This is a genomic window from Amorphus orientalis, from assembly GCF_030814015.1.
In the GTDB taxonomy this organism is placed as follows: domain Bacteria; phylum Pseudomonadota; class Alphaproteobacteria; order Rhizobiales; family Amorphaceae; genus Amorphus; species Amorphus orientalis.
In genome coordinates, this window is the sequence record NZ_JAUSUL010000005.1 from 227,356 (window position 1) to 285,026 (window position 57,671).

The 57,671-nt window shown below is 67.3% G+C and carries 47 protein-coding genes (1 of these 47 running past the window's edge); 15 read left to right on the top strand and 32 right to left on the bottom strand.

The annotated features are described in order from the left end of the window. Positions 1-312 precede the first annotated feature (312 nt). From J2S73_RS19820 to J2S73_RS19845, 6 genes are all read right to left on the bottom strand, one after another. On the bottom strand, positions 313-1,590 hold the full coding sequence (locus J2S73_RS19820) for a CmpA/NrtA family ABC transporter substrate-binding protein (RefSeq protein ID WP_306887418.1): 1,278 nt from the start codon (positions 1,588-1,590) through the stop codon (positions 313-315). A gap of 5 nt (positions 1,591-1,595) precedes the next feature. Next, positions 1,596-2,183, bottom strand: coding sequence for an ANTAR domain-containing response regulator (locus J2S73_RS19825; protein ID WP_306887420.1), 588 nt, complete (start codon positions 2,181-2,183; stop codon positions 1,596-1,598). Between the two features lie 69 nt (positions 2,184-2,252). Next, entirely contained in the window at positions 2,253-2,435 is a 183-nt protein-coding gene (locus J2S73_RS19830; protein ID WP_306887421.1) for a hypothetical protein, read from the bottom strand. A gap of 3 nt (positions 2,436-2,438) precedes the next feature. After that, positions 2,439-3,719, bottom strand: coding sequence for an MFS transporter (locus tag J2S73_RS19835; protein WP_306887422.1), 1,281 nt, complete (start codon positions 3,717-3,719; stop codon positions 2,439-2,441). After that, complete coding sequence (locus J2S73_RS19840; RefSeq protein ID WP_306887423.1) at positions 3,720-5,897, bottom strand: TonB-dependent receptor; 2,178 nt, start codon at positions 5,895-5,897, stop codon at positions 3,720-3,722. A gap of 173 nt (positions 5,898-6,070) precedes the next feature. After that, positions 6,071-7,135, bottom strand: a complete 1,065-nt coding sequence (locus tag J2S73_RS19845) for a siderophore-interacting protein (protein WP_306887424.1) — start codon at positions 7,133-7,135, stop codon at positions 6,071-6,073. A 167-nt stretch (positions 7,136-7,302) separates the two neighbouring features. On the opposite strand from J2S73_RS19845, the gene J2S73_RS19850 reads away from it, so the two are divergent. Beyond that, positions 7,303-8,001 (top strand): TetR/AcrR family transcriptional regulator, encoded by a 699-nt coding sequence (locus tag J2S73_RS19850; protein WP_306887426.1) that lies wholly within the window; start codon positions 7,303-7,305, stop codon positions 7,999-8,001. A 135-nt stretch (positions 8,002-8,136) separates the two neighbouring features. On the opposite strand, the gene J2S73_RS19855 is transcribed toward J2S73_RS19850, so the two are convergent. From J2S73_RS19855 to J2S73_RS19890, 8 genes are all read right to left on the bottom strand, one after another. After that, positions 8,137-9,837, bottom strand: coding sequence for a TRAP transporter permease (locus tag J2S73_RS19855; protein WP_306887427.1), 1,701 nt, complete (start codon positions 9,835-9,837; stop codon positions 8,137-8,139). Beyond that, a complete protein-coding gene (locus tag J2S73_RS19860) occupies positions 9,834-10,067 on the bottom strand; it encodes a hypothetical protein (protein WP_306887428.1) in 234 nt (77 codons plus the stop codon). Before J2S73_RS19860 ends, J2S73_RS19855 begins: the two co-directional genes overlap by 4 nt. A gap of 254 nt (positions 10,068-10,321) precedes the next feature. Next, the gene (locus J2S73_RS19865) at positions 10,322-11,287 is read right to left on the bottom strand and encodes a TAXI family TRAP transporter solute-binding subunit (RefSeq protein ID WP_306887429.1); all 966 of its coding nucleotides are present in this window, start codon (positions 11,285-11,287) and stop codon (positions 10,322-10,324) included. Positions 11,288-11,383: 96 nt separating this feature from the next. Then, the gene (locus tag J2S73_RS19870) at positions 11,384-12,151 is read right to left on the bottom strand and encodes an SDR family NAD(P)-dependent oxidoreductase (RefSeq protein WP_306887488.1); all 768 of its coding nucleotides are present in this window, start codon (positions 12,149-12,151) and stop codon (positions 11,384-11,386) included. Then, positions 12,151-13,458, bottom strand: a complete 1,308-nt coding sequence (gene hisD / locus J2S73_RS19875; protein ID WP_306887431.1) for a histidinol dehydrogenase — start codon at positions 13,456-13,458, stop codon at positions 12,151-12,153. Before hisD ends, J2S73_RS19870 begins: the two co-directional genes overlap by 1 nt. A 107-nt stretch (positions 13,459-13,565) precedes the next feature. Continuing rightward, positions 13,566-14,324 carry an HpcH/HpaI aldolase family protein gene (locus tag J2S73_RS19880; protein ID WP_306887432.1) on the bottom strand — a complete coding sequence of 253 codons (759 nt, stop codon included), beginning with the start codon at positions 14,322-14,324 and terminating at the stop codon, positions 13,566-13,568. A 254-nt stretch (positions 14,325-14,578) separates the two neighbouring features. Beyond that, positions 14,579-15,631: a LacI family DNA-binding transcriptional regulator gene (locus J2S73_RS19885; protein WP_306887433.1), complete on the bottom strand. Its 1,053-nt coding sequence runs from the start codon at positions 15,629-15,631 to the stop codon at positions 14,579-14,581. Positions 15,632-16,080: 449 nt separating this feature from the next. Continuing rightward, entirely contained in the window at positions 16,081-22,470 is a 6,390-nt protein-coding gene (locus J2S73_RS19890) for an autotransporter-associated beta strand repeat-containing protein (RefSeq protein WP_306887434.1), read from the bottom strand. A gap of 1,477 nt (positions 22,471-23,947) precedes the next feature. Here J2S73_RS19890 and J2S73_RS19895 point away from each other — a divergent pair. Both J2S73_RS19895 and thiD read left to right on the top strand, forming a co-directional pair. Continuing rightward, positions 23,948-24,700, top strand: coding sequence for a hydroxyethylthiazole kinase (locus J2S73_RS19895; protein ID WP_306887435.1), 753 nt, complete (start codon positions 23,948-23,950; stop codon positions 24,698-24,700). A 36-nt stretch (positions 24,701-24,736) separates the two neighbouring features. Continuing rightward, positions 24,737-25,558 carry a bifunctional hydroxymethylpyrimidine kinase/phosphomethylpyrimidine kinase gene (gene thiD / locus J2S73_RS19900; RefSeq protein WP_306887436.1) on the top strand — a complete coding sequence of 274 codons (822 nt, stop codon included), beginning with the start codon at positions 24,737-24,739 and terminating at the stop codon, positions 25,556-25,558. Positions 25,559-25,561: 3 nt separating this feature from the next. Here thiD and J2S73_RS19905 read toward each other — a convergent pair whose 3' ends face one another. The 3 genes from J2S73_RS19905 to recA all read right to left on the bottom strand — a co-directional run bounded on the left by J2S73_RS19905 (position 25,562) and on the right by recA (position 31,815). Beyond that, the gene (locus J2S73_RS19905) at positions 25,562-26,827 is read right to left on the bottom strand and encodes a cyclic nucleotide-gated ion channel (RefSeq protein WP_306887437.1); all 1,266 of its coding nucleotides are present in this window, start codon (positions 26,825-26,827) and stop codon (positions 25,562-25,564) included. A 102-nt stretch (positions 26,828-26,929) separates the two neighbouring features. Next, a complete protein-coding gene (alaS, locus tag J2S73_RS19910; RefSeq protein WP_306887438.1) occupies positions 26,930-29,770 on the bottom strand; it encodes an alanine--tRNA ligase in 2,841 nt (946 codons plus the stop codon). Between the two features lie 953 nt (positions 29,771-30,723). Further along, on the bottom strand, positions 30,724-31,815 hold the full coding sequence (gene recA / locus J2S73_RS19915) for a recombinase RecA (protein ID WP_306887439.1): 1,092 nt from the start codon (positions 31,813-31,815) through the stop codon (positions 30,724-30,726). 290 nt (positions 31,816-32,105) lie between these two features. Between recA and J2S73_RS19920 the strand changes: the two genes are divergently transcribed. Further along, on the top strand, positions 32,106-33,362 hold the full coding sequence (locus J2S73_RS19920; protein ID WP_306887440.1) for a DUF2254 domain-containing protein: 1,257 nt from the start codon (positions 32,106-32,108) through the stop codon (positions 33,360-33,362). Between the two features lie 13 nt (positions 33,363-33,375). On the opposite strand, the gene J2S73_RS19925 is transcribed toward J2S73_RS19920, so the two are convergent. Further along, complete coding sequence (locus J2S73_RS19925; RefSeq protein ID WP_306887441.1) at positions 33,376-35,616, bottom strand: ATP-binding protein; 2,241 nt, start codon at positions 35,614-35,616, stop codon at positions 33,376-33,378. Positions 35,617-35,937: 321 nt separating this feature from the next. Here J2S73_RS19925 and J2S73_RS19930 point away from each other — a divergent pair, with 321 nt between their 5' ends. Beyond that, on the top strand, positions 35,938-37,137 hold the full coding sequence (locus J2S73_RS19930; RefSeq protein ID WP_306887442.1) for a flagellar biosynthetic protein FliO: 1,200 nt from the start codon (positions 35,938-35,940) through the stop codon (positions 37,135-37,137). 203 nt (positions 37,138-37,340) lie between these two features. On the opposite strand, the gene dksA is transcribed toward J2S73_RS19930, so the two are convergent. After that, positions 37,341-37,757, bottom strand: a complete 417-nt coding sequence (dksA, locus tag J2S73_RS19935; protein WP_306887443.1) for an RNA polymerase-binding protein DksA — start codon at positions 37,755-37,757, stop codon at positions 37,341-37,343. Between the two features lie 229 nt (positions 37,758-37,986). Between dksA and J2S73_RS19940 the strand changes: the two genes are divergently transcribed. Together J2S73_RS19940 and J2S73_RS19945 are read left to right on the top strand one after the other, a co-directional pair. Further along, the gene (locus J2S73_RS19940; protein WP_306887444.1) at positions 37,987-38,832 is read left to right on the top strand and encodes an AAA family ATPase; all 846 of its coding nucleotides are present in this window, start codon (positions 37,987-37,989) and stop codon (positions 38,830-38,832) included. Positions 38,833-38,836: 4 nt separating this feature from the next. After that, the gene (locus J2S73_RS19945) at positions 38,837-39,352 is read left to right on the top strand and encodes a SixA phosphatase family protein (RefSeq protein ID WP_306887445.1); all 516 of its coding nucleotides are present in this window, start codon (positions 38,837-38,839) and stop codon (positions 39,350-39,352) included. 29 nt (positions 39,353-39,381) lie between these two features. Here J2S73_RS19945 and J2S73_RS19950 read toward each other — a convergent pair whose 3' ends face one another. Both J2S73_RS19950 and J2S73_RS19955 read right to left on the bottom strand, forming a co-directional pair. Beyond that, the gene (locus J2S73_RS19950; protein WP_306887446.1) at positions 39,382-39,993 is read right to left on the bottom strand and encodes a LysE family translocator; all 612 of its coding nucleotides are present in this window, start codon (positions 39,991-39,993) and stop codon (positions 39,382-39,384) included. Positions 39,994-40,034: 41 nt separating this feature from the next. Next, positions 40,035-41,126: a histidine kinase dimerization/phosphoacceptor domain -containing protein gene (locus tag J2S73_RS19955; protein ID WP_306887447.1), complete on the bottom strand. Its 1,092-nt coding sequence runs from the start codon at positions 41,124-41,126 to the stop codon at positions 40,035-40,037. A gap of 297 nt (positions 41,127-41,423) precedes the next feature. Here J2S73_RS19955 and J2S73_RS19960 point away from each other — a divergent pair, with 297 nt between their 5' ends. From J2S73_RS19960 to J2S73_RS19975, 4 genes are all read left to right on the top strand, one after another. Then, on the top strand, positions 41,424-42,875 hold the full coding sequence (locus J2S73_RS19960; protein WP_306887448.1) for a YcjX family GTP-binding protein: 1,452 nt from the start codon (positions 41,424-41,426) through the stop codon (positions 42,873-42,875). Further along, positions 42,872-43,897 carry a YcjF family protein gene (locus J2S73_RS19965; protein ID WP_306887449.1) on the top strand — a complete coding sequence of 342 codons (1,026 nt, stop codon included), beginning with the start codon at positions 42,872-42,874 and terminating at the stop codon, positions 43,895-43,897. The genes J2S73_RS19960 and J2S73_RS19965 overlap by 4 nt, the downstream gene beginning before the upstream one ends. A 253-nt stretch (positions 43,898-44,150) precedes the next feature. Then, complete coding sequence (locus J2S73_RS19970) at positions 44,151-44,615, top strand: GNAT family N-acetyltransferase (protein ID WP_306887450.1); 465 nt, start codon at positions 44,151-44,153, stop codon at positions 44,613-44,615. 64 nt (positions 44,616-44,679) lie between these two features. Beyond that, positions 44,680-45,855, top strand: a complete 1,176-nt coding sequence (locus J2S73_RS19975) for a vWA domain-containing protein (RefSeq protein ID WP_306887451.1) — start codon at positions 44,680-44,682, stop codon at positions 45,853-45,855. A gap of 12 nt (positions 45,856-45,867) precedes the next feature. Here J2S73_RS19975 and J2S73_RS19980 read toward each other — a convergent pair whose 3' ends face one another. The 7 genes from J2S73_RS19980 to J2S73_RS20010 form a co-directional block, all read right to left on the bottom strand. After that, a complete protein-coding gene (locus tag J2S73_RS19980; protein WP_306887452.1) occupies positions 45,868-46,164 on the bottom strand; it encodes a HigA family addiction module antitoxin in 297 nt (98 codons plus the stop codon). Positions 46,165-46,177: 13 nt separating this feature from the next. Next, on the bottom strand, positions 46,178-46,459 hold the full coding sequence (locus J2S73_RS19985) for a type II toxin-antitoxin system RelE/ParE family toxin (protein WP_306887453.1): 282 nt from the start codon (positions 46,457-46,459) through the stop codon (positions 46,178-46,180). A 363-nt stretch (positions 46,460-46,822) separates the two neighbouring features. After that, positions 46,823-47,056 carry a hypothetical protein gene (locus J2S73_RS19990; protein WP_306887454.1) on the bottom strand — a complete coding sequence of 78 codons (234 nt, stop codon included), beginning with the start codon at positions 47,054-47,056 and terminating at the stop codon, positions 46,823-46,825. Positions 47,057-47,258: 202 nt separating this feature from the next. Continuing rightward, complete coding sequence (locus J2S73_RS19995; protein WP_306887455.1) at positions 47,259-47,486, bottom strand: hypothetical protein; 228 nt, start codon at positions 47,484-47,486, stop codon at positions 47,259-47,261. A gap of 62 nt (positions 47,487-47,548) precedes the next feature. Beyond that, a complete protein-coding gene (locus J2S73_RS20000; protein WP_306887456.1) occupies positions 47,549-47,758 on the bottom strand; it encodes a cold-shock protein in 210 nt (69 codons plus the stop codon). A 261-nt stretch (positions 47,759-48,019) separates the two neighbouring features. Further along, positions 48,020-48,892 (bottom strand): COG3904 family protein, encoded by an 873-nt coding sequence (locus J2S73_RS20005; RefSeq protein ID WP_306887457.1) that lies wholly within the window; start codon positions 48,890-48,892, stop codon positions 48,020-48,022. Between the two features lie 9 nt (positions 48,893-48,901). Further along, complete coding sequence (locus tag J2S73_RS20010; protein WP_306887458.1) at positions 48,902-50,206, bottom strand: hypothetical protein; 1,305 nt, start codon at positions 50,204-50,206, stop codon at positions 48,902-48,904. Positions 50,207-50,378: 172 nt separating this feature from the next. Between J2S73_RS20010 and J2S73_RS20015 the strand changes: the two genes are divergently transcribed. Together J2S73_RS20015 and J2S73_RS20020 are read left to right on the top strand one after the other, a co-directional pair. Further along, positions 50,379-50,867 (top strand): ATP-binding protein, encoded by a 489-nt coding sequence (locus tag J2S73_RS20015; protein WP_306887459.1) that lies wholly within the window; start codon positions 50,379-50,381, stop codon positions 50,865-50,867. Further along, entirely contained in the window at positions 50,864-51,211 is a 348-nt protein-coding gene (locus J2S73_RS20020) for an STAS domain-containing protein (protein ID WP_306887460.1), read from the top strand. The genes J2S73_RS20015 and J2S73_RS20020 overlap by 4 nt, the downstream gene beginning before the upstream one ends. An 18-nt stretch (positions 51,212-51,229) precedes the next feature. Here the strand turns inward: J2S73_RS20020 and J2S73_RS20025 are convergent, their stop codons facing one another. Genes J2S73_RS20025 through J2S73_RS20040 form a run of 4 tightly spaced genes read right to left on the bottom strand, consistent with a single transcriptional unit; the run spans position 51,230 to position 55,686 of the window. Then, the gene (locus J2S73_RS20025) at positions 51,230-51,910 is read right to left on the bottom strand and encodes a GNAT family N-acetyltransferase (RefSeq protein WP_306887461.1); all 681 of its coding nucleotides are present in this window, start codon (positions 51,908-51,910) and stop codon (positions 51,230-51,232) included. Position 51,911: 1 nt separating this feature from the next. Continuing rightward, positions 51,912-52,949, bottom strand: coding sequence for an ABC transporter substrate-binding protein (locus J2S73_RS20030; RefSeq protein WP_306887462.1), 1,038 nt, complete (start codon positions 52,947-52,949; stop codon positions 51,912-51,914). 22 nt (positions 52,950-52,971) lie between these two features. Further along, a complete protein-coding gene (locus tag J2S73_RS20035) occupies positions 52,972-54,987 on the bottom strand; it encodes an MFS transporter (RefSeq protein ID WP_306887463.1) in 2,016 nt (671 codons plus the stop codon). A gap of 3 nt (positions 54,988-54,990) precedes the next feature. Next, entirely contained in the window at positions 54,991-55,686 is a 696-nt protein-coding gene (locus J2S73_RS20040) for a hypothetical protein (RefSeq protein ID WP_306887464.1), read from the bottom strand. A gap of 259 nt (positions 55,687-55,945) precedes the next feature. On the opposite strand from J2S73_RS20040, the gene J2S73_RS20045 reads away from it, so the two are divergent. Together J2S73_RS20045 and J2S73_RS20050 are read left to right on the top strand one after the other, a co-directional pair. Further along, positions 55,946-56,701: a hypothetical protein gene (locus tag J2S73_RS20045; protein ID WP_306887465.1), complete on the top strand. Its 756-nt coding sequence runs from the start codon at positions 55,946-55,948 to the stop codon at positions 56,699-56,701. A gap of 5 nt (positions 56,702-56,706) precedes the next feature. After that, on the top strand, positions 56,707-57,671 hold the 5' portion of the coding sequence (locus tag J2S73_RS20050; RefSeq protein WP_306887466.1) for an MFS transporter. Its footprint extends 895 nt past the window's final position; only the first 965 of its 1,860 coding nucleotides appear in the window; the start codon lies at positions 56,707-56,709; the stop codon falls past the right edge of the window.

Genomic DNA, 57,671 nt, shown 5'->3' on the forward strand with positions numbered 1-57,671 from the left:
CCTGGCGGCAGAAGCCGCGCAAACGAAAAAAGCCGTCGGATCAGCGCGTCCTCCTCCTGCGAGGAGACGATGATCGACGGCGTTGCCTGGGCGCCCCGACGGTGGGTGCGCCGATATGGTTGGAAACTGTCAGCCGGTCCGACGGGCCGCCATTGGCCAATGGTCGTATCCGGATCGAACATCTCACGCGTCCGTCAGGCTGCTGCGCCCAAAGACCGATGTTCGACTAATTCAAGGGTATGAGCGCTGGGTCGATCTCCGCAAGCACAACTGTTGTGCACATGCGATGAGACTTGCGGCACTGCAACCGGGCTAGACCTCGACCCCGATGGACCGCAGGTAGCCTTCCACGTCGTCCGGATCGAACAGACGGCCGTCAAAGAAGCCGTCGGGACCGAGCACCATCCGACCGCTCCTGGAAGCGACAGGCGTGGGTGTTTTCAGGGCGCCCTCCACCTTCGCGCTGGCATTCGGCAGATCGGCGTCCGTGGATTTCAGCGCCGCTCGGTAGATATCCGGGCGGTAGACCTGTCGCACGCGCGCGAGATCCTCGGACCGATAGGGAACCTGCCCCCATCGGACCATCTGCGAGTAGAACCAGAGGGCATGGCTCTGCCAGGGAAAATTCGCCGCGTGCGCGTGGAAAACCAGAAAGTCGGGTATTTCCCCGGACGCAACCCCCTTGCGCCGGGTGATCCGTCCGCTCAGCGCAGCCTGCATGACGGCGGGACTGCCGCCGACATAGGCGGGACGGCTGAGCAAGCCGGCCAGCTCGTCGAGATGACCGGGATCGGAGGCCCAGCGCGCTGCCCGATACAGCGCCCTGATCAGCGCTTCGAGGCGTTCGGGATGTTCCTCCGCGAACCGTCTGCGCAGGCCGAGCACCTTGTCGGGACCCTGGCGCCACAGCGCGGACTTGGTCGCCGCAATGACGCCGACGCCTTTCTCGACCGCAAGGGAGTTCCAGGGTTCGCCGACGCAGAATCCATCCACCTGCCCCTCGGCCAGCGCATCGACCATGAACGGCGGAGGAAGAACGACGAGACGCACATCCCGGTCGGGATCGATACCGCCGGAGGCCAGCCAGTAGCGAAGCTCGTAGTTGTGCCCCGAGAACGGATAGACTGTCGCCAGCGTGAGAGGGTCTCTGCCCTCCGCCTTGCGACGGGCGACATGGCGGGCGAGATGGCCCACTGTCTTTTCGGGACCGTCGCTCAGTTCCGCTCCATCGGCTTCAAGCGCCGACCACAGCTGCTCCGACAGCGTGATCGCGTTGCCGCCCAGCCCCAGGGAGAACGGCGCCACCATGGGCACCTGGAGATGGCCGCCCGCACCCAGTGTCGATGCGATGGGCAGCGGCGCCAGCATCTGTGCGGCGTCGAAATGGCCGAGCATCGCCCGATCCCGGATGTTGGCCCACGAGGTTTCGCGGACGAGCGCCAGTTGCAGCCCCTCCGCTTCGGCAAAGCCCTTCTCGGCGGCGGCCACCAGGATCGCGCAGTCGACCAAAGGGATGAATCCGATCGTCAGCGTTGCCGTCTCGTCGGACTGGGCGCTGGTCTCTGCGGCAGTCGGGCGAGAGAGCGTCATCGTCGTCATCCGAGCAGCTTCGAGGCGGTCACCAGACCTTGCGCGATATCTGCGACCCGTCGGCTTTCGTTCATTGCCGTCTTGCGCAGCAGTGCATAGGCCTCCTCCTCCCCGATGCCGCGTGTCTTCATCAGGATCCCCTTTGCCTTGTCGATGACCTTGCGGTCTTCGAGCGCCTGCTTGGCATGCTCAAGCTCGTCGCGAAGCCGGTTGAATGCGTTGAAGCGGCTGATCGCCATGTCGAGAATGGGCTTGACCCGCTCCTTGCGGAGCCCGTCGACCACATAGGCCGAAACGCCGGCGTCGATCGCCGCCTCGATAGACGCGGCGTCAGAGCGATCCACGAACATCGCGACCGGCCGGCGCACCGTTCGCGAGACCTGGAACATCTGTTCCAGAACGTCTCGGTTCGGGTTTTCCAGATCAATGAAGACGACGTCCGGATCCGCTTCGACGATCTGGCGCAGAAGACCGCGCATCTCGATGATCACGGTGACATCCGAAAGGCCAGCCTCGCGCAGGCCGTCCTCGATGATCGAAGCGCGGACGGCATTGTCGTCGATCACGAGGATGCGCAAGGAAGCGTCGGACATGCGCCAATCTTGCTGATCCGTGCCTTGAGTGCAATGCAGCATGAAGCTGCGGCCTGTTTTGCCGCGAGCTCACTGCTTCTGCTTGGCCGCGCGCTTTGGGTGTCCAATTGCGGTGTCGGAGATTTCCGCATGAATGTCGGTGATTGGCGCAAAGCCGATCGGGCAAAGCTGGACGGAAGCGGACGGGCAGCTTCGGAAGGCATCTGGCAAAAAGCCGCCGTCCGTCTGCTCACGGCCCACCGTCAGCGTCATAGGTCACCTTCGGCGGCTCAGGTCTGCTCTCTCCAGGCGGTGGAGGTGGAAGGCGGTGGCCACACCGGCCGTGGAGATCACGGCGCCGGCGCAGAACATCGGGCCGGGGCCGATCCAGTCGTAGAACTGGGATGCGAGCGTCACGAAGAGGAGCAGCGCGACGCTCTCCACGCCGCCGAACGACGCGAGGTCCGCGGCGCGGCGCTCGGGAAGGCATCGGACCATGACGAGCGGGCGCGTCGCGCTGATCATGGTGTAACCGGTCGCGGTCCCGAAAATGGCGACCGGTACGGCGGTCCAGAGCGTGATTGCGCCGCCAGTGATGAGAACCAGGCCGCAAATCGACATGACGGCGATCGCGGCGACCGTCAGCCCCAGAAGAACGAGGGCGCATCCGTACCGCTCCATCAGCGGACGGACGGCGAGCGTCAACGCGAAGACGGCGACATTGGCGAAGACCAGGCCGACAAGGCTCGCGTTGGAGACCGAGAGCCCGGCATCGATCAGGAGGACCGACTTCAGGGCGATGCCGGGAACGGCGACCGCGCTGGAGGCGGTCGTGGCCAGGAGGATAAGGCGCACGCGCCGATCGCGGAAGATCGAGAACTGACTGAGAAGCGAGGGGCGACGGTGGCCAGTGGGGTAGGCCGGGGACCGTCGCAGCGCAAACGGCGACGCCAGGAGACAGACCAGCGTCAGACACAAAAGCGCCGACACCACCGCGGTCCACCCGAGTTCGCCGAGAAGATAGAGGACGCCGGCGCCGAGCGCGACGGCCCCGACCGCGGCTGCCGCGCCCTGGACGACGGCCCCCCTGGGATAGGTGCCGCGCTCGAGTGCCGCGATCATGAAAGCGCCGGTCGCCACCAGCTGCGCTGCGACGGCAACCAAGAGCACCGGCACCGTGGCGACGACGAGGGCGGGCGTCTCCGCTGGGTCGAGCAGCAGCCACACGGCAAGCACGATCGCCGCAAGCACCTGTCCCAGGATCACCCAGCGGCCGTACTGACCGATACGTGAAGCGCGGCCATCGGCGCCGAGCCGGTAGCGGTCGAGGACCGGCGCCCACAGGAAGCGAAGCACGAACGGGATCCCGCCGAGGAAGACCAGACCGATCAATGATGCGCTCGCGCCACCGTCGCGCAGGAACAGGGTCACTCCTTGGGTGCCGAATTGCCCCAGCAGCGACTGGAGGAACGAGAGGCCGGCGACGGTCGACAGAACTGTCAGGACACCGCCGGACCCCGGCGCTGCAATGGCGGCCGATGGCTCTCCCGGCCGCATCTAGAACCGCGCCGTGAGCGATACGCCGAAGGTCCGCGGATCGATGACGCTGACGTAGCCGCCGCCGACCCGGCTGGTCACGCCCTGGGTGTTGGTCACGTTGTTGACGTAGGCCCGTGCGGAGAGGTTTTTCCAGTCCGCCGTCGCTCCGACGTCGATGGTCGCATAGTCGCCGACCTCATCGAGCGCGATGTTGTTGAAGTCGTTTTCCACCGGGCCGACATAGCGGACGCGTCCGTCGACGCTGACGCCCGGCGCCACCTCGGCGATGGCCTGCAGGCTTGCGGTGATGATCGGGTCCTGTCCGAAGCGATTCCCGTCGAGGTCCTGCCGGGTCCCGACCGAATCCAGGATCTCGTTCTGAAGCAGTCCGAGCGAGCCGCCCAGGGTCAGCCACTCCCGCGCGCGCCAGTCGGTTTCCAGCTCCAGTCCGTAGGATTGCGCATCCGGCACGTTGATGACCTGCAGCGTGAAGCGGTTGCCCGGGATCGTTTCGCCATAGAGCTGCAGATCCTGGAAGCGGTTGTAGAAGGCGCTGACGTTGATGCCGAGACGGTCCTCCATGAAGCGGCCGCGATAGACCGCCTCGGTGGTCCACACCGTTTCGCTGTCATAGAAGAACGGCTCGCCGGTGAAGAAGTTGACCGACGCTCCGCCGGGATTGTAGCCGCGGCGCAGGGTGAGGCCGACGGTCTGCCGCGGGTCGATATCGTAGGCGACGCCGACGCTCGGGAGCAGGACCGTTTCGGTGTCGTCGAGTGTGCTCTCGCCGACGACCGGCGGTGCACCCGGAATGGGAAGCAGCACCCGGCTAGTCTGTGAGCGGTCGTCTTGGAACACGTTGACACGCAGCCCGGCGAGCAGATTGAGCCGATCCGTCAGCCCGTACCGCATGTCGGCGAACGTGGCGGCCTGCTGACTGGTGACGTCGAGCTTGCCGGTGATGGCGCCGTCGAAGTCTGTCACCGAATGCCGGTATTCGTAGGACAGGCCGACGAGACCCCCGAACTCGCCGGCGATGAGATCTCCGGCGGGGCCGAACGTGTAGATGAGGTCGTTGGAGAACGTGCCTTCTTCGAAATCGAACCGCGTCGGCTCGATCTGTCTCGGCACGCTCTCGAAGCCGGTAAACGTCCCGCTCGTAAACGTCTCGAACGTGCCGATATCCGTCAGCGTGCTGGTCTGCAGCGAAATGACGGCGCCATCGTTGTCGAAGGCGCGGGTGCGCGTCGCGTCGACAAGCCGGTCCCTCAGCGGACCGCCGGTCTGTCCGGTTGCCGGATTGGTGTAGCTCAAGTCGTTGATCTGGCTGCGGGCCTGCGGCGCCGTGCCGTGCTCGTATTCGCCCAGCACCAGCACGTCGGTGACGCCGAGACCGTGCTCGACCCTGCCACCGAGCTTTGCGCGCAGCCGGATCTGATCGTAGTCGTTGATGAAGCCGTTGGCGGGATCGAGCGTCTCGCGCGGATCTTCCCCATCGGTGATCTCGAACGTCCCGCGCACGGCCCAGTCCTGGCTGAGCGGCGCGTTCAGCATGCCGTTCAGCGTGAACGCAGGGTTGTTGAAAGCGTCGAATTCGAGACCGCCCTGCAGCGCCATTCCGAAGTCGGGCTGCGGGTCGTAGGTGTCCACGATGATGGCACCCGCGAGGCCGAGCCGGCCGCGCAGGAGGTTCTGGGGGCCGCGCAGCACCTCGATCTGCTCGACATCCCAAAGCGACATTCCGAGGGTGTTGGTGAGGGTCGGCGTGCGGGCCACGCCGTCAACGATGATCGGGAGCCGCGGCAACGCACCGACGGCGAAGGACGAGACGAGGCCGCCGGCGCCACCGCCCTGGATGCCGCGCACGTTCGGCGGCTCGGTGCGGGACGTGTTGTAGACGTTGGGCGCGATGGTGGCGACGTCGTTGATGTCGGAGGTGGGGGTCTGAACCATCGGATTGTCGGCGGGAATGACGGTGACGGGCGTCACCGTATCGGCCAGCGCCCTGTCGACCCGCTCGCCCGTCACGATGATCTCGCCGAGGGCGATGACGCCGTCGTCCGGGACGATAGCGGCATCAGCCGGCGGTTCGGCGGACTGGGCATGCGCCGCATTGATCCCATGGGCGGCGCCGAGCGCCAGCGCGAACAAAGCGCCGGCTTCCCTCAGATGACGGTTGCGGATTTTTGGACGCATCTCTGGCTGCTCCCCTGTCGGCCGGCCCGCTACACGAACGGACCCCGTAAATGTTGACCGCAGGAGTACGCTTTAAATTCGGGAGCGCAAAGCGCGGACCGGCAGATAGGAACGCGAAAATGCGTATAGCGTAAGCAGTGTGGTGTTTGAGTGACAGTGGCTGTGGACAGCTTCTAGTCTTCGAACCCCTCGACGCCGCGGCGCCAGTAGGCGGTGCTGATCTGGGAGTGCTTGTCGAGACAGAGCTCCTTCTTGAAGAACCGGCGCAAATCCTGCGCATTCTGGAACTCGCCTGCGAAGAACGCGTACTGCGGCCGCAATGCGCTGGTGAGCTTCCGCGCCACCTCCTGGATCTCGCTCTCAAAGCGCGACGGATGGATCGCGTGGAGGCGCAGGCCCGTTTCGGGCAGATAGCGCTCCGCGTCATCGTCCTGCGGGACCGCCACGACCGCATCGCCGGCGATGCCGGCCCGCAATTGCTCGATCAACCGAGCAAGGGCCGCGATCCCGGTGCCGTCGGCGGCGAGGAACACGCGGTCAGCCGGTGGCGGGAGGGTCTGGCCGGCCGGTCCCATGATGCCGACAGTGCTTCCCGCTCCGGCGTGGCAGGCCCAGTCCGAAATAAGGCCACCATCGTGGCGAACGAGATCGATGTCGACTTCGCCGGCCCCGACGCGCACGTGGCGAAGAGTGACGAGGCGGGCATGCAGCTTATCCTCGCCCTCCGGCCAGCGGGGCGTTCCGTTGGCGGACATCCGCGGCCAGATGGGCGGTCGCTCCGTGGTCCGCGGCAGCATCAGCTTCACGTGAACGCCCCCGACGGCGAGGTCGCTCACGTCGTGGTGCGCCAGCGTCACCCTCTGGAGTCCCGCGAAGACCTCGCGGCTCCGCACCACCTGCAAGACCTTGAAGTTGAGCGGGAACTCACCCTCGGTCGCCGTCTCACCGCGCCATCGGATGTTGGCGGCGGCGGCCGGGTCCATCTCCGCGACATGCTTGGCAAGCCCTTCCTTCATGAAGATGAGGCCGCCCTCTGTCGGGGCCCCGATGCGCACGAGAAGCCCGCGCCGCTCCGGCTGCAGCTCCAACTGCATGCCGTCTCTTTCGAATCGAAAAGCGCCGTCGGTCCGCCGTTCGAACACGATCCCGTGCTCCGCCTCGAGGTGATCGACGAAGTGCGCCATCGCCGATCTGCCGTCTGAAACGGGGATAATGGTCTCCGAGGTCGCGACTGACATTTGGAATTCTCCTAGGGTCCCCGGCGCCGTGATATCTCTGTCCGGGGGCCGGCGACGGGAGCCATTGCCATCGATTGGGACGAACGCCACTTTGCTTACGCCATAAGCGCGGCTGACGCACGCCGCTCTTTGCCGCAGCCTCAGAGGTCGGAGGAGACCCCGCCATCGTGACGCGTACCCGAGCCAAACGAGCCGACGGCGAAAGCGCCAATGCTGCGCAGGCGCGCCCCCGTCATGCGGAAAAGCTCTCCCGCGAGCGGATCATCACGGCCGCCGTCGCGCTTGCCGAGCGTGAGGGAGGCGATGCGCTCTCGATGCACGCAGTCGCACGCGAACTCGGGACCGCCGCGATGTCCCTCTATCGCCACGTGCGCAATCGGGAAGACCTGCTGGAGGGGATGCTCGACCGGGTCGCGCTCTCCATCATTCATCCCGATCCGAAGGCCGATCCGTCCGAGGAGGTGGTTTCGATCTTCGTCGCGATCCACGAGGCGATGGCAAGGGCTCCCTGGACCATCCCGATCCTGATGCGAAACGATGGGACGAGCCGGCACATGATGCCGCTCATCGAACGCATTCTGCTCGCCCTCACGCGGCTCGGCCTCGACACCCGGAGTGCGCGCGAGACCTACATCATGCTGCTGTTCTATGCCTATGGCGACGCATTGGCCCGCGCAGGTCGCATCAAGTCCGCCGAAGATGCCGAACGACCGGACATCTACGCCGGATTTCCGGCCATTCAGCGGACGTTCGCGGGATGGGACGCCTATGCCGAGACTTACGAGGCGAACCTGAGACGACATCTTCGCCTGCTCGCCGATCGCGCCGCCGAGCAAGATGCAGATGCAAGCGACACGTTCAACTGAGCGCCTCAGCCCAGGTGACCCAGTCGTTCTGCGCCGTTTCAAGAAGGCGCGAACGGCAAGTCATTGAGACCTGGGTCTTCCGGTTGCCAAACTGCGGTCGGCGTTTTCAAGCTATGGGTCTCGTATCGCCGATCCTCAGGCTCTGACGGGAGGGCTGGGTAGATCCCGGCCCGCTCGGCGGGCGATGAGTTCGAGCCCCAGGAACAGCGCGACCCCGGTGGCGGTGGCGCCCCAATTGGGGAACAGCGCGCTGGCAGCCGGCAAGAGCCACAAGGCTGTCGAGGGAGCCAGGCCGCCGAACACCGGACGAAGCGCCAGGAAATTGGCGGCGGACAGGCAGAACACAATGCCAGTTGCCGCGGCCAGAGCGATAGCGCCGGCCCCGCCTTGCGCCAGCATCCCCGGATAGATCAGAAACAGCATGGGCAGCACGTAGACTGTTGCAGCAAGACGCAGAGACTGCCCTGCGACGTCGATCCAGCGGCTTCCCGCAATCGTCGCGGCGACGAACACGCCGACGCAGACGGGCGGCGTTATCACCGACAAGGTCGCATAATACAGCACGAAGAAGTGGACCGTCAGCGGGTCGAGCCCCTGCTGGATGAGGGCGGGCGCAAAAACCGCGGCCACGAGAACGTAAGCCGCCGATGTTGGCAGCCCCATTCCGGCGATGAGGCATACGATGGCCATGATCGCAGCGACGAGGAACGTCTCCTGCCCCGCCGACTGGAGAATGGCCGACGTCGCGGCCACGCCGAAACCGGTCAGGTTGAGAACGCCGACGAACACCTGGGCTGCCACGAGGAGCACGCCAACCGTCACCACGCCACGACCGCCGTCGATGAGCGCGCGCCAGACCATGGATCCGGCCGCCCGAAGACCATCGCCGGACAGGAGGACGACCGCGACCGCAGTGCCCATCATCCCGATCATTCCGTAGCATGCCGTCAGCGCAATGGAGCGCCCCTGAAGAATGCCGAGTCCGAGGCCGAGGACGGCGGCGACGATCGGGGCAAGCCGTCTCCAGTCGAGGGCCTGGCGCCAATCCGGCAGATCGGATGTGTCGACGCGGCCGAGATGCTTGCGTTTGGCGACGTGGTGCACGGTCGCAAACACGGCGAGATAGAACAGAAATGCCGGCAGGATCGCCGCAACCGCAATCTGCCAGTAGTTGATGTCGACGAGCTCGGCCATCACGAACGCGGCCGTGCCCATGATCGGTGGCGCGAGCTGACCGCCGGTGGAGGCGACAGCCTCGACACCTCCGGCGAAGCTGCGCGGATACCCGAGCCGCGCCATCAGAGGGATCGTGAAATTCCCCGTGGTCGCGACGTTGGCGACTGTCGATCCGTTGATGGACCCGAACAGACCCGAGGCAATGGTGGCAATCTTGGCCGCGCCGCCAGGCGAGTTGCCGCCGGCGCGCGCCGACAGATCGAAGAAGGTCTGCCCGGCACCCGTATGAAGCAGCATCGCCCCGAACAGCACGAACGCGGCCAGCGTTGTCGAGGCGACGCTGACGAGCAGGCCCCAAAGGCCTCGATCGGACAGGAATACAACCTCGGTGAGGTAGTATATATCGAACCCTCGATGCCCGAACTCGCCTGGGATGAGATTACCGAATAGGGCATACGCGATGGAAAGCATCACGATCGAAGGAAAGAAGATGCTACCGGTCGCTCTTCGGGCCAATTCCAGGACGGAGAGGACGGCGCCGGTCGCGAGAAGAACATCATACCACTTTGCCCATGGCAGCGTGGTCATGATCTTTTCGAAATTATAGATGACGTAGGCGGAAGCAGACACCAGAACGACACCGATGACGACGTCGATCACGAGTCCGATCGGCCGCCAGGACTTCCCCCGCCCAGCGGAAACATCGCCAGACCGAGCACGCCGATGACGGCAACGAATCCGGCCCGCTGGATCAGGCTCTCGAACGCGCCGAAGAACGCGCTGTAGAACACGTACGCGCCGAGAAGCGCCGACAGCGCAACGATGAATATTTCTCGCGCGCTGCGTGGTCCGGCCGCCTCGGCTTCCGACACGGTTGGCGCAGCGGGCATCGCTTTCTCGTTCATTGTTCCGCTCTCGGATCCGGAAGAAATGCAGGATGTCCGGTTCTGCTCCGGCAGCGGGTCGCCCGGGCGGCCCGCCGCCGACGCTGGAGGATGGTCCGTTCAGATCGCAGCCGCCGGAACGGGGCGAACCACCTCAAGCCTTTGGTGTGGAAGCCGTTTCCCGACGCTCAGATGTTTCAATCTGAGCGGGAAAGGCTCTGCCGCCGGCCGCAGTCGCTTCATGCGGAAGAAGGCCGCGATCAGCGCAGACGATCGGGAACCTCGTAGCCGGCTTCCTCGAAGTAGCGGACGGCCCCGGGGTGGGGCGTGGTGGTGGCGTACTTGAGCGTCAGTTCGGCAAGGTCCGTGTCGCCGACTGCGGGAAAGGCCGCCGCCTGTTCGTCGGTGTTCTCCATCACGGCCTTGACGATCTGGTAGGCGGTTTCCTCGTCCATGTCGGGACGGGCGGACAGCGCGATCATGAACCCCCATGTCTGGTAGGGGCCGGTGTGCTCCATATCGCCGCCCGGCATATCGACGAGCGACAGCTCCGGAAGGTTCTCTGCGATTGCCGCAGCCTGTTCGTCGGAGATACCGAGCACCTGCACCGGGGTGAAAGTCGCGATGTCGGTGGTGAGCGCATCGAATTTGGTCCCGACCGCGGATTTGATGAAGCCCACGGCGCGACCGTCCTTGATGGCGTCGGCGAGCTCTCCGTTCGTCCCGCGCACCCAGTCGGGCTGAATTCCCAGCAGGTCCATCACCTGCAGCGAGGTATCCTCGGTGGACGATCCACGCTGGCCGGGTCCGATGCGCTCACCCTGGAGATCCGCGAGTTCCTCGATACCGGCGTCGCGGCGGACGATCACGTTCTGCGGGGCCAGCGAATAGGCCCAGAGCAGCTTCGAATCGACCGGCTGACCGTCGAAGGACTTGATGCCCTTGTTGGCATGGTAGAGCGTCGAGGTGGTCACCAAGCCGATGTCGAGCTGACCGCGCTCCATTCGCTTGAGGTTGTCCACCGTCGCACCGGTTTCCACGACGGACGCCTGGAAATCCGGGTGAGCGGACAGGATGTTCGCGAGTGCCGCAAAGTAGGCGTAGTGGGCTGACTGGGCGTTCGTGGAGCCGAGTGCAAGTCGCGTTTCCGCCTGCGCGGCCTGGCTGCCGGCAGCGACGCCAGCGACGATGGCAACGGTGGTGAGAAGCCTTGAAAGCGTTTTCATCCTATTCCCTCTTCCTTTTTTATTCGCCCGCAGTGCGCGAACGCCTCGGGTCGTCTCCGCCGGGCTGGCCCGGCACCCGGCCGTCCGGCCGCGGCGTCATCCGGCAGTCCAGCCTCCGTCAACGAGAAGGCTGGTTCCGGTAACCAGTGCGGATGCGTCGGAGGCGAGGAACACCACTGCGCCCATCACATCCTCGACGGTGCCGATGCGGCCGAGCTTGATCTTCTGTTCGATCCACGCGACCCGCTCGGGATCTGCGAATGTCGAAGCGGTCAGCGGCGTGCGCACGAAGGTGGGGCCGATGGTGTTGACCCGGATCCCATGCGGGCCGAGCTCGATGGCCATCGACTTGGTGAACCCCTCAACGGCATGTTTCGTCGCGGCGTATACGGCCCGATCGAGGCCGCCCACGTGCCCCATCTGGGAAGAAATCGTCACGATCGATCCACGAATGCCGGCATCGACCATCCCGCGTGCCACCGCCTGCGCGAGGAAATAGGCACCGCGAAAGTTGATCGCGGCCACGGCATCGAAGTCCGCCTCTTCCGTTTCGAGAACCGGCGCATGACGCGCGAGACCGGCGCTGTTGACGAGCACGTCGAAAGGCCCGACCCGCCCGATCGCGTCCCTTGTCGAGCGAACGTCGGCAGCGTCCAGCACCAGCGTCTCGGCGGAGAGACCCCTGGCCGTGAGCGCCTCCATCAGGACAAGGAGTTCCTTCTCCCGCCGTCCGGCGCAGACGACTGACGCACCAGCTTCCGCCAGAGCGACGGCCGCCCCGAGCCCGATGCCGGAGGACGCGCCGACGACGAGTGCGCGCCGCCCGTCGAGGCGGAAAGACGGTGTGGTCGGCAGGGAATCGATCACTCTGCCGCCGCTCCGTAGGGAAGGTTGACCCCGCCATAGCGGCGCAAACGAAGGTTTGCCTGCTCCGCGTGACCGACGAACCCCTCCAACATGCACAGGCGCGAGCAATAGGCACCGATGACGGCCGCCGCCTCGTCTGTCACAACCTTCTGATAAGTATGCGTTTTCAGGAACTTCCCGACCCACAATCCGCCCGTGTAGCGACCGGCTTTCTGTGTCGGCAGAGTGTGGTTTGTACCGATGACCTTGTCGCCGTTCGCGACGTTGGTTCGCGGCCCCAGGAACAGCGCACCGTAGGACTGCATGTGTTCCAGGAACCAGTCGTCCCGATCCGTCATGATCTGCACGTGTTCGGAGGCGATTTCGTTCGCGACACTGAGCATTTCCTCGTACGTGTCGCAGACGATCACCTGGCCGTAGTCACGCCAAGAGGCTGCGGCCGTCTCGGCGGTCGGCAGAATTGCGAGTATTCTGTCTATATGGGCGAGCGTTTGTTCGGCGAGACGACGCGAATTGGTCACGAGCACGGCGGGTGAATTGTAGCCGTGCTCGGCCTGGCCAAGCAGATCGGTCGCGCACATCTCCGCGTCGACCGTTTCGTCGGCGACGACCATCGTTTCCGTGGGACCGGCGAACAGGTCGATGCCCACGCGGCCGAAAAGTTGCCGCTTCGCTTCCGCGACAAACGCGTTTCCGGGCCCGACGAGCATATCCACGGGAGCAATCGTTTCCGTCCCGAGCGCCAGCGCGCCGATGGCCTGAATGCCGCCAAGTACATAGATTTCGTGCGCGCCGCCGAGGTGCATTGCGGCAACGACCGCCGGATTGGGCTCGCCATGAAACGGAGGGGTTGCCGCCGCGATCCGCGGAACGCCGGCAACCGACGCGGTCAGCACCGACATATGTGCCGAAGCGACCATCGGAAATTTCCCGCCCGGCACGTAACATCCGACCGAAGCGACAGGGATGTGCTTGTGCCCCAGGATCACGCCGGGAAGGGTTTCCACCTCAACGTCGGTCATCGAAGCGCGCTGCACCTCGGCGAACCGCCGTATCTGGTCCTGAGCGAAGCGGATGTCGTCCAGATCGCGGGGAGCCACCTTGGCCACCAACGCCTCGATGTCTGCCTCCGACAGGCGGAAAGCCTCCGGCGCGTAGTTGTCAAAGCGCTCGGAGAGTTCGCGGACGACCGCGTCGCCCCGCGCCTCGATGTCGGCAAGCGTCGCCTCGACGACATCGCGAACCTTGCGGTCGTCGTCCTTCCGTTCGTGTTCAGTGCGCCCTCTTTTGAGGTATTCGATCACAACGATATCTCCGGAACTTATGAGTCTTCAGCACCTGACGGCGCGTGCCGACCGGCCTGACCAGCCTGACGGGATGAGCAGGCCCGACCGCGGGCCTCGAAGCAGGGTCATGGGCGGTCTTTCACCGCCGCAGTGATTTCGGGACTGAAAAAATCCTGCAGGGCCTTCTGGTCACTTGCGACCGCGACCGCGTTGATTCCGCGTTCGAAAAGGCCCGCGGCGGCACTCATCGTGGGAGCGAACGAGGCCGCTGACAGTCCAGCGGCGGCGCAGGCGGCAACCACCTTGTCGACCGACGCTCGAACCGCGGGCGCATCCAGTGACGTCTCGCCCAGAGCGACGGCGAGATCGGCGGGACCAACGAAGCACGCGCCGAGCCCTTCGGTGGCTGCAATCGCCTCGGCGGCCTCGACCGCGTCCGGATCCTCGATCTGAGGCACCACGACGACGTCACGAGACCGTTCCAGGTGCTCAGCCATCGTGCGCGCGCCATAGTCGCCCGCCCGTGTGGTCGCACTGTAGCCGCGTCCGCCCGCACCGTAGTTCGCCGCCTTTACCAGAGCAGCCGCTCCGGCAGCATCCATCACGTGCGGAACCAGAACCCCGTCCGCTCCCTGGTCGAGGACGCGCAGGATTTCGGAAGGACGGGCGTCGGGAACACGGACAAGAATGGGCAGTCTCGCCGCGCGGGCAGCAAGAAGCGATAGATCGATTTCGGTGGGGCCGAACGGCGCATGCTCCGCATCGAGGATCGCGAAATCGAGACCGGTTCCGGCGAGGACCTCGATCACCATCGGGTGGGGCGTCTTCACGAACGTGCCGATGAGCCGTTCCCTGGCCGTGAAGCGCGCTTTCAGCGACGTCACCGGAGCGCTCCGGCAGCGCACGCGGTGATCATCGCGCACACCGCATTGGAAATGCGACCATCCCCTCCCCGGACACGCAACGACCGGCTCAAACCGCAATGAACGGCGCTGGAGTGCATTGGCGGATCCTCGACTCATTGTTGCGACCGCGCCCTCGATCCGGGCGCTTGCGCATTCTTATGAGTCAGAGGTTAGCGGCCATTCGCAAATTGTGCAATAGCGTGCAAAATTTATTCAAAACTTCTCAAACATGCTCACGACGGCTGGTCGGGCTCGCTTCTCGCCAGCCTCGCCGAACCCCGAAGGATGAGGCGCGAATCCACAATAACCGTCCGTTTCTCAGCTTCCTTGGCCGCCATGATATCGTCGATCATGGCCATGGCGGCTGCAATCATCTTGTTGCGCCGTTGACGCACAGTGGTCAGATTGAAAGAGGGCCAGCTTGCCATCGGGATGTCATCGAAGCCGACGACGCTGACCTCTTCGGGGACGGATATGGACAGGTCCCGGCGCAGGCCTTCGAGCGCGCCAAGGGCGCTGATGTCGTTTGCGGCGAATATCGCATCGGGCGGCTCGGTCTGCATCATCAGCCGCTTCGCTGCTTCCCGCCCGCCTTCGAAGGTGTATTCGCCCCACTCCTGAATGGGCCGCTCAAGTCCCAGTTCTTCGAGCCGCTGGGTGAGACCCGCGAGCCGATCCCGGTTGGTGGATGCCCCTTCGAGGCCATTGATGAACGCAATCCGCTTGTGCCCCCCAAGCACCAGAAGTTCAGCGATTGCGCGGGCACCCGCCACATTGTCCGTCTGAACGGAAAAGGCATCTACGCCTTCGACCGCCCGATTGAACAAGACGACCGGCACGCCCGCCGCAGCGCACGCCTCGATCGCACCCGATCGGAGACCGGAGGCGGCGACAATCATCGCGTCGACCCCCTGTTCCAGCATCGAACTGATCTCGATCTCGGTGCCATCAAGGGCCGCCGCCGCCCGGCACATCACCCGGAGACCGCGTTGATGCAATTCCCCGAGGAAGCCGGCCAGAACGGCCTGGTAAAACGGGTTGTCGAGATTGGCCATGACCAGCCCGACCGTGCGGCCGACAACCGGCTCCTCAACCATGCTCGCCGCCGCCGATCTCGGGCGATAGCCGAGGCTGCGCGCCGCTTCCAGGACGAGCGAGCGCGTGGCAGGATCGATGGAGGCACCTTCCGTAAACGTACGGCTCACGGTGGAACGTGACACATTCGCGATCCGCGCCACATCGAGTGCAGATGGGGCGGTTCTTTTCCGCCTGGTCTTTCCGTTCACGGTGAGCTCCTGTTTGACGAAACAGATGCACCGATTGCACGAACCGTGCAATACGTCGCCTTCTGATCCGCGGCTTGCTTCATCCGGCCCTTGCACCGAATGAAATCGGCATGACCCGTCCGGACGCCCACAAGATCACGTCCTTGCCGATCCCGAAAGGAATGGCCGCGTTCGCTTCCAGCGATCAAGGCGGCGGTCGACGGAATTGCCCTTGGATCAATCAGACGGACGGCAGGTGCCCCGAGAGCTTGAACCTCCTCCATTTTTCAGGAGCGGCCGTCGCGATCAATGAGACGGCCGCATGAGAATGGGTTCGACGGCTGATCCGGCGCAAGAGCCGGCTGCCGGAAGCGACCGGATTTGTCCGGAAGCGGAATGGCGGGTCTCGGCGCGAGGATTTCCCACTCCAGACATTCGGCAAACTTAATCGGAGCCTGATTGTCGTTCCCTCAGAACCTGACCGTGAAGCGCCCGGTGACGGCGTTGTCGGTGGCCCCGGACCCGAACTGACCGTCGTAGGAGACACCCAGCAAAACCCCCTCGACGCCGCGCGCCGGCATCGCGCCGAGATCGAACTCCAGACCGGCGCCCACAACGGCTACGTCCTCGGCGATCGGCGTTCCCTGAACGGTGAAGGGCGATCCGCCGGCGAACGCGCTGGTCGCAGAGGGATCGAGGGAGCCGAACGCGTGGCGCCAGCCCACGAGGCCGCTCACCTTCGCACGGGCCGACGACAGCGGGACCGGGACCACGGCGGACGCGCGCACCCCCAGCGTCGAATAGGTGACCTCGGTGGTATCGCTCTGCACCGAGAGCGCGGCGGTTCCGCCGGTTTCCGTGTAGGCGTCCGTCGCCGCGCTGACATAGGCGAGGCCCGCGAACGGCTCGACCGCGGCCCAGCGCGTCGTGACCTCATAACCCGCCTCGCCGAACACCTGGGTGGTGCCGCCGCTGGTGGCGCCGGTCAGATATTGCGACATGCCGGGGTAGGAGACGGTGCGCGCGGTCTCGATCTCGGACCAGGTGTAGGAGGCGCCGCCGCGGAGGTTCAGGCCCCGCCACCCCGTGCCGCCATAGACGCCGAGATGGTAGAGCGTGGCGTCGGCCGACGAGGAGCGCGCGTCGGCGTCGTAGCTGGAGGCCTGGTAGCCGGCCAGGACCCCGGCCCGACCGTACGGTCCGATCGCCGCATCGCCGCCGACCAGGAAACCGGCCGTGTCGCGGTCGAGGGGCGCAGAACTGCCGGTGCCGTCCGAGGAGCCCCAGGAACCGAAAAGCTCGCCCCAGGCGGAGAAGGCCGGGCCTTCCGGCGCGGGCTTGGCGATCGCGCCGTTGCCGGAATAGGCCACGCTGTCGGCCCCGCCGCCGCCGAACGCGGAGAAGGCGGCCTGGATGCGCGCCATCGCCGCCTCGCGCACGACACGGCTGTCTTCCACCAGCCCCGTCTTGAGGCTGCCGTGAATCTCGCCGTGAAGCGCATCATAGGCCTCCTTCGCCCCGGCGGCGTCGAGTCTCACCACCGTGTCGTAAATCGCGCTGCCCGCGCCGAGGTCATCGATCGCTGCGGCAGTCGCGGCCTGGTTCGGGGTGTCGGCGACCGCGACGAAGCTGACGTCGTTGCGCACCAGGGTCAGGAAGACCGCGTTCGGCAGGTAGCTCAGGCTCGGGTCGAGGAACGCCAGTGTGGAGGACACGCCGGCGAACCGCCCCGTGATCCCGCCGTCCGCGGTCAGGATCGGGTAGTTCGACGATACGGCATAGGCGCCGTCGAAGCCGATGTGCGCGACCTCGCCGCCCCGGATGGAGATCGTCCCGGTGGCGTGGATCAGGTCGGCTTCCGTGCTGCCGGGCCGGGTCTCGACCGAATAGACCGAGCCGGCCTCGAACACCAGATTGCCGGCCACGGTGATGGCGCCGATCGAGTTGCCCGGCGCAATCATGCCACCCGACTGCACCATCGTGTCGCCTACGGTGCCGTTTCCGGCGAGCCGGCCGCCGGCGCCGAGCACCAGGTTGCCGCCGAGCGTGGTGTTGCCGAGCGTCATCGTGAAGTTCCGGACCGTCGTCTCGCCCTGGTAACCGGCGTTGTCGCCGGTGAGCCGGACCTGGCCGCCGCCGGTGTAGAGCACGTCGCCGGCGCCCGTGACGGCCCCGGCGTAGGAGCCGTCGAAAGCCTGATCGAAAGTCAGGTTGGTGCCGGCCGCGACCATCACATCGCCGGTGAACAGCGCCGTCGTGGAGACTATCGAGCCGGCCAGGATCGACCACGGCAGGCTGCTCGCCCCGGTGAGCGTGAGCGTGCCGGCGCCGGACTTCACCATCTGCCCGTTCGTCCCGTTCAGGCCGCCGATCGAGCCGGCGAACGTGCCGTCGGAGGTCTGCGCGAATTCCACCGTACCGGCGTTGGCGAGGTTGCCCCGGATCGAGGACGTGGTGCCAATGAGCGTCCCGGAGGCGACGCTGGTCCCGCCGGTGTAGGTGTTGGCCCCTGTCAGTGTCAGCGTGCCGGCGCCGGACATGCCCAGGGCCCCACTCCCGGTAATCGGGCCGGAGAGCGTCAGCGTCGTGCCCGACGCGGGCGCGAACCCGCCGTCGGTCGACGTCGTGGCGACCGACCGCGAGGTCTCGACCGAGGCCGTGGTCGAAAGCGTACCGCCGGCGAGCGTGAGTCCGCCCGCCGCCACGCCCAGCGCCGCGTCGGACGCCACCTGCAGCGTACCCGCTGCGATCTGCGTCCCGCCGGTGTAGGTGTTCGTCCCCGTCAGAACCAGCGTGCCGGCGCCGGACTGGGTCAGCGCCCCGCTCCCGGTGAGCGTGCCGGAGAGTGTGAGTGTCGTGCCCGCCGCCGGCGCGAAGCCTCCGGTCGAAGACGACAGCGCCGCGGCCCGGCCGGTGTCGAAGCTTGCCGTCGTCGCCAACGTGCCGCCGGCCATCATCAGCCCGCCCGCCGCCGCACCCAGCGCCGCGTCGGACGCCACCTGCAGCGTGCCGGCCGCGATCTGCGTCCCGCCGCTGTAGGTGTTGGTCCCTGCGAGCACCAGCGTGCCGGAGCCCTGCTTGGCAAGCTGGGTGCCGGTTCCGTCGGCGATGGTTGACGCGATCGTCGTCGTCACGCCGCCGTCGACGTTGATCGTCCCCGCGCTCCCGCTCGCGGGCGACATCGCCAACGTGCCGCCGGTCAGCAGGTAGCCGGTGGTCTTGAACTGCAGCGTGTCGAAGGTCCGCGAGCCGGAGACCGTCACGGTGCCGGCGGCCCCCGCGAAGATCCCGACCGACGATCCCCAGATCATGTTGGCCGACCCGTCGCTCGACGTCCAGTTGGTGGTCGGCCCGTCCCAGGATCCCGAACCGCCGTCGATCACGCCGTTGGCGGTCGTGTTCGACCCGTCCCAGAACAGCATCGACTGGCCGCTCGAGAGCACCTGCAGGTTGACCTGGCCCGGCAGCGAGGTGTCGACGGTGTTGACCGAACCGGGTACCCCGCTGACGGTCACCGTGTCGAAGGAGCCGCCGAACTGGCCGCCATAATCGAACAGATAGTAGTAGCCGGCGGAGCCGACGCTCGCAGTCAGCGTGCCGCCCAGCGTCAGGTTGCCGCCGACCGAGACGAAGTCGTTGGTGGCGCTCCCCGACACGTTCGGCGTGTTCAGCTCGAACACCGTGGTCGACCCCGAAGACAGCGTCAGATCGCCGTTCAACGTGAGCGTGCCCGGGCTCGCCCCCGGCGACAGCGTACCGCCGCTCTGGACTATCACACCGCCGCCCACCGTGCCGGTGCCCGCCAGGGTTCCGCCCGACGCGACCTGAAGCGATGAGGACGCACCACCCAGCGTACCATCCACCTGCAGGATCCCGCCGGAAACGGTGGCGGCGCCGGCGTAGCCGGTGCTCGTCCCGGAAAGGGCAAGCGTCCCGGTGCCGGTCTTGCCGAAGGCAGAGCTCCCGGATAGGGCGCCGCTGAAGGTGGCGGCGAGGCCATCGGCGATCGAGATCCCGCCGCCCGAACCAGTGAAGGAGATGGCGTTGTCGACGGTCGTCGTGCCGGTCAGCGCCAGCGATCCGCCGTTCAGGATGACCTCAAGCCCGCCCAGGTTGGCATCCGAGGCAATCTGGAGCCTCCCGGCCTGGACCAGCGTGGAACCATGGCTGTTGCTGCCCGAGAGGACCAGGGTGCCCGAGCCCGTCTTTCTCAGGGAGGCCGAAGCTCCCGACACCATCCCGCTCAATGTCGTCGTGAGGCCGCTCCCGATGTCGACGGTGGCAGACGACGTGATCCCCACGTCGTTGCCGATGGTCGTCGAGCTGGCGACGGCCAGGGTGCCCCCCGAAAAGGACAGATTGCCGGCCCCGAGGCTTGCCTGAGACGCCACGGCAAGCGTTCCGGAACTGATCGCGGTCCCGCCCGAATGGGTGTTGGTTCCGGTCAGGGCGAGTGTGCCCGCGCCTGTCTTCGTCAGCGCTCCCGTGCCGCTGACGACGCCGCTGAGGGTCGCCGACACGCCGCCGGCCACCGACACGCCACCACCGGAACCCGCGCTGACGGCGTTGTCGATGGTGGTGGCCCCGGTCAGGCCCAGATAGCCGCCGGCGAGGACGATGGCGCCGGTGCCCAGATTGCTGTCGGAGGCCACCGCCAGCGTTCCGTCGGTAATCGTCGTCGTGCCCGAATAGGTGTTCGCCCCGGAAAGGGTGAGAGTTCCAGCCGACACCTTGATCAGACCGCCGGAGCCTCCGATCACGCCACTCGCGGTCGGTGACGCGTTTGCCGTGTCGATCGTCCCGCTCCCGGCACCGAGGGTCATGTCGTTGTCGAAGGTCGTATCCGCACCGAGCTGAAGCGCACCGCCGTTCAACGTGATCATTCCGGAGCCGAGATTGCCGTCGCTCGTCACCCGGACAGTCCCCCCGATGATTTCGGTTGAGCCATAAGTATTCGAGCCGGAGAGGCTGAGGGTGCCGGCACCGGCCTTCGTCAGCGTGGTGCCGCCGACGCTGCCGCTCAGGGTCGGAAAGAGGCCTGTGGCGACCGAGATCGTTCCCCCGCCGGACTGCAGCGTGACGGTATTGTCGAAGGTGCCGCTGCCATCGAGGCGGAGCGTGGTGCCATTCAGCCTCACGGTGCCCGCCCCGAGATTGCTGTCCGAGGCGACCGCCAGCGTCCCGCCGGCGATCGACGTCGTTCCCGAGTACGTGTTCGTCCCGGAGAGGGTGAGGGTTCCCGCCGAAATCTTGGTGAGGTTGCCCGACCCTCCGATCGCTCCGCTCAAGGTCGGCGACGTGGTGGCCGTGTCGATCGTCCCGTTGCCGGCGCCGAGCATGATCGCGTTGTCGACCGTCGCGTTCGTGCTCAACTGCAGCGCACCGCCGTTCAACGTGACCGTTCCGGTGCCGAGATTGCCGTCGCTCGTCACCCTGAGACCGCCGCTGATAATCTCGGTCGCTCCATAGGAGTTCGTGCCGGAGAGGCTGAGGGTCCCGGCCCCGACCTTGGTCAGGCGGCCGCTCCCCGACACTGCCCCGCTGAGGACGGCTTCATCGCCCGTCTGCACCTCTATGCTCCCGTTGGAGCTGCCCAACGTGACGGCGTTGTCCACGGTGAAGCTGCCCGTCAGTCCGAGCGTGCCACCGTCGAGAGTCACGGTGCCCACGCCGAGGTTGCCGTCGGCGGAGATCGAAAGCGTGCCGCCCGTCACCGTCCACGGCGTCGTCTCCGTCGTGGTTCCGGTCAGGGTCCAGGTGCCGGATCCGGTCTTCTCGAAGGCCTCGAAACCCCGGAACTGATTGCCGGACCCGATCTCGGCAACGTTGAACGTGGAACTGTAAGGACCTCCGAGAGCGAGCGTGTCGGACGACCCGCCCGCGACGACAAACCCGGTGAACGCGTAGCCGGCTTCCAGCGTCAGCCTGTTGGTGCCGCCGGTGAATTCGATTGCGTTCGCCCGCACCGTTCTGCTGGCGTCGAGACCGCCGCTGACGCTGCCCGACACGGTGACGTCGAGCCCGCTGCCGCGGAGGCCGACGCCACCAAGCCCGATCGATCCCTGTGTCCCCCCGGAGCCCACAAAGTCCGTTCCCGCCCCGTCTCCGCCGTTGACGCCCCCGGAGATCGTCACCGTGGCGGAGGAACCCAAGGACAAGCCCGTCCCGCCGTCCCCGCCATTGCCCGACGCATCGACCATGGCACCCCCGGAGCCGCGGCCGCCCGCGCCTCCGGAAACCGTGCCGCTGACGATCAGATTGACCGTCTGATCGGTGGCAAACCCATCGCCGCCGAGACCACCGTTTCCTCCACTGGTGCTGGCGCCGCCGCCGGTACCGCCGTCGCCGCCCCTCCCTCCGGTCACGCTTCCCGCGATGGAGAGGTCTGTCGGCTGCGTTGCGACGAGCCCGATGCCGCCATCGCCGCCGGACCCGCCGCCCCCATTGAAAAGATTGCTGAGACCTCTGCCGCCGCTTCCGCCGGCGCCCCCGGTTAAGACAGACGATCCGCCCACTGATCCGGACGTCCCGGTGTAGACAGCACCGTAGCCGCCGGCGCCACCGCCGCCGCCGCCGCCTCCATACGAGGTACCGTCGACGCCGGTGCCGCCGATGCCGCCCCGGCCGCCCGTCAGCGTCCCCGCGATGCTGTCTCCGACGTAGCCGTGGGCACCGCCGCCGCCGCCACCACCTTGCCCGCCATTGCCGCCATCGAGACCGGTTCCGGCCTGACCTCCGGCTCCATATCCTGTTCCGCCCCTGCCCTGGCTTTCGCCGGCGCCTCCGCCACCCCCGCCGCTGCTGGCCTCGACGTTCGGAAACGAGCCGTCCGCGCCGGCCCCGCCGGTCCCCGTATTCACGGACACGCCACCGGCGCCGCCTGGAGTTGTCCCGTTCTCCGCTGTGCCACCGGCCCCGCCGCCGGCAAATGCCGGCTGGGACGCCAGAAGGACGACCGATGCGGTGCCCAGAAGGATCAAGCGGCGCGTTCGCTGGCCTGATCCGGATCGCCCCAAGCCACGCAGGGTCGCGGCGGGTGGGTGACCGTGCGCCGACAGGTGCCGCCGGTCCCCCGACTCACCGAACAGAAACACCGACATGCAGGATTGCCCCTCCACACCGACGACGGCCCCCGCGTCGGTCGGAATCGAATCTTCATCCGGAAAAGCAAGACAACATGGAGTCGATCGATCAATAAACTCTGATGGTGAGCTGTACAGAATTGAGAAATATTTGAGTCAAGTGACAAAAATAACACTGCACTTCGCAGAATCAAATATTCCCGATGCTTAATTTAAGAATTCTCTTATGGATGGCCGGCCACAGCCGGCCGCCCGGCAGGGTCCGCACTCGCCTTCACCTCACAAACAGGAAGGGCGCCCGCGACCACTTTTCGCTGAAGCCCGCTAAAAGCCGTCGGTGCCGTAAAGCTCCACGCGGCCACGAAGCGCCCGTCGCGAAGCTCAGGCGGCGGGCCGGTTTGTCAAACAGGGGCCTCCACAAGACCGCGCAAGCGCCTCAACAGCCTCTCTGCTATGTATCCAGCCCCCGTCCGGATCGGACAACAACGTGAATAAGGCCAACTTATAGACACGGACAAAACGGAGAGCAGGGCCAGCAAACAAATCGGACATAAATGCCGAATCAAAAGTGAAAAACACTTTTCAGATTGCCTCTCATGAGCGTAAATTTCTTGGAAAGTATATCATTTAACAAAGAGGCCGTCCAATGATACTCTAAAAACCCCCGGAAACCCTCACGCCGCCTCATCCAGATTTCGCCACGCGCCGGGACACCTTGCGACAACAACTCCCAGTGCCCACCGAGGCAGAAGGCTCGGCTTGTTGGGATTCGGGACAACGGAGCCTTCGCGGTTCCGAACGAGCACCAGGAAGGCATCGCCCCTGGCGTCCTTCGAACCGACCCAACCTTGATCGACCTCTACATTCTGCCCGGCGATTGGATCGAGGAGTACGGAGAGCCCGCGGCCCCTTCATCACGGCGCCCGTGAAGCACCCGGGAAAGACATGCATGATGGCGGGAAGGTGCTGACGCCGGTCCGGGACCTGGTAGACGAACTGGTGGGCTCTCCGGGGCGATGATGGTATCGAGAGAGAAATCGGCCTTTTCCGTCAGCCGGCCAATGCGGCCGGTGGGCGTCGATGTTGGTATCGAAACAGTGACTGAGAATAAAGATCAATTAAAACAGATAGTTAGACCGACAATCGCCACCGGCGGCGGGAGTGAGTTGGTTCCGGACCGCGCGCCGGTATCCGGCGCACCCCCACACTCCGCGACCTCCGCCTCGGCGCCCGCGCCGACCCTTGCGGGTGCCCGATGAGCCGTCAGACCGCGACCATCGATGCCCATTCCGCAGCACGCGTGATCGCGCGCGTGCGCGACTGGGCCCCCCTCGTCCACTGCCTCACCAACACCGTGGCCCAGGCCTTCACCGCCAACGTGCTCGTCGCCCTCGGTGCGGTGCCGTCCATGACCGTGCACGCGGACGAGGTCGGCGCGCTGGTGGAGACCGCAGACAGTCTGCTGATCAATCTCGGCACCCTCGATCCGGAGCGCCGCGCCGGCACCGAGGCCGCTGTCCGGGCCGCCCAGGCCACCGGAAAGCCCTGGGTGCTCGATCCGGTCAAGGTGGACCGGGTCGCCACCCGACGCGCCTTCGCGCTCGCGCTGCTCAAGCGCGATCCCGCCATCGTGCGCGGAAACTCCGCCGAGATGGCCGCCCTCTTCCCCCAGATCGCCGGCGCACAGGGCACAGTGGTCGCCGTGACCGGCGCCCGCGACAGCCTGTCCGACGGGCGCCGCACCATTCTGGTCGACAACGGCGATCCGCTTCTCGCCCGCATGATCGCGACCGGCTGTGCGCTCTCCGCCCTGATCGCCACGTGCCGGGCGGTGGAGCCGGATTCCCTTCTCGCCGCCGTCGCCGCGACCGCCACCTGGGGGATCGCGGCGGAACGGGCGGCCATCGGGTCGCCGGGCCCGGGAACCTTCGCGGTCCGCCTGATCGACGAGATCGGCGAGATCGACACCGCAACGATCGAGCGCCACGCGCGCATCCGCAACGGCTGAGCCGGCGCGGCCCCTTCATTCAGGAGTATCCATTCCATGTCTCCCCCGATCGCCCTGACGATTGCAGGAACCGACCCGACCGGCGGCGCGGGCATCCAGGCCGACCTGAAGACGTTCGCCGCCCTCGGCGTCTACGGCGCCTCCGCCATGACCGCGCTGGTCGCCCAGAACACCCAGGGCGTGCGCGCCATCCATGACGTGCCGCCGGACTTCATCCGCGCCCAGATTGACTCCGTCTTCGACGATCTCACCGTCGACGCGGTGAAGATCGGCATGCTGTCGAAGCCCGACGTCATCCGCACCGTCGCCGCCGCCCTCGATGCCCGCGGGGCGCGGCCCGTCGTGCTCGATCCGGTGATGGTGGCGGCCTCCGGCGACCCGCTCCTGGACGAGGACGCCGTCGCCGACATCCGCGACGTGCTGATCCCGCGCGCCAGCTTGATCACGCCGAACCTCGCCGAAGCCGCCAAGCTTCTCGACTGCGAGGTCGCGGAGACTTCCGAGGCGATGCGCGAGCAGGCGGAGGCGCTTCTGAAGTTCGGATCCGACGCCGTGCTCCTCAAAGGTGGGCATGGCAGCGGCGCGGACGCCGCCGATGTGTTGGTGACGCGGAAGGGCGGCGAGCCGCGCTGGTTCGTGGCCGAGCGCATCGACACCCGCAACACCCACGGCACCGGCTGCACCCTGTCCTCCGCCATTGCCGCCGGCCTCGCCCGGGGCCTGCCGCTCGCCGACGCGGTCGCGCTCGCCAAGGACTATCTCACCGGCGCGCTTGCTGCCGCCGACACGATCGTCGTGGGCAAGGGACGTGGTCCGGTGCACCATTTCCATGCGCTCTGGCAGAAAACGCAGGCCTGACGCTCAGTCCGTTGCGGCTTCGCCGATGAGCTTGGAATAGACATCGGGCCGACGCCGGGAGATCAGCATCAGATCGTCCTCCGGCAGGATCAGGACCCGGGTCGGCACGGTCGCGACCAGCGGCCCGTCGGTGCCGTAGCGCTCCAGCGAGAGCGGCCCGCCGAACATATCGCCCTCACCCAGAAGAACCGGCGGCTCGTCTGCCGGCGCGGCCGGTCCGTCGCCCTCCTCCGTGGGCGCGTCGGCGGGCTCCGGCGGCAGCGCGGGCGCTTCCAGCGTTCCGAACACGACGATGAACAGGTCGGCGGGCGTCTCGTGGGAATGGACCACGATGTCGCCGGAATTGAACGACCGCGCGACCAGCCGGGGCATGATGCGGACGATGGTCGCCGCATCGAGCCCGGCGAACGCCGGCACGCGCCCGATCATGCCCCAGGTGATCGTGAAATCGCGCCGGCGGATGACCTCGGCGAACGACGACGACAGGATCGCGGTCGGCAGCGCGATGAACGCGAAGCCCACCACCATGGTGATCACGGCGATGGCCCGTCCGAGCGGGGTCTCGGGCACGGAATCGCCATAGCCCACGGTGGTGATGGTCACGATCGCCCACCACAGCGACTTCAGAACGCTGCCGAAATCGTCGGGCTGACCGGCGCGCTCGGCATAGGTGATGCTGGTTGCCGAAAGCAGCACCACGGTCACCAGGATGACCGCACAGGCGATCAGGGCGCGCCGTTCCGCGAAGATCGCCTCGGCGAGCGCCGCCATCCCGCCGGAATAGCGGAACAGCTTCAGAAGCCGCACGATCCGCAGGAAGACGAACGATGTGAGATCGAGCGCGACGAACGGGGCGGCGGCCAGCGGCAGGATGACGAAGGCATCGACCAGGGCGGCCGGCGTCACCGCGTAGCGCAGCCGAGCCTTCCATTTCCGCATGCCGCGGTAGCGCGGGTGCTCGACGCAGGACCACACCCGGGCGGCGTATTCGACGGCGAAGATCACAAGCGTGACGAGCTCGACCCACAACAGGACCGGCCCGAATCCATCCCGCAGGCGGTCATCGGTCGCCGCCAGCGCGACCAGCACGTTCACGACCACGACCGCGATCAGCCCGTAGCGCACCGCGATGGCGCCCGGGTCCGGCGACCCGTCGCTTTCCAGCAGGAAATAGGCCCGCCTGCGCCGGCGCTCCCAGTCGGTTCGCGGCTGCGGCCGGCGCGCACGGGCCGCGGCGCTCCGCGTCTGGCCACCCTGGTCGCTGCTCATTCCACGCGCCCCCCGCGTCCGGCCTCCCGTCTGACCCACAGTCCGGACTCCTGCCAGGCAGCGCGTCCCGATGGTCCGGGCGGCGCCGGAGACGCGTTTCGGTCAGGCTCCGCCGGCAAGCGCGGCCTCGACCGCCGCCAGCGCCTTGTCGGCATCGCCGGCATTGGGACCGCCGGCCTGGGCGAGATCCGGCCGGCCGCCGCCGCCCTTGCCGCCGAGCGCCTCGGAACCGGCGCGCACCAGGCTCACCGCATCATAGCGGTCGGTCAGGTCGGCGGTCACGCCCACGACGATCCCGGCCTTGCCGTCGTCCGCCTTGCCGATGATCGCGACCACGCCGGAGCCGAGCTTCTTCTTGGCATCGTCGACGAGACCCTTCAGGTCCTTGCCGCCGATCCCCTCGACGGTGCGGCCCATGAAGCTCACGTCGCCCACCTTCTTGACGTCCGCCTCGCCGCCGCCACTGCCGGCCGGGCCGGCGAGCGCCAGCTTCTTGCGGGTGTCGGCGAGCTCGCGCTCCAGACGTCGGCGTTCCTCGACCAGCGTTGCCGAGCGGTCGACGACATCGCCGACGGCCACCTTGAGCACGTTCGCGACCTCGCGCACGCGCTTGTCCTGTCCCTGCAGATAGCGGCGCGCCTGGCCGGCGGTGAACGCCTCGATCCGGCGCACGCCAGCGGAAACCGCGCTCTCGGAGACCACGCTCACCAGCCCGATATCGCCGGTCCGGCGGACATGGGTGCCGCCGCACAGCTCCATCGAATAGACCCGCTCGCGGCCGTTCCCGTCGCGCTCGTGGCCCATGGCCACGACCCGGACCTCGTCGGCGTACTTCTCGCCGAAGAGCGCCATCGCCCCCGCCTCGATCGCGTCTTCCAGCGCCATCAGCCGGGTGGTCACGGGATCGTTCTGCAGAACGATCCGGTTGGCCACCTCCTCTACGGCCTCGATCTCCTCGGCCGACATCGGCTTGTTGTGGGAGAAGTCGAAGCGCAGCCGGTCGGGGGCGACCAGCGAGCCCTTCTGGGCAACATGGGTGCCGAGCACCTGGCGCAGCGCCTCGTGGACCAGATGGGTCGCGGAATGGTTGGCCCGGATCTGGCTGCGGCGCTCCGCGTCGATCTTCAGGTTGAGCGCCGTGTCGGGCGTCAGCACGCCCTCTTCCACCCGTCCGAAGTGGAGCGACAGCCCGTCGGCCTTCTTCTGGGTGTCGGTGACGACGAAGCGCACGCCCGGCGCCGACATCTCGCCGGTGTCGCCGACCTGGCCGCCGGCCTCGCCGTAGAACGGGGTCTGGTTGAGGATGACGACACCCTCCTGGCCTGCCTCGAGCCGGTCGATCTCCTTGCCGTCGGCGACCAGCGCCGTCACCACGCCTTCGGCCGTGTCGGTCTCGTAGCCGAGGAAGTCGGTCGCGCCGACCCGGTCCTTGACCGCGAACCACACGGTCTCGACGGCCGCCTCGCCCGAGCCCTTCCAGCCCTTGCGGGCCTCCGCGCGCTGGCGCTCCATGGCCTGCTCGAAGTTCTGAATTTCTACAGTTATGCCACGTGCCCGCAGCGCATCCTGGGTCAAGTCAAGCGGAAATCCATACGTGTCATAGAGCTTGAAGGCAATCTCGCCACTCAAAGCTGCTTCCATTACTGTATTTGCCTGCTTCTCAGGCAGCTTCAAAAGAGCCTCTTTTTTTTCAGGAATTGTACTTAAAAAAACAATATTTTTATTATCTTTATTAACTTCAAAGGCCCGCGAAGCATAATAATCCACCTCGTCGGGTTGGAGATTTTCAATACGACTCCGTGTATTTTCAGTTACAGCACGCTCTTCTTCTTCGAGTAGACTATTGCCCCGGTCCAGGGTCCGGCGGAAGCGGTCCTCCTCCAGCTCCAGTGTTTCGGTGATCAGGTCCTCCGCCCGGCCGAGTTCCGGATAGGCGCGGCCCATTTCCCGCACGAGCGCCGGCACCAGCCGGCACAGAACCGGCTCGCGGGCACCGAGCAGATGGGCGTGGCGCATCGCGCGGCGCATGATCCGCCGCAGGACGTAGCCGCGGCCCTCGTTGGAGGGCATCACGCCGTCGGCGAGCAGGAAGCTGGAGGCGCGCAGATGGTCGGCGATCACCTTATGGCTCACGTGGCTCGCGCCTTCGGCGGCGACGCCGGTCACCTCTTCCGACGCCGCGATCAGCGCGCCGAACAGGTCGATCTCATAGTTGTCGTGGACGCCCTGGAGCACGGCCGCGATCCGCTCCAGCCCCATGCCGGTGTCGATCGACGGCTTCGGCAGCGCCAGACGCTCGCCGCCGGGCTGCTGGTCGAACTGCATGAAGACCAGGTTCCAGATCTCGATGAACCGGTCGCCGTCCTCGTCGGGCGAGCCGGGCGGACCGCCGGGGATGCCCTCGCCGTGGTCGAAGAAGATTTCCGAGCAGGGCCCGCACGGCCCCGTGTCGCCCATCTGCCAGAAATTGTCGGAGGTCGGGATCCGGATGATCCGGTCTTCCGGCAACCCGGCGATCTTCTTCCAGAGATCGAACGCCTCGTCGTCCTCGGAATAGACGGTCGCCAGCAGCCGGTCCGCCGGCAGGCCGAACTCCTTCGTCACCAGGTTCCAGGCCAGCTCGATCGCCCGGTCCTTGAAATAGTCGCCGAAGGAGAAGTTGCCGAGCATCTCGAAGAAGGTGTGGTGCCGGGCCGTGTAGCCGACATTGTCGAGATCGTTGTGCTTGCCGCCGGCGCGCACGCACTTCTGGGACGTCACCGCACGCGGCGGATCGCGATGCTCCAGCCCGGTAAAGACGTTCTTGAACTGCACCATCCCGGCATTGGTGAACATCAGCGTCGGATCGTTGCGCGGGACGAGCGAACTCGACGGCACGATCTCGTGCCCCTCGCGCTTGAAATAATCCAGAAACGCAGACCGGATTTCGTTGACGCCACTCATCAAGACTACCTGTTCGGGCCGGGAGATCGCACCGGGCATGGGTGTTCCGCGATTTATAGCCTCGGCACCGGTCCTGTCCACCGGACCGATGCGGGCGGAGCGGGATCCGGCCGCACACCCCGGGCTGCGCGGCGCCGGTCCCGTTGGCCGGTCGCAGAGGGTGAGCGGTGCTCGAGGCTCTCCCTGTCCCGATGGCGGCGCATCCGGGCTCCGGGGCCGCATGCCGCAGCCTTCACCGACCGCCGACCTGGGCTCGCGCCTGACCGCGTCGGGAGGCGTCGCCACGCCTTCCGGCGCTCAGGCAGACCACAAATCAACCACACAAGCGGAGGCTGGGGCTGGGCTGAGGCATTGCCTCATCCCCCCGTCCATTCCGGCACAAGCCGGATTCCAAGGCGGGGTCTCAGGCGCCCGTCGTGTCGCCCTGGATGCCGGCCTTCGCCGGCATGAGCGGGTGAGAGGTGGTGCCAACCGATCCAACCTCCGGACCAGCCGGACAGCACCCACCATCGGGCGCCTGCGCGCCGGCCGGTCAAGAGGCGCGGAGCGGAGCGACCGGGACAAGGATCAACTGGCGGGGAGCGGAGCGACCGGGAGAAGGATCAGCTGGCGGGGAGCGGAGCGACCGGCACGAAAGACCAGGCCGCGCCCGCGCAGCCAGCGCGCGACCGCGCGCCGGCCGGTCAGGCCGCGCCCGCACAGCGATGAGCGCAGCGACCTCGTGTGAGCGAAAAAACCGGCCGCCCGGGCGGAAAACCGCTCCGCACTTTTCCTGGCGTTGGCTTTCATTACCGCAACGCCGACCGCGAAACCGGTTCCCACTTTCGCTGGCGTTGGCTTTTTTTTACCGCAACGCCCGGGCGGAAAACCGCTGTGCACTTTTCCTGGCGTTGGCTTTTGTTTACCGCAACGCCGAACGCGAAACCGGTGCCCACTTTCGCTGGCGTTGCTGGTCAGCCCTCCGCGGCCGTGTCGGGTTCGTCGCCGTCCGCGTCCGGTTCCGCCACGCCGACGATCTTCTCCGCGATGAGCCCGGCGTTCTGCCGGATCGCGGACTCGATGGTCGCCGCCACGTCCGGATTGTCACGCAGGAACTGCTTGGAGTTCTCGCGTCCCTGGCCGAGCCGCTGGCTGTCATAGGAGAACCAGGCGCCTGACTTCTCCACGATGCCGGCCTTCACGCCGAGATCGAGCAGCTCGCCGACCTTGGAGATGCCCTCGCCGTACATGATGTCGAACTCGACCTCGCGGAACGGCGGCGCCAGCTTGTTCTTCACCACCTTCACGCGGGTCTGGTTGCCGGTCACCTCGTCCCGGTCCTTGATCGCGCCGATGCGGCGGATGTCGAGGCGGACGGAGGAATAGAACTTCAGCGCGTTGCCGCCGGTGGTCGTCTCCGGCGAGCCGAACATCACCCCGATCTTCATGCGGATCTGGTTGATGAAGATGACCATGCAGTGGGAGCGGGAGATCGAGCCGGTCAGCTTGCGCAGCGCCTGGCTCATCAGCCGCGCCTGCAGGCCGGGAAGCTGGTCGCCCATCTCGCCCTCGAGCTCGGCCCGCGGCGTCAGCGCCGCCACCGAATCGATCACCAGCACGTCGATGGCGCCGGAGCGCACCAGCGTGTCGGCGATCTCCAGCGCCTGCTCGCCGGCATCGGGCTGGGAGATCAGCAGATCCTCGATGTTGACGCCCAGCTTGCGGGCATAGATCGGATCCAGCGCGTGCTCGGCGTCCACGAAGGCGCAGATGCCGCCCTTCTTCTGGGATTCCGCCACCGTGTGCAGCGCCAGCGTCGTCTTGCCCGACGATTCGGGTCCGTAGATCTCCACGATCCGGCCCTTCGGCAGCCCGCCGATCCCGAGCGCGATGTCGAGCCCGAGCGAGCCCGTCGGCACCGCCTCGACCTCGACGGCCGAGCCCTGACCGAGCTTCATGATCGACCCTTTGCCGAACGACCGCTCGATCTGAGAGATCGCGGCCGTCAGCGCCTTGCTTTTGTCCATTGAGGAACCCTCGACCAGTCTCAGATTCGCCTGTGCCATTCGTCGTCTCCTATGTCTCACGACGCCCGGAAGCTTTTCAACGGCGCGATTGTACCTGTTTTGTTCCTGTTCGCAATATGTTCTCGTTCGGGCCGTCGATTTTTCCGCCTTCGGCGCGCTCCGAAAGCCCGGCGTTTGGGCGCCCGCGGGCCGGAACGAACGGAACCGCCGGCGTCCGCCGCGCATTGGACCCAGGCGGTAGGCGCCCAACTTGCCTGTGGAGCGTTCGCCCGGCAGGGTGACGCGGCCCCGCTTCCGGGGATCCCGCGAGGGGGAAGGACGAACGCTCGATGCTTTCGAAATGGCAATGGATCTTCCGCCAGTTCACCCGCAAGCTCTGGGTGCGCGCCACCCTGTTCGCGGTCCTGGCCGTGGTATCGGCGCTGGCTGCCACCGTCATCGCACCGTTCGTCCCGCCCGAAATGCCGACCACGATCGGCGCCGACGCCGTCGACGACATTCTCAACATCCTGGCCTCCAGCATGCTCGCGGTGACCACGTTCTCGCTGAGCGTCATGGTCAGCCACTATTCGATGGTCACCAACAACGTGACGCCACGGGCGACCCGCCTGCTGTTCGAGGATGCCACCGCCCAGAACGCCCTCGGCACGTTCATCGGCACCTTCCTGTTCAGCCTGGTCGGCATCATCGCGCTGTCCACGGACGTCTACGGCGATCGCGGCCGCGTTATCCTGTTCGCCGTCACGCTTCTGGTGATCTTCCTCATCGTCATCACGATGCTGCGCTGGATCGATCACCTGTCGCGGCTCGGACGGATCGAGGAACCGACCGAGCGGGTCGAAAACGTCACCGCCGCAGCGTTCCGGACCTTCGCGGACTATCCGAGCCTGGGCGGTCGCATGCTCACCGGCCGGGACGCCATCCCCGCCGCAGCCGTCCCGGTCCATGCCAGGCGCATCGGCTATGTCCGCCACGTCGACACCAAGGGCCTGTCGGACGTGGCCGAGACCCACGGGCTCGACGTCTATGTGGTGGCCCTGCCCGGAAGCTTCGTCCACCCGAAGGCCCCGCTCGCCTTCGTGATCGGCGACGTTGAAGAGGCGGCGGCCGACCTCCGCGTCCCGTTCGACGTCAGCGACGTGCGGACCTACGACAGCGACCCGCGCTTCGGACTGTCGGTGCTGGCGGAGATCGCGTCGCGGGCGCTGTCGCCCGGCATCAACGACCCCGGTACCGCCATCGACATCATCGGCCGGGCCGTGCGCGTCCTCGCCGGCTGGCAGCAGGAGGCGGCGTCACAGGCCGATGCGGAGATCCTCTACCCCCGGCTCTGGCTGCCGGCGCTGGAGATGGAGGAGCTGTTCGACCACGTGTTTTCGCCGATCGCCCGCGACGGCGCCGGCCACATCGAGGTGCAGATCCAGCTTCAGAAGGCGTTCGCCAGCCTCGCCGAGATCGACCCCGCCGCCTTCGCCGCCGTGGCGCGCGAGCAGTCCCGGCTGGCGCTTGCCCGCAGCGACCGGGCCCTGGATCTGGAGGAGGAAAAGGCGCGGGTGCGCGAGGCCGCGCTCGCCGCCCGCGGCTAGCCCTGCGCGGGGCTCAGCCCGCCGACCGGCCCTCCAGCGCGTCCTTCACCGCCGTCGCCAGCGCCTTCAGCGCAAACGGCTTGGGCAGGAAGGCGAAGTCGAGATCCTCCGGCAGCGTGCGCGAGAAGACGTCCTCGGCATAGCCGGACATCAGGATGATCGGCACGTCGGGGGCGAGCTTGCGCAGTTCCACCGCCAGCGTCGGGCCGTCCATCTCCGGCATCACCACGTCGGACACAAGGAGGTCGATCTCCCCGTCGAGTTCCCGGGCCAGCGCCAGCGCCTCTTCGCCCGTCGGCGCCTGATGCACGACGTAGCCGCGCGTCGACAGCGCCCGCTCGGCGAAGGCGCGGATGGTGTCCTCGTCCTCCACCAGGAGGATGGTGGCGCTGCCGGTCAGGTCTTCCGCGGCGGGTTCGGGCGCCGCGGCCGGCTCCGCAACGGCGCCCACCGGATCGATCCCCGCATCGGCGGCCACCAGCGGCGTGGTCTCCGCCGCCGAAGCCGGCCCGCTCTCCACGCCGGCGAGCGGATCGGCTTCCGCGGCAGCCGTCGCCCGCGGCAACAACACGCGGAAGGTCGTGCCCTCGCCCGGCCGGCTGTCGACCAGGATCGTGCCGCCGGTCTGCTTGACGATGCCGTAGACCGTGGACAGGCCCAGCCCGGTGCCGCGCCCCACCTCCTTGGTGGAGAAGAACGGCTCGAAGATCTTGTCAATCACGTGCTGCGGCATGCCGGTGCCGGTGTCGACCACCTCCACCATCACGAAGTCGCCGGGGGCGATCCCGTCGTCGACCATCTTCGCGACGGCGTCGGCCGACAGGTTGGTGGTGCGGATGATCAGCTCGCCGCCGTCGGGCATTGCGTCGCGGGCGTTGACCGACAGATTGATGATCACCTGCTCGAGCTGGCTCACGTCCGCCAGCACCGGCCACAGATCGCGGCCGTGGACCACCTTCAGCGTCACCTTCTCGCCCAGCAGCCGGTCCAGCATCACGGTCAGGTCGGCCAGCACGTCGGTCAGGTGCAGCCGGCTCGGGCGCAGGGTCTGCCGCCGGGAATAGGCCAGAAGCTGCTTGACCAGCCCCGCCGCCCGGTTGGCGTTCTGCTTGATGTTCATGATGTCCTGGAACGACGGATCGGTCGGCCGGTGGTTCATCAGAAGCAGGTCGGAAAAGCCGATGATCGCCGTCAGGATGTTGTTGAAGTCGTGCGCCACGCCGCCGGCGAGCTGGCCGACGGCCTGCATCTTCTGGCTCTGGGCGAACTGCATCTCCAGCGCGCGCTGCTCGGTGGTGTCGACTGCGTAGACGATGGCGAGCCCGGCCCCGCCGGCCTCCGTGCCGTCCTCGGAGAACGGCGCCACATAGAGGCGTACCGCCCGGGGCGGCTCGCCCTCCAGCGTCACGTCGATGGGCGCGGAGAGGTCCTCGCCGTCGGTCCCCCGGGTGACGGCACCGATCAGCGCGGTGCGGTCGGGCTCGGCCACGGCCTGCCACAGATCGGCGTCGGCCTCGGCACGGCCCTGCCCGCCGCCGAACAGAAGCCGCCAGAACCGGGGCGTGGCCTCGGCGATCGCGCCGTCCTTTGAGACCAGCGCAAGCGCCACCGGCATCCGGTCGAAGATCGCCGCCAGCGACGCCGGCTCGGCCGGTGCGGCGGTCGATGGCGCCGGCAGGATGGAAAAGACCAGACCGTCGGAGGCCCGTCCGGCCGGCATCACCTGGATGTCGAGGCTTTCCGCCTCCCCCGCCCGGCCGAGGGTGAGGCGCGCCCGCCCCGGCTCGCCCTCGCCTGCCTGCCGCACGGCCCTGTAGAGCGCGGCGGCGGCATCGGGATCGGACGCGGCCCAGCGGAGCGGCGTCGCCAGGCGGGAGAAGCCGAACCGGCGGTTCATGGCGTGATAGGCCGCGTTGGCCCGGCGCGGCAGCCCGCCGCGCGACGACACCAGAACCGGATAGGGCAGCGCGTCGATTACCTCGCCGCCCGCGTTGGCCCGGCGGCGCGCCCGTCCGCCGCTGGTGCGCCAGAACAGGAGACCGCCGGTCCCGGCGACCGCGCCCAGCCCGGCAAGCGAAGCCGCCGTCGCCGGAGCAACGTCCAGCGCGACCAGCGCCACGCCCGCCACGACCGCGGCCGCAACGACGGACGCCGCCGCCACGACCGTTTCCGCCGTCCGTTCGATGCCCGAATACCGGGCCGGTGCCTGTCCGATCTCGTCCACGATGGCGAATTCCCGCTCTGGCCGAATCACGTGATTCGGTTCTTCCTTGACACGATGCGGCAGATTGTGGCGAGCGCGCGGAGGCGTTCCGCCCAAATCTGGATTTGCCAGGACTGGCGGAAACCTCTTTAACCGGACACCCGGCATGTGCCCGGAAACAACCGATATCCGGCGGTTTCGAGTCCGTGGTCGGGGCGCCGGTGCCGGACTCCGCGGTGGACACGGCCCGGTCGATCAGCCTCGCGCAATCGCCCGTGGATAAAATCGGGCTAGTGTCGTCTGTGAAATTTCCGGCCCTGCGGGACCATGTCGGTCCGTGCGGCGGTCCTTCGAAGTGAATTGGGGGTAGGTATGGGTGGTTGGCTTTCGGCCACGTTCGGATTGGAACCCGGCTTCGCGAGCGGCGTCGGCTTCGTGGTGACGCTTGCGCTCCTGGCGGCGATCGTCTGGGCGATCGTTACGGTCGCGCGCAACAGCGGCTTCGGCCGCTTCGGCCGGCCCAAACGCAGCCGGCAGCCGCGCCTCGCGGTCATGGACGTGACCGAGGTCGATCACCGGCGCCGCCTCGTGCTGGTGCGCCGCGATCACGTCGAGCATCTGATCCTGATCGGCGGTCCCTCCGATGTGGTCGTGGAGGAGAGCATCCTGCGCGCCGGCGCGGGCGATCAGACCTGGTCCCAGGGCGAGCGGACCCTCGAGCCCGTGGCGGACGGTGCGGCCGCAGAGCCGGCCCCGACGCCCGCCGCGGCCGCCGCCCCGGCGGAGACGGCCGTCCCCCCGCAGGCCGCACCGGCGGCTGCCGATCCCGAACCGCGGGCCCGCCCCGCACCGGCTGCCCGGGCACCGTCGCGCGAAGGCGAGGCCAGGAGGGCAGCATCCCCGCAGCGCAGCTTTGCACCGCGCCCCGTGCCCCAGCCCCAGGCCGAGACCGGTGCCGATCCCTCCGACCAGCCGCGCCCGCAGCGCCCGACCGACCCTGCCAACGATCCGCGCCGGCGCTTTCGCGAAGCCGGCAAGCCTGAGACGGCCGGCGCCGCGCGCAGCAGTGAACAGGCCGCCAGCCGCTGGACCCGCTCCGAATCAACGCCGGGCGCTACGCCGCGCTCCGCGGCCGGTGCGCCGTCTGCGACCCGGAGCCCCGCACCCGATGCCGGGCGCGGCATGGCGCCCCGGACCACCCCGACCGCGTCCCGACCGGCGGCGACGGCGGCCCCCAAGGGCCCCGCACCCGTGCCGGTCCCGGTTCCCGGACAGGGATCCGGGTCCGAAGAGGATGCGCCGACGGTCGTGATGCCCCAGGAGGAGCGCCAGGACGCCGCCGCGACAGCCCCGGAAACGGCCGAAGCGCAGACCCCTGCCGCCGACAAGCCAACCCAGGGCCAGACAGTGTCGCCGTCCGCGCCGACCGCAGACCCCACGGCGCCCACCCCGGAGTCCGACCCGTCGGCATCCTCTCAGGAGTCGACCTCCGAATCGGACGAGGACGACGGCATCCTGGATCTCGAGGACGAGATGGCCCGGCTGCTCAAGGGCGTCGGCGGCAGCCGCTGACCCACGCTCGCTTCCGCCCCGCTCCGTCGTCCCCCCGGGATCGCGGAGCGGGCCGGACGAACCGATCGGCCACGTTCCGGCTGATCTCACCCGGCACGCCCCCGGACAAAAAAAGGGCCGGACTCCCTCCGGAGCCCGCCGCGTCGTCAGTCGGGAGCACGGTCATGGCCTAGGCCCGCCGTCGCCCCTCTGGCAGTCTCGCCTCAATCGTCGCGATAGATGCGCTCGCGACGTTCGTGCTGTTCCTGAGCCTCGATCGAGAGTGTCGCGATCGGGCGGGCATCGAGGCGCTTGAGCGAAATCGGCTCGCCCGTCTCCTCGCAATAGCCGTAGCTGCCGTCTTCGATCCGCTGCAGCGCCGCGTCGATCTTCGCGATCAACTTGCGCTGTCGGTCCCGGGCCCTCAGTTCGATCGCCCGGTCGGTTTCCGACGAGGCACGATCGGCCAGGTCGGGATGGTTGCTGGAGTCCTCTTGGAGTTGCTCGAGCGTCTCCTTCGCCTCCCGCAGGATGTCATCCTTCCATGCGAGCAGCTTTTTGCGGAAATACGCCCGCTGCCGTTCATTCATGAACGGCTCGTCCTCCGAGGGTCGATAGTCTACGTCGATCTCAACCGCCATGAAGCGTCCTCGGCACGCGCTGAAAGCGGCGCCTTTATAGCGATGGCCCACCCGAACGACAACGGCATTGCGAGCGCCTTTTCACATCCTTTGCGCGTTGCCGCCTCGAACCGCACCTGATGCGCCCGGCCGGCGCAAAGGTTTGCGGGGGTTCGGGGATCGTATATGCGTGACGAAACGGATCCGGCCCCAAGACGGATCCCGCCGCTCCCGATCTGCGAGGTTGAGAATGCGCTTCGAAGGCTCCGCCGACTACGTCGCGACAGAGGATCTGCGCGTTGCCGTGAATGCCGCCATCACCCTGGAACGCCCGCTTCTGGTCAAGGGCGAGCCGGGAACCGGCAAGACCGTGCTGGCGCGGGAGATCGCGAGCGGCCTCGGCCTGCCGATGCTGGAATGGCACATCAAGTCCACCACGAAGGCGCACCAGGGCCTCTACGAGTACGACGCTGTGTCGCGGCTGCGCGACAGCCAGCTCGGCGATCCGCGGGTGTCCGACATCGCCAACTACATCAAGCGCGGCAAGCTCTGGGAGGCGTTCGTCTCCGAAGAGCGGCCGGTTCTCCTCATCGACGAGATCGACAAGGCCGACATCGAGTTCCCCAACGACCTCCTCCAGGAACTCGATCGGATGGAGTTCTTCGTCTACGAGACCGGCGAGACGGTGAAGGCGGCCCGGCGGCCGATCGTCATCATCACCTCGAACAACGAGAAGGACCTGCCCGACGCCTTCCTGCGCCGGTGCTTCTTCCACTACATCCGCTTCCCCGACCCCGACACCATGGCCGAAATCGTTGAGGTGCATTTCCCCGGGATCAAGCAGCGCCTGCTCCAGGAAGCCCTCGGCGTGTTCTTCCAGGTGCGCGAGGTGCCGGGCCTGAAGAAGAAGCCCTCGACCTCGGAGCTTCTGGACTGGCTCAAGCTGCTCCTGAACGAGGACATCGACGAGACGGTGCTGACCGAGCGCGATCCCAAGAAGGTGATCCCGCCGCTTCACGGCGCGCTTCTGAAGAACGAGCAGGACGTGCACCTGTTCGAACGGCTCGCCTTCATGGCCCGGCGCGAGGGCCGCTGACCTCATGCTGAAGCTGATGCTTCTGCGGCACGCCAAGTCGTCCTGGTCGGACCCGGCGATGACCGATCACGCCCGGCCGCTGAACGATCGCGGCCGGCAGGCCGCCCCGCTCATGGGGCGGCACATGGCCCGCCTCGGTCTCGTGCCCGACCGCATTCTGTGCTCTACGGCGCTGAGGGCACGGGAGACCCTCGCCGGTATCCTGCCCGCCTTTTCCGCGGCGATGTCCATCGCGATCACCGACGATCTCTACGACGCGTCCTCCACCCGGATCGCCGAGACCGTCCGCCAGTCCGGCGGCGACGCCGGCACGCTTCTCGTGATCGGGCACAATCCCGGCATGCAGGAGACTGCGGCCGGGCTCGTGGAGAGCGGAGACAGCGCGCTGATGGGGCAGATGATCGGCCACTATCCGACCGCCGCCCTCGCCGTGATCGATTTCGACCTGCCGCGCTGGGCCGACCTCACCGCGGCCAGCGGCCATCTCGCCGCCTTCATGCGGCCGAAGGACCTCGGCTAGAGCCGGCCGCGCCCTGGTCGCAAAAGGCGCTAGTGCCGCGCGACGATGACTGCGGCGGCCCCCGCAATGGCCGCAGCGGCGCTGCGGTTCATCACCTTGAGCGCCCTCGGATTGCGCAGCACCTTCCGGGCCCGGCTGGCGAGCGCGATGTAGGGAATCACCACCGCATAGAGCACCACGACCGTCACCACGGCCAGGACGCCGTAGGACTGCACCGTCACCGAGTGGAGATCCACCACCGTGGGCAGCAGCGCCATGTAGAAGATGATGGTCTTCGGGTTGCCGAGCGTGATGGTGAAACCCGACAGGAAGGACGGCCAGAAGCCCGCCCCCTGGCGCGCGTGGACCGCCTCGGGATCGATACCGGCGCGCCAGAAATGCCAGGCAAGCCAGGCCAGATAGGCGGCACCGGCAAGGCGCACGACCACGAACACCTCGCCGAACAGATCCGCGATGGCGGCAAGGCCGAGCACGGCCAGCGTCAGGTAGGTCAGGTCGCCCAGGACCAGGCCGTTCATGAAGTAGAACGCCGGCCGGAAGCCGGAGCCCAGCGCCTTGCCGACGCTCGCGGCGATACCGGGTCCGGGGATCGCCGCCGCGATCGCCAGCGCGACCGCATAAGGCAGGTAGTCGAGAAGCATGAAGGAATGTCCGTGCGAAGGGAAACGGCAGCGGCCGCGTGTCAGTCCTTACGGAATTCCAGCCAGATTGCCAGCCCGCCTTTGGACGAATTGATGTTGAGCTCGCTCTGAAGCTCCGCGCAGATCACGCGGGCGATCTTGATTCCGATGCCGCCGGTCTCAGTGGGTGCGCCGGCCGGGATCCCCACCCCGGTGTCCCGGCAGACGAGACGGACGGCCCGTCCTCCGTCAGCCGGCCCGATCTCGATACGCACCTTGCCTTCGCGACCGTCAGGAAAGGCATGCTTGAAGGCATTCGCGGCGAATTCGTTGACCAGGGTCCCGACCGCGACCGCCTGGCGGGACGAGACCTCGATCGGTTTCAGGTCCAGTTCGAGCGTCACCCAGGGCGGCGCGGAGGGGCCGAAATGGCCGGCCAGATTGCCGATATAGTGGTCGAGCTGGATGACCGGCCCCGCATCGACCCGGTGCAGTTCGGCATGCAGCGCCGACACGGCCTCGATCCGGGAACGGACCGTGCTCAACGCTTCCCTGGTCTCGTCGGCCTGCGCCTGCCGGTCGAGGATGCGGATCAGCGGCGAGATCGCCTGCAGCGAGTTCTTGACCCGGTGATCCACCTCCTGGCGCAGCGTGGCCGCCACCCGAAGCGCCCTGCGCATGTCGAGCTGGGCCATCACCTGCCGGGCGAGCACGCGCAGCGTGTCGCGTTGGAGCGGCGTGAGTCTGTTCGGCTTGTAATCGAGGACGCACAGCGTTCCGATCGGCAGGTCGTCGTCGGTCATCAGCAGCGAGCCCGCATAGAAGCGCAGACCGTTCTTTCCGAAACACAGCGGATTGTCCCGTGTGCGCGGATCTTCGAGCGTGTCGGGGATTTCCACGAAGTCGTTCGCGACGATCACGTGGGCGCAGATCGACGTGCTGAGCGGCGTCTCGGGGACGCTGAGCCCGACCTCCGCCTTGAACCACTCGCGGTCGGCGTCCACCAGGCCGACCAGCGCGATCGGAACCTCGCAGATTTCGGATGCGAGTTTGGCGATGTCGTCGAAATCCTGCTCCGGATCCGTGTCCAGGATCTCGAAGGAGTGAAGCACCTTCAGGCGCTCGGATTCGCGGGGGTGAAGGGAAGCTTTCATCGGGAGGTCGCGGTTTGCGCCGGAGCGTCGGCGGGGCAGGACAGAATACGGAGGCGATCGGAGGCTGAATGCTGCAGCTCCATGCGATGAAGCCTTTTTAAGAATCTGCTGAAATATGTCGACCGGAAATGCCGGTCCGGCGCGCCGACGACCGTCATTGCAGGTCCGGATCTTCCGTCTGCGCCCCTCAATGCCCATGTTGAGAGCGGCTTGGCCGCCCTCGGCCGCGCCCCCAATGACCCGATCCCGCCCGCGGATACATCCGTCCCCCCGTCAGGAGCGTAGCCCGAACACCGCATGAAGCTCACCACCCTGACAGACGAGGCGCGGCTGGCGCTCGGAACCCTTGCAAGCCGCACCGGCGGCCTCGTGTCCCCGAGCCTGAGGCTCGGCGTCACCGGCCTGGCTCGGTCCGGCAAGACGGTGTTTCTGACCGCCCTGGTGCACAACCTGCTTCACGGCGGCCGCCTGCCCGTGTTCGCGCCCTACGCCGAGGGCCGGCTCGCCCGCGCCCGGCTGCAGCCTCAGCCCGACGACGCGGTGCCGCGGTTTGCCTACGAGGACCATGTCCGCGCCCTGATCGACAAGCGCATCTGGCCGGAATCGACCCGCCGCATCGCCGAACTCCGGGTGACGATCGAGTACGAATCCGCCTCCTTCCTGAACCGCAACATCGGGCCGGGCCGGCTGCATCTCGATCTCGTGGACTATCCCGGCGAGTGGCTGCTGGACCTGCCGCTCCTCACCAAGGACTACCGGACCTGGGCGGCGGAATCGCTCGCCGAGGCGCGCCGTCCGATCCATGCCGAAAGCGCGACCCGCTGGCTGTCCGCCGTTTCCGAGGCCGATGCCGGCGCGAGCGCCGACGAGGAGAGAGCCGCGACGCTGGCCGAGGCGTTCACCGGATACCTCAAGGCCGTGCGGGAGGAAGACACCACCCCGCTCGCCTTTCCGCCAGGCCGCTTCCTCATGCCGGGCGACCTGGAAGGCTCCCCGGCGCTCACCTTCGCGCCGCTCGATCCGCCGTCCGGAGCCCAAGTTCCCGACAGCCTCTGGGCGATGATGGAGCGCCGCTACGAGGCCTACAAATCCCATGTGGTCCGGCCCTTCTTCCGCGACCACTTCGCCCGGCTCGACCGGCAGATCGTGCTGGTCGACGTGCTCGCCGCCCTCAACGCCGGTCCGGAGGCCGTGCGCGCGCTGCAGACCTCGCTTGAGGAGATCCTCGGCTGTTTCCGGCCGGGCCGCCTGTCCTGGCTGACCCGGCTGGTCGACCGCCGCGTCGACCGGCTGATGTTCGCCGCTACCAAGGCCGATCACGTCCACCACACCGACCACGACCGGCTGGAGGCGATTCTGGAGACGCTGGTGGAACAGGCCCGGGTCCGGGCCGGCTCCGCCGGCGCCGAAGTCGACGTGGCCGCGATCGCCGCCGTCCGCGCCACCCGGGAAGGCCGGGTGCGCCAGAACGGCGACACCCTGCCGGCGATCATCGGCACGCCGCTTCCCGGCGAGCGCGTCGACGGCACCGTTTACGACGGGGAGAGCGAGATCGCCCTGTTTCCGGGCGACCTGCCCAAGGACCCCCGCGCCGTGCTGGGCGAGGCCGCCGGCGACGCCGGTGCGCTGGCCTTCCTGCGCTTCCGTCCTCCCCTTCTGGAGGAGACCGCCGGCGGCGCGACCCTGTCCCTTCCCCATATCCGGCTCGACCGGGTGTTCCAGTTCCTGATCGGAGACCGACTGGCATGAGCGGGCCGCGCCGTCCCACAGCATTCCGGGTCGAGGACGCCGAACCGTCCGCCACGCCACCGCCGTTCGAGACGGGGCCGGAGGAAGCCTTCGCGGAGGCGGAGACCGGCGGCGATCTGGTCCCCCGCGACGATCCGGCCGCCGGCGTCCGCCGGCGCGGCTGGTCGCTGGGCACGATCTTCACCGTCGGGCTCGGCGGCCTCGTTTCGCTGGGCGTCGGCTTCGCCATCGACCGGCTGATCGCGGACCTCTTCGACCGGGCTCCCTGGCTCGGCTGGGTCGCCCTCGTGCTTGCCGCCATGGCGGCGGTGGGTGCCCTCGGCCTGGTCATCAAGGAGGTGGTCGCCCTTCGTAAGATCGCGAAGATCGAAAATCTCCGCCTCGACGGACAGGGAGCCGCCGATGCCGACGACCGGGAGGCCGCGCTCAAGGTCTGCCGGCAGCTGAGTGCGCTTTACTCCGCGCGCGCATCGACCGCGCGCGGCCGCGCCGCCCTCGCCGCGCACATGGACGAAATCATCGACGGACGCGACCTGATCGGGCTCGCCGAGCGGGAGGTGCTGAGCCCCATCGACGCCCAGGCCCGGGCGATGGTGATGGCCTCGGCCAAGCGGGTGTCGGTGGTGACCGCACTCTCGCCGCGCGCCCTGGTCGACATCCTCTATGTCGCGGTGGAGGCGTTCCGCCTGATGCGCAGGCTGGCCGCGCTTTATGCGGGCCGGCCCGGCACGCTCGGCTTCCTGCGGCTCGCCCGCCACACCATCCAGCACCTGGCCGTCACCGGCGGCATGGCGGCCGGCGATTCGCTACTGCACGAGGTGGTCGGCGGCTCGGTGGTCTCGCGGCTGTCCACCCGCATGGGAGAAGGCGTCGTCAACGGGCTGATGACCGCCCGGCTGGGGCTCGCCGCCATCGACGTGTGCCGCCCGCTGCCCTTCGTGAAGACCCGCCGGCCCCGCGTCTCCGACATCGTCTCGGAGCTGGGCTCGTTCGCCGGCGAGGAGGCGAAGGGAAAGAAATGAGGGCGTGAGGACGCGCTTCGCGGGCAGCGGCCGTTTTACACTCCGCTCATTCCCGCGAGAGCGGGAATCCATACGGCATTTCAGCAGCTTGACCGCTCCGCCTCATTGCACACCGCCTGTCCTGGCCGTCCATGGCCAAGTCTGGACGCTGACTCAGTATGGACTCCCGCTCTCGCGGAAGTGAGCGGAGAATTGGGCTGACGAATCAGACCCCACGCAGCCGTCTTGTCCGAGCCGGAACCGAAAACGCTCAATGTCCAACCTAATCTTCCGCCCCGCCACCGAGGACGACCTGCCGGAGATCATCGCGATGCTCGCCGACGACCATCTCGGCACATCCCGCGAGAATCCGGGCCTGCCGCTCGACGAGCGCTACCTTGCCGCCTTCCGGGAGCTCGACGGCGACCCGAACCAGCTCCTGGTGGTCGCCGAGCGCGACGGTAGCGTGGTCGGAACGATGCAGCTCTCCGTCCTCGCCGGCCTGTCGCGGCTGGGGATGCGGCGCGGCCAGATCGAGGCCGTGCGGATTGCCGCCGCGGAGCGGCGCAGCGGCCTCGGCGCAAAGCTGATCGAATGGGCGATCGCGGAATTCCGGCGGCGCGGCTGCGGCATGGTGCAGCTCACCACCGACAAAAGCCGCACCGACGCCCACCGCTTCTACGAACGGCTCGGCTTCAAGGCGAGCCATGTCGGCATGAAGCTGGATCTGTCCGTTTGAGCCCCCGTGCACCCGCCGACCCGCTGATGTAGGCTCCCGGCAAACGGTTTCGGAGCGTCCCCTCATGTTCCTCACCTTCTTCACCGACCTGAAGTCCGCCGGCGTGCCTGTGACGCTGCGCGAGTACCTGACCCTCATGGAGGCGATGGAGGCCGATCTCGCCGACAAGCGGATCGAGGATTTCTACTATCTCTCCCGGGCGATCCTGGTGAAGGACGAGACCAACATCGACCGGTTCGACCGGGTGTTCGGCCACGTCTTCAAGGGGATCGAGAGCGTCGGCGAAGGGATCGAGGCGGAGATCCCGGAGGAGTGGCTGACCAAGCTCGCCGAAAAATACCTGACCGAGGAGGAGAAGGCGGAGATCGAGGCGCTCGGCGGCTTCGAGAAGCTGATGGAGACGCTCAAGGAGCGCATGGCCGAGCAGGACAGCCGCCACCAGGGCGGCTCCAAGTGGATCGGCACGGCCGGCACCTCCCCGTTCGGGGCCTACGGTTACAATCCGGAGGGCGTGCGCATCGGCCAGCACGAAAGCCGCCACCGGCGCGCGGTGAAGGTCTGGGACCGGCGCGACTTCAAGGACTACGACCACACCGTCGAGATCGGCACCCGCACCATCAAGATCGCGCTGCGCCGCCTGCGCCGCTTCGCCCGTACGGGGGCGGCCGACGAGCTGGCGCTGGACGACACCATCCGATCGACCGCGGAAAAGGGCTATCTCGACATCCGGATGCGGCCGGAACGCCGCAACGCGGTGAAGGTGCTTCTTTTTCTCGACGTCGGCGGCTCCATGGACGACCACGTCCGGGTCTGTCAGGAGCTGTTTTCCGCCGCCCGGATGGAGTTCAAGTCGCTGGAATATTTCTACTTCCACAACTGCCTCTACGAGGGCGTGTGGAAGGACAACACCCGACGCCATTCCGAGCGCATCCCGACCTGGGACGTGCTGCACACCTATCCGGCCGATGCCAAGGTGGTCATCGTCGGCGACGCCTCGATGAGCCCCTACGAGATCGCCATGCCGGGCGGCTCGGTGGAGCACTGGAACGAGGAGGCCGGCCAGGCCTGGCTGGAGCGGCTGGTGCGCACCTATCCGTCGCTCGCCTGGATCAACCCGGTCGCCGAGCGCCACTGGCGCCACACCATGTCGATCCAGATGATCCAGGACCTGATCGGCAACCGGATGTACCCGCTCACCCTGGACGGCCTCGACGAGGCGATGCGGGCATTGGCGCGGTAAGCGCCAACCTCCTCAAGCCGCTTCGATCGTCTCGATCTCGGCGATCTCTGCTTCTTTGAGTTTAGCTTCCACGGCGAGGTCGTAGGTCGCCTGCATGTTCAGCCAGAACCGGGGGGTCGTTCCGAAGCACTTGGCGAGCCTGAGCGCTGTATCCGGCGTAACCGGGGTCTTCTCCGCGACGAGACGCTCGATCCGCGTTCGCGGAACATGCAGTTTTTTCGCCAACGAATAGGGTTTCAGCCCAAGCGGAGCGAGAAATTCTTCGCGCAGGATCTCGCCCGGATGAATTGGCGGCGTGATTGTCAACATTTCGACCTCCTGCTCAGTGGTAGTCCGTGATCTCGACGTCATAGGCATCGCCATCGACCCACCGGAAACAGACCCGGAATTGGTCATTGATCCGCACGGAATGCTGTCCGGCTCGGTCCCCCTTCAAGGCTTCGAGCCGATTTCCAGGTGGTGAGCGAAGATCGTCCAGGCTTTGGGCGTGCTCCAAAATGTAGAGCTTCCGTTGCGTGGCCCTGATCAGGGTGGAAGGGAAGCCCCTCGGCGTCCGACCTTCCGCGATCGCAGAGGCCCACTTGCCCTTCAAGGACGCTATCATCCGCCTCTCCACCAGAAACGTATCATAATATGATACGTAATCGTCATCAAGAGAGACGTATCACGAAAAGATACGCGCTCAACACATAAGGCAAAATGCCGGCCTACTCCGCAGGCTCCTCCGAACCCGCTACCGGAGCGGATGCAGCTGCGACTTCCTCCTCCGTCGCGATCCAGCCCTGGTCGGCCAGTTCCTCTCGGGTGAAGACGTAGAGCTGGTCTTTGGACGTGGGAATTGTGTGTAGACGGACGGCGACGGCCCTGCCACAGCACGCAATCAAATCAGAGGAAAATGAGACCACAGGGGACCGACACGGCCTGCCGTTGGGGGCGGCCGTCGCGCGTCACGGTCCCGGGGCGCGGCCTACTTGCTGCGCTTGTTGCTCGTCGAGGCGCGCTTGGCCGGCTTGGGTTTCGCGGCGGCAGCGGCTTCGGCTTCCGCGGCATCGCGCTCGAGCCTGAGGGCCCTGAGCTTGTCGGTCTGCTTCTCGCGGGCCTTGCGCTCCGCCTCGATGTGGGCCTTCGCCGCCCGATCCGTCTCGGCCGCCTTCTGGTCCCGCGGCAGACGCGCGGTGGAAGGCTTCTGCTCGTTGCTCATCACTTGCCTCCGGTTTTGCCGGCCTGGGCCAGACAGGGCTCGGACGCGCCGCGCTGGCTCCAAGCCATGTGTTTCGGTCCGGTCTTCGCTGCGTTCAGCGTCGACCTCCGCTTCCTGGCTTGCCTGCTGCCACGCTTCTTGTCGATCGCCATGGGAAACGCCCCGTCCGGATCTCTACACCTTTGCCGTGGTCGCGTCCCGCTCAGCCGGCCTGTTGCCGAAACACGTCTGTCCGTGTCGTCGCCCGGTTGATCTCGCTTTCGCGGATCACCCGCTGCTGGGGGCTGGATCCGCTCTTCACCCGATACTGATAATCGCCGTGCTCTTCGGGCATCAGGGCCAGGATCGTGTAGTCGCCGGAATTCCCGTGAAGAAGATGGCGGGCGCTGACGCTGACGGTCTGGCCGACCTTGTAGGCATGTCCACTCATGGTCTGTCGTCCTGCTGGGAAACAAAAAAAGGGCGCGGTCGCCCGCGCCCCTTGCAGCCCGATCAGGCCGCGCGAATGTTCGCCGCTGCCTGCTTTCCGGTCCGCGTATCATCGCGAACCTCGAAGGAAACCTTCTGACCTTCGTCCAGACCCCGCATTCCGGCTGCCTCCAGCGCGGTGGCGTGGACGAACACGTCCTTGCCGCCATCATCGGGCTGAATGAAGCCGAAGCCTTTGGTGGAATTATAGAATTTGACACTGCCTGTCGTCATGACAGTTCCTTTCGTGGCGCGTGTTCAGGCACGGGCGCGACGCATCACACCGCGTGGTTCGATTCGAGATTTTTAGGAGGGACTGAACGAGCGCGCTCAACCGAGCGGAACGGCCAAGCTATCCGGCCAAATATCGATAAAGTCATTCAGCGCTTCAATTGAGGCCTTTGTAAGGCCAGCGCGGTTTTCGTCAGAAACCGAACATGAAATCTGCCGAGATTTCGGGCACTCTAAAGTCACGAGATCTCCGGCACTCTAAAGTCAATCGACTGACTGTTGCACACTCGCCGCCGCGACCTCCTCCTCGGTCGCGATCCAGCCGTACTCGGCCAGTTCGTCCCGGGTGAAGACGTAGAGCTGGTCCTTGGGCGTGCGCATGGCGTGGACCCAGGCCGCCCCGTCGACGCCCATCTCCACGATCAGCGCGAGCGCATCGGCGCTGATCTCCTGTCCGCTGGCGATCCCGTCGGCCATGGAGCCTTCCTGGTCGGGGGCGGTGTAGGCCTGGTGCACGCCGAGCCAGGCCGGATCGCCGACCGAGCGCGCGGCCCCGCCGGCGAAGACGAGCGGACAGGACGACGCGCAGTAGCCGTTTTCCGGCACCTCCGTCGCGATCCCCTTCTCCCGCAGCGCGCGGGCCATAGCGATGGCATCGCGCACCGAGCCGCCGGGCGAATGCAGCACCAGCGTGGTCAGTTCGTCGCCCTGGCTGTCCAGAAAGGCCGAAAACTCCGACGCGATCCCGGGATCGATGCGGCCGACGGCGCTCGCCCGCCCTTCTGTTCCGCGCCGGAACGTCATGGTCTCCTGCAGCGCTTCCGCACCGGGTGGGCCGGCATGGCCCGGAAGCGCGCCGGGCCCGTCGCCGGGCAGCGCCGGAACGCCGGTCGGCGAATAGCGGCGGACCTGATCGCCGGGCGTTGCCGGCGGCATCGGCACCGGCGACCGGTCCCATTCCGGCACGACGTCGGGGACTGCGCGGCGGGCCGCATCGATACCCGGCCACGCATCGGCGCCGAGCACCACGATGGTGCCGATCAGGAGCAGCGAGAACAGGAGCCGGAGTGCCCCGTCCTCGATCGCCTGAAGGCGGGAGCGGCGGCCGGTCCCGGTCGCGTCGGCGGAACCGGCCATTCCGGCGCCCTACTCCGCCGGCGGCGGGCCGCGCCGCGTTCCGGCTTCGGGGAGACGCGTTATATGAAGCGGCGAATCGCCGTCGTCGCGGGTGCCTGTTTCGCCGGCCCGGGCCTCGTCTTCGGCCTCGATCTCGCGTTCCTCGTCGCGCATGCGGTGATAGATCCGCATCGCCCGCATGAGTTCGGCCGCAGTCATCGAGTGCTCTTCCAGCTCGTCGCCCTCCTCGCGGCGGATCGCCGACTGGACACCGGCCAGGATCAGGATCATCACGGCGGGAAGCAGGTCGATGGAGATCGCGCCGGCCCAGCTCGGCAGGAAGTCGCCGGCATAGCGGACCACCGCCTCCGGCGTGGACAGGGCGGTGAAGCGCAGCGGCTGGACCGGTTCGCGCGCCAGGATGGTGTCGGCCGCCGCCGACAGCGCCTCGGCCTGGGCCTCGACCGCTTCCTGCACCCGTTCGACGACCTCGCTCTGGCGGGCGGCGAGATCGGCCGTGCCGCCGCCGGCCGCGGGCGCTACGAAGGTGGCCGACAGATCTTCCGCCGCGCGCTTGACCGCAGGCGCGATCGAGGTCTGCTGCAGGCTGGCGATCACGCCGGCAAGCGCCACGGCCTCCCGTCCGAACGCGTTGGAGCGCTCCTCAACCGGCCCGCTCGCCGACACGATCGAGCGCATGGCGGCCAGGTTCTCGCCGCCGTCGGCATAGAGCTGGTCGACCACGTCGCGGGAAGCGCGCACCTCGTCGGCGAGGTTCTGCAGATCGGCCGCCATCTGGCGCAGGAGCTGGACCACGGTGCCGGACCCGGACGTGCCGGTGAGCGCGCCGCCGGCCTGCTCCTCCTCGGCCAGCCGCTCGAACCGGGACGAGGCGAGTTCGATATCCGGCAGCAGCCCCTGGGCGGCCAGCGCGTTGGAGTGGGCGGCGTCGAGGCGGTGCTGATACTCCTCCGCCGTCGTCGCCAGATGCTGCTCCAGCGCCGCACCGCCGGCGAGCGCGGCCGCGTTCAGCCACGACGACATGGCGACGATCATGGCGCAGCCGAGGATCAGCGCCACGGACAGGGTGCGGCGGTCCTTCCAGCTCCGCACGTGGGGCAGGAAGAACAGCAGGTAGGACCAGAACGCGTAGATGCCGACCGACACCGCCGTGGAATAGACCACGGCCGCGAAGAACACCGGCAGCCCCTCGCCTTCCAGAAGGTCGCGCACGCCCAGATAGGTGTAGACGCCGGAGGCGAGCGCCAGCACGGCGAGGGTGATGCGGGTCGTGGTGTCGAGCCGGGACAGGCCCGAACGGAGCGCTTGCGACATGGTGGTGCGGAGGCCTCCGGTTCCTGACTGACAAGGAGTTTAGCCCGAGATCGTTCCCCCCGTCGCGGCGGAACTGTGGCGTTTGCCGCCATCCCGCTCAAGATTTCCGGAGCAAGGATCGGGTTGGTGTCGCTGTCGCATTGGGTTAGAAGGTCGATCTGGGTGATCGTCGATGGCCGGTCTGGACGTCATCGACTTCGTTGAGCCGGGTCGGATGCCACACGCGATCGATGTGAGTCTGGATGCGTCGATCGACGCGGTCATGGCGCTGCAGGCGGACGTGGACGCGTTCAGCGAGACCCACGACCTGTCGCCGCGCACGACCTACGTCCTGCAGCTCATTCTCGAGGAGCTCCTGACCAACGTCGTCAACCATGGCTACGAGGGTCAGCCGGACGGGACGGTCATCGTGCGACTGTCGCGGGAGAACGAGTTGACGGTCGGCGAGATCATCGATTCAGGACGCGCCTTCGACCCCACGGGCCGGGCCGATCCCGACACGTCGGCTCCGCTCGACGACCGGCCGATCGGCGGTCTCGGCGTGCATCTCTCCCGCACGCTTGCCAACGAACTCACCTACGAACGCGTCGACGACCGGAACGTGGTCCGCTTCACCGTGTCAGACGACGCCCCACCGCCGAAGATGGAGAACAGCCAGTGAGTGGCCTCAGCGTAGCCGAAGACGAGGTCGACGACGTCGCGGTGCTCGCGCCCGCCGGCCGGATCGACAGCACGAACGCGAAATCCTTCGAAGCCCTGGTCCTGCAGAAGGTGCAGGAGGGCAAGACCGGGATCGTGATGGATTTCGGCGACCTGGAGTATATCTCCAGCGCCGGGCTGCGGGTTGTCCTGATCGCCGGCAAGAAGGTGAAGGCGGAGGGCGGCGTGCTGGCGCTCTGCCGGCTGAGCCCCACCATCCGCGACGTGTTCGAGATCTCCGGGTTCATCTCGCTGTTCCCGGTGGTCGAGACCCGCGAAGAAGCCATCGCGGCCGCAAAGGGATAACGCCTGCCGCGGCGCCGGTCAGGTGCCGCGTTCGGTGAAGCCCAGCTCTGGCCGGGCGTCGTCGCCGAGCCGGAACCGGGTGGCGCAGTAGCCGGCCTGAAACAGGCTCCGCGACCCGTCCAGATCGCCGAGGTCGCCCCAGATTTCCGGTTCGACCGCCTCGGCCTCGCGCACCTGGCGATGCAGGACGTAGCGCAGGCCGTAGGACTTGCGCAGCCCGTCGACCACCCGGAAGCCTTCCTTCAGAAGATTGCGGATGCTGGCGATATTGCCCGGGGCCGCCGTCGCCACCACGTGGCCGGCGCCGCGCCGGCGGGCATGGTCCAGCCGTTCGCGGATCAGCACGCGCTGCAGGGAGCGGGTCCAGTATTCCGGGTGCACCGCCGCCCCGTCGACCACGAAGAGAACGCCGGCCTCGGGCACGACACGGGCGAGGCCCTCCCGGTCGCCCATGCCGTCGCGCTCGGGCCGGAGCATCCCGTAGCCGGCCAGCCGCCGGTGCTCGATCAGCCCGAGGATCTCGCCGCCCATGTCGAACATGCGGTTGAAGGTCTCCGGCCCGTCCGGACGGACCAGTTCCGAGCGCGGCATCGCGGCGAGCGCGGCCCGGTGGACGGCGACGATGTCGCCGATATCGGCGCGCCCGAGCTCCACCGTCTCGATATCGTCCGTGGACTGGAGCACCGCTGCCGTTGCCATCTCAGCCTCTGATGACCTCGGCGTAGTTCAGCATCGCGAGCGGCGGATACAGCTTCAGGTCGGTCGCGTACTTCATGTTGATGATCAGCGAGAACCGCTTCAGCGTCTCGATCGGAATGTCGCGCGGCGGAACCTTGTTCACCAGGATCTGCTCGGCCTTGTAGGCGGTGAGCTGGCCCAGCGAATAGTAGCGGCTGACCAGGCTGAGGAGCGCGTACTTGGAGATCAGTTCCGTCGCCGAGAAGCCGGGAATGCCGTGCTTCGTGGCCGCCGGCGCGACCTTGTCCATGTTGCTGCCGAGGAAGGTGTCGGGGAGATAGTAGAGCCACTCCGCGCCCTCTTCCGCCAGTTCGCCGACCAGATCGCCGGCGCCTTCGGCCGTGGGCTTGCCCTCGGCATCGAGCGCGAACTGCCGCTCCACCAGCTTGAAATCCATTTCCGACGCCACCTCGCGCAGGCTCGCCACCGTGGTGACGGAGTTCTGCTCGTTCGGCGTGTAGAGCACGCCCAGGACCTTGAAGGGCCGATAGGACTGCATCGCCCGCACCTGGGCGGCCGGCGGCACGACGTGGGAGGTGCCTGTGATGTTGCGCTCCGACGATTCGAAGCTCGGCACGATGCCCGAGGCGACCGGCGCAGTGACCAGCGTGAACACGCCCGGGATCTCGGTGATGTCCGTCTTCGGATCGGCATCGGCGTACTTGCCGAAGGTCGCGATGGTGACCGGTGTCCCCCAGGAATAGACGAGGTCCGGCTTCATCTCCTTGGCCTCCTGGACGAAGGCCTCGACGCGGGAGGGATCGAGATCGGCGTTCCGGCGCTCGATCTGCACGGGGATCTCGCGCTGGTAGAGATATTCGGCAAACCCGCGCTCGACGTCGGTTTCCCCGCGATAGAGGATCTGGAAGACCACGAAGGGCGACTGGTCCGAGGTCGCCTGGGCGCGAGCCGGACGGATCAGCGGCAGCGAGGACCCGGACAAGGCCAGGGCGCCGCCGCCGGCAAGCAGCGATCGTCTCGTGATGAACCGGCGGTCCATTCGACCGTTCTCCTCTAGCCCGTCAATTGGGCGACTTGGCCGGCGTCATGGCCGGGGCGCTGCCGCCGCCAACCATGACCGTCACGGCGAGCGCGACGCCCCCGACCGCGACGATGGCGCTGGTGACCCAGATCGCCATATCGACACCATACAACCCCCATATGAACGCGAACACAGCCGGCCCGAGGGCGTTGCCCGTCCGCTCGATCAGCCGGAAGATACCGTAGAGCCCGCCCTGGGACAGGTCCGGTGCGTAGCGCGCGCCCAGTTCGCCGACGAGCGCCGATTGCGGCGTGATCGACAGGCCCTGCGCAACGCCGATCTGAAGCACCGCGATCGCCGCTCCCCACGGCGCGGGCCACAGATAGATCTGCCCGACCGCAAGCGCGCTCACGATCGCGCCGGCGACGACGAACGGCACCCGTCCCCCTCCCCGGTCGCTCAGCCGCGACACCAGCGGAATGAGGACGACCATGGCCAGGCCGTAGAGCATCAAAACGTGGCCGATGGTGGCGGAATCGAAGCCCTCCGCCGAAAGCACCAGCGGCAGATAGTAGAAGCAGAAGCCGATCAGGATCATCTTGGCCGGCAGGGCGCAGCCGACCAGCAGGGCGACCAGCGCCGGCTTTTTGAGGACCACCAGCGCCTGGCGCAGTCGCATCGGATTGCCCCGGCCCTTCAGCCCGGGCGGATCCTCCGGCAGCGCAGCGATGGCGCAGATGGCGGAGGCCAGGCACATGGCGGCGGCGACCAGGAACGCCGCCGTCGTGCCGATCCGGTCGGCGACCACACCGCCGATCGGCGGCCCACAGACCATCGCCACCATGATGGCGGAGACGAACAGGCCGAGCCCGCGGCCGCGGTTCGCCGCCCCCGTCCGGTCGACGATGAAGCCCTGGGCCGCGACGAAGACGATCGCCAGCGCCAGCGCCGTGACCGACCGCCAGATGATCAGCTCGATCATGTTGCCCACATAGGCGGTGCCGACGAAGCCGATCAAAGCGAGAAGCGCGCCGACCCCCATCGAGCGCGACCGGCCGATCCGCTCGGTGACGTTGTTGAGCGTCGGCTGGGCGATCGCCACGATTGCCATGAAGATGACGATCGGCAGCGAGATGACCATCTCGATGGAGAGGCCGGCGATCGGCTCGGCGAAGCTCTCGATATAGGTGGGCAGGAACGGACGGGTGAGTTCCTCGGCGAGGAAGAACAGGAACACGGGCGCCTTCACGGCCAGAAGCGTGCCGGGCGGATCGGTGCGCTCTGCCCCCAGCCGGTAGCGCCGGCCGATCTCGTCGAGCTCACCGGCCACCGCCGTCGCGCCCTCGCGCTCCGCCTCCGTCGCGAGCCGGGCCTGGGTGGCCCGCAACCGTTCGGTTTCCTGATCGATGTTGGCGACCTCGACGGCCAGCGGACCGCTGCCGGCGACAGGCGGATGCGGCCGGAAATCGCCCGACCGGATCGACGCGATGCGTCGCGCCAGACCGCTCAGCACCGACGCGGACGGCAGGGTGAACGCGAACGACAGGAGTTGCAGCGCCACCAGGAACGAGACCAGAAGCAGCACGGCCATGTCCAGCCAGATGCTCTGGATCAGCGTCTGGGCGACCACGTTGGGGATGCCGATCACGACCGACGCTTCGGTCTGTCCGTCGACGACGACGGGCGTCTCGACGGTCCGCATCTCCCGGGAGAGCGCGGCCACCGTGTCGCCCGCGCCGGCCAGCGACGGGGCGACGGAGAGCGCGGTCGCCCGGCCATCGGGGCCCACCAGCGCGACGAAGCCGAACTCGTCGTTGCGCGCCAGCATCGTCTCGAAGACCGGCTCGACACCGCGCAGGTCGTCGAGCGCGATTTCGTAGGACAGCGCCTGGGCGACCTGTCCGGCAAGTGTGCGGCCGTCGACGTCGGCCTTTTCGTCCAGCGCGGGCAGCAGAAGGGATTCCGCGCCGCGGATCGACTGCCAGGAGATCACGCCGAGCGCGGCGACCAGGACCGCGATGACGAAGCCGAGAATGAGGACGTCGAAACGGCGCATGGCTCAGGCCCCCCGACCGGCGAGGCGCGGTTCCAGCGCCCGCTGGGCGCGATCGACCGCGTCGATGTCCGCCAGGGTCTCTTCCGGAACCTCGACGCCTGCGCTCGTGGTCCCGGTGCGCGAGACCCGCCGGCCGAACCATGACAGAAGCACCCACACCGCCACGATGGAGAGGGCGAGAGCCGCCGCTGCGGTCGCGATGGTGGTGTTCAGGATGCGCGTGCGGAGAAGATCCAGCTGAGCCTCGATCGCCGCGCGCGATTCCCGCACGACGACGCGGCCCTGAACCGTGTCGAAGGCGCTGCGGATCTCGGCCGACTGGCCCTGAAGGAGATCCGGGGCCGTCTCGGCGTTCGGACCAGCGCGCTCGGGATCACTGGAAAACAGAACACCGCCGGTCGGGCCGACGACGTCGATGGAGACCATCATCGGGTCCGATTCGACCTCGCGCGCCAGCAGCGGCTGCAGGGTGGTCTGGCCGGCGAGCGGCAGGCCGAAGCTCAGCGCCGTCTCGGCATCTTCCGCGATCCGCGCCGCCGCGCTCATATGGCGCTCGCCGATCATGTCCTCGTAGGTCCGTCGGATGCTGCCGTAATTGAGGTAGCCGCCCAGCGCCAGCGTCGCCAGCACGACCGGCGACAGCATCAGCACCAGAACGACGGCCGTTCCGACTATTCCCGGGTGGTTTCGTGCACTCACGACGCTTCGTCGTCCGCTCTCTACGTCAATCCGCGTCCTGGCGCGGACCAGTCCGCCCCTTTGACCTTTCCCGAGCCTTGCCGCCGGCCTGGGCCGGGGTGCAGCGGGCGGGAAAGACCGGCCCCAAAAAATCGAAAATATCGCTAGCACACTTGCCGAGTCCGCACCAACGCGGCATGGAACGCGGGAATCGATCCTGTTCGCGACAGGGCGGCAGCGCTAGTATCGCCGCCGCCTCCCATCGGGACATCGAGCTGCGATGAGCACACCCCTACGCACCAGCATCATAGTGACGACGGCTGGACTTCTGGGCCTAGTGCTCATGTTCGCCGGGCTCACCCGGACCCTGGAGCGCGGGGAAAACAACGTCACCGAGGCCCGGCTCCATTTCATTCTCGCCGACCTCGACGGGACGATCGAGCGCAATCTGGGCCTCGGACTGCCGCTCAGCGAACTGCAGCCCATCGAGCGGGTGCTTGAGCGCACCGTGTCCGCGAACGAATCGATCCTGGCCATCGAGGTCTTCAGCCCGACCGGCGTCGCCCTTTATTCCACCGACCGCGGCGCCGTCGGCGAACGCATCCCGGAAGCCTGGCGCACCGCCATCAACGAGCGCGCGTCGTCCGGGCCGTTTCGCGTCATCGACCGCAACACGCTGGTGATGGGGACGTCCGTCGAGAACGATTTCGGTCAGGTCGCCGGCTGGGTCGCGCTTATCCTGGAGGATTCGGTGCTCGCCCAGCCGGGCGGACGCCTGCCCGACGTGCTCAGGCGCACGTGGCCCTATATCATCGGAGGCCTCGTGTTCTTCGTGGGCTTCGGGCTTGCCGTCGGCGCCGCCGTTCGCGCGCACATCCATAAGATCGTCGTCTCGGTGGAAGCCGAAAGCGAGGAACCCGCCACCCGCAGTGCGCTGTCGCTTGCCCTTCCCCCGCTTGTCAGGGAAGTTCACGTGGCCGGCCGAACCATCGACACGTCTCTTTCCGCCCTCCGTAAAATCGACGACGAGATCTGATCGCCATGCATGCAAGCGGATCACGCGCCTCTGACCGGGTCGCGGGCCTTGTCGGCTTGGTGCTGTCGATTGCGGTCGGCGCGGTCTTCGCGCTGGTGCTTCTGGCCTCGCTGAGGAGCGAGGAAGCCCGTCTCTACGAAGCCTCCCGGATGGTCGCGACCTCGATCGCCCAGTCGATCAGCGACGTGGTGCAGCGGGCCGTGCAGGTGGGCATCCCAATCAAAGACCTGACCGGCGTGGACCCCTATCTTTCCGGCATCATCGACGCCAACGAGGAGGTCGACGCGGTCGCCATCAGCGACGCCAACGGCGAGATCCTGTTCCGCGCCGGGAAACCGGCGGAGGAGACGGAAGCGGACGCGGTGTCGGTTCCGGTGGCGGTCGGCAACAGAACCGTCGGCCGAATCCTCGTCACCCCCAAGTTCGTCGCCGTGGCGACGGTCCGGCACGACATCGCCGCCCTCGCGCTGGCCAGCAGCATCCTGGCCGGTCTTCTGGGCGGGCTCTGGTTCCGGCTGCACCGGCTGGAGGAGATCGACCTCCCCTCCGCCCGGCTGGTGGTGGCCTGCCGGGCCGCGGCCCGGGGCAATTTCGCGGACTACAGCAGCCCGCCCGAAAACAGTCCGCTGCGCCGGCTCGGCACGCGGATCGCCCGACTGACCGCCCCGGTGCGCCGCAAGGCCCGCGACGCCTACGCGCTTGCCGACGAAATCCTGGCGATCGACGTCACCGGTGCCTTCACCTCCCGGGTGCAGGACGCGCTGGCGCCGCTTTCCGCCTACCGCTTCGATCATCTGACGCAACCCTACCGGCGGGCAGGCTGGGGCGGCTGGATCGTCCTGCCGATGCTCGTGGCCGCCGAGGCGACGGCCCCCCTGGTCGGCAACTTCATGGCCGACCGGATCGGCCCCGAGCCGATCGCCCAGCTCTATGTCGGCGGCGGGTTCATCGCCGAGGCGCTCGGACGGCT

Coding starts and splice junctions, on each gene's coding strand:
- J2S73_RS20010 (WP_306887458.1), bottom strand. CDS start 50,206: ATGTCGCAAGCGCTCCGTTCGGGCCTGTCCCGGCTCGACACCACGACC.
- J2S73_RS19920 (WP_306887440.1), top strand. CDS start 32,106: ATGCTTTCGAAATGGCAATGGATCTTCCGCCAGTTCACCCGCAAGCTC.
- J2S73_RS19905 (WP_306887437.1), bottom strand. CDS start 26,827: ATGAGCAGCGACCAGGGTGGCCAGACGCGGAGCGCCGCGGCCCGTGCG.
- J2S73_RS19955 (WP_306887447.1), bottom strand. CDS start 41,126: ATGAAAGCTTCCCTTCACCCCCGCGAATCCGAGCGCCTGAAGGTGCTT.
- J2S73_RS19990 (WP_306887454.1), bottom strand. CDS start 47,056: ATGAGCAACGAGCAGAAGCCTTCCACCGCGCGTCTGCCGCGGGACCAG.
- J2S73_RS20045 (WP_306887465.1), top strand. CDS start 55,946: ATGAGCACACCCCTACGCACCAGCATCATAGTGACGACGGCTGGACTT.
- J2S73_RS19830 (WP_306887421.1), bottom strand. CDS start 2,435: ATGACGCTGACGGTGGGCCGTGAGCAGACGGACGGCGGCTTTTTGCCA.
- J2S73_RS19860 (WP_306887428.1), bottom strand. CDS start 10,067: ATGCCCGCTGCGCCAACCGTGTCGGAAGCCGAGGCGGCCGGACCACGC.
- J2S73_RS19845 (WP_306887424.1), bottom strand. CDS start 7,135: ATGTCAGTCGCGACCTCGGAGACCATTATCCCCGTTTCAGACGGCAGA.
- J2S73_RS20035 (WP_306887463.1), bottom strand. CDS start 54,987: ATGCGCCGTTTCGACGTCCTCATTCTCGGCTTCGTCATCGCGGTCCTG.
- J2S73_RS20000 (WP_306887456.1), bottom strand. CDS start 47,758: ATGACGACAGGCAGTGTCAAATTCTATAATTCCACCAAAGGCTTCGGC.
- J2S73_RS19945 (WP_306887445.1), top strand. CDS start 38,837: ATGCTGAAGCTGATGCTTCTGCGGCACGCCAAGTCGTCCTGGTCGGAC.
- J2S73_RS20005 (WP_306887457.1), bottom strand. CDS start 48,892: ATGGCCGGTTCCGCCGACGCGACCGGGACCGGCCGCCGCTCCCGCCTT.
- J2S73_RS19930 (WP_306887442.1), top strand. CDS start 35,938: ATGGGTGGTTGGCTTTCGGCCACGTTCGGATTGGAACCCGGCTTCGCG.
- J2S73_RS19820 (WP_306887418.1), bottom strand. CDS start 1,590: ATGACGCTCTCTCGCCCGACTGCCGCAGAGACCAGCGCCCAGTCCGAC.
- recA (WP_306887439.1), bottom strand. CDS start 31,815: ATGGCACAGGCGAATCTGAGACTGGTCGAGGGTTCCTCAATGGACAAA.
- dksA (WP_306887443.1), bottom strand. CDS start 37,757: ATGGCGGTTGAGATCGACGTAGACTATCGACCCTCGGAGGACGAGCCG.
- thiD (WP_306887436.1), top strand. CDS start 24,737: ATGTCTCCCCCGATCGCCCTGACGATTGCAGGAACCGACCCGACCGGC.
- J2S73_RS19985 (WP_306887453.1), bottom strand. CDS start 46,459: ATGATAGCGTCCTTGAAGGGCAAGTGGGCCTCTGCGATCGCGGAAGGT.
- J2S73_RS19825 (WP_306887420.1), bottom strand. CDS start 2,183: ATGTCCGACGCTTCCTTGCGCATCCTCGTGATCGACGACAATGCCGTC.
- J2S73_RS19835 (WP_306887422.1), bottom strand. CDS start 3,719: ATGCGGCCGGGAGAGCCATCGGCCGCCATTGCAGCGCCGGGGTCCGGC.
- J2S73_RS19995 (WP_306887455.1), bottom strand. CDS start 47,486: ATGAGTGGACATGCCTACAAGGTCGGCCAGACCGTCAGCGTCAGCGCC.
- J2S73_RS20015 (WP_306887459.1), top strand. CDS start 50,379: ATGGCCGGTCTGGACGTCATCGACTTCGTTGAGCCGGGTCGGATGCCA.
- alaS (WP_306887438.1), bottom strand. CDS start 29,770: ATGAGTGGCGTCAACGAAATCCGGTCTGCGTTTCTGGATTATTTCAAG.
- J2S73_RS20025 (WP_306887461.1), bottom strand. CDS start 51,910: ATGGCAACGGCAGCGGTGCTCCAGTCCACGGACGATATCGAGACGGTG.
- J2S73_RS19895 (WP_306887435.1), top strand. CDS start 23,948: ATGAGCCGTCAGACCGCGACCATCGATGCCCATTCCGCAGCACGCGTG.
- J2S73_RS19950 (WP_306887446.1), bottom strand. CDS start 39,993: ATGCTTCTCGACTACCTGCCTTATGCGGTCGCGCTGGCGATCGCGGCG.
- J2S73_RS19975 (WP_306887451.1), top strand. CDS start 44,680: ATGTTCCTCACCTTCTTCACCGACCTGAAGTCCGCCGGCGTGCCTGTG.
- J2S73_RS19865 (WP_306887429.1), bottom strand. CDS start 11,287: ATGAAAACGCTTTCAAGGCTTCTCACCACCGTTGCCATCGTCGCTGGC.
- J2S73_RS19960 (WP_306887448.1), top strand. CDS start 41,424: ATGAAGCTCACCACCCTGACAGACGAGGCGCGGCTGGCGCTCGGAACC.
- J2S73_RS19840 (WP_306887423.1), bottom strand. CDS start 5,897: ATGCGTCCAAAAATCCGCAACCGTCATCTGAGGGAAGCCGGCGCTTTG.
- J2S73_RS19980 (WP_306887452.1), bottom strand. CDS start 46,164: ATGTTGACAATCACGCCGCCAATTCATCCGGGCGAGATCCTGCGCGAA.
- J2S73_RS20030 (WP_306887462.1), bottom strand. CDS start 52,949: ATGGACCGCCGGTTCATCACGAGACGATCGCTGCTTGCCGGCGGCGGC.
- J2S73_RS19970 (WP_306887450.1), top strand. CDS start 44,151: ATGTCCAACCTAATCTTCCGCCCCGCCACCGAGGACGACCTGCCGGAG.
- J2S73_RS19940 (WP_306887444.1), top strand. CDS start 37,987: ATGCGCTTCGAAGGCTCCGCCGACTACGTCGCGACAGAGGATCTGCGC.
- J2S73_RS19965 (WP_306887449.1), top strand. CDS start 42,872: ATGAGCGGGCCGCGCCGTCCCACAGCATTCCGGGTCGAGGACGCCGAA.